At 72.0% G+C, this 57671-nt stretch carries 53 protein-coding genes, 1 tRNA gene and 1 pseudogene (2 of these 55 cut by a window edge); 41 read left to right on the forward strand and 14 right to left on the reverse strand.

The genetic code is table 11. The features are described 5' to 3' along the window. Positions 1–332 carry the 3' portion of a type II toxin-antitoxin system VapC family toxin gene (locus JIAGA_RS27755; protein ID WP_051425763.1) on the forward strand. The gene continues 67 nt to the left of window position 1, outside the view, so the window shows 332 of its 399 coding nt (coding positions 68–399); its start codon lies beyond the left edge, outside the window; its stop codon occupies positions 330–332. 12 nt (positions 333–344) lie between these two features. Here JIAGA_RS27755 and JIAGA_RS0105550 read toward each other — a convergent pair whose 3' ends face one another. Beyond that, positions 345–2549, reverse strand: coding sequence for an MMPL family transporter (locus tag JIAGA_RS0105550; protein WP_026874898.1), 2205 nt, complete (start codon positions 2547–2549; stop codon positions 345–347). Between the two features lie 187 nt (positions 2550–2736). Then, positions 2737–3855 (reverse strand): M20/M25/M40 family metallo-hydrolase, encoded by a 1119-nt coding sequence (locus JIAGA_RS0105555; RefSeq protein WP_026874899.1) that lies wholly within the window; start codon positions 3853–3855, stop codon positions 2737–2739. Positions 3856–3958: 103 nt separating this feature from the next. Between JIAGA_RS0105555 and JIAGA_RS35185 the strand changes: the two genes are divergently transcribed. From JIAGA_RS35185 to JIAGA_RS27770, 7 genes are all read left to right on the forward strand, one after another. Then, a complete protein-coding gene (locus JIAGA_RS35185) occupies positions 3959–4771 on the forward strand; it encodes a hypothetical protein (protein ID WP_051425764.1) in 813 nt (270 codons plus the stop codon). After that, on the forward strand, positions 4768–5436 hold the full coding sequence (locus JIAGA_RS0105565) for a MurR/RpiR family transcriptional regulator (RefSeq protein WP_026874900.1): 669 nt from the start codon (positions 4768–4770) through the stop codon (positions 5434–5436). The genes JIAGA_RS35185 and JIAGA_RS0105565 overlap by 4 nt, the downstream gene beginning before the upstream one ends. Positions 5437–5438: 2 nt before the next feature. Further along, entirely contained in the window at positions 5439–6569 is a 1131-nt protein-coding gene (gene menC, locus JIAGA_RS0105570; protein ID WP_035812119.1) for an o-succinylbenzoate synthase, read from the forward strand. Positions 6570–6581: 12 nt separating this feature from the next. Then, positions 6582–7991 (forward strand): SLC13 family permease, encoded by a 1410-nt coding sequence (locus tag JIAGA_RS0105575; protein WP_026874902.1) that lies wholly within the window; start codon positions 6582–6584, stop codon positions 7989–7991. Position 7992: 1 nt separating this feature from the next. Continuing rightward, the gene (locus tag JIAGA_RS27765; protein WP_035812120.1) at positions 7993–8808 is read left to right on the forward strand and encodes a serine hydrolase; all 816 of its coding nucleotides are present in this window, start codon (positions 7993–7995) and stop codon (positions 8806–8808) included. After that, positions 8805–10376 (forward strand): N-acyl-D-amino-acid deacylase family protein, encoded by a 1572-nt coding sequence (locus tag JIAGA_RS0105585; protein WP_026874903.1) that lies wholly within the window; start codon positions 8805–8807, stop codon positions 10374–10376. The genes JIAGA_RS27765 and JIAGA_RS0105585 overlap by 4 nt, the downstream gene beginning before the upstream one ends. A 170-nt stretch (positions 10377–10546) precedes the next feature. Beyond that, positions 10547–12784, forward strand: coding sequence for an MMPL family transporter (locus JIAGA_RS27770; RefSeq protein WP_084469491.1), 2238 nt, complete (start codon positions 10547–10549; stop codon positions 12782–12784). 72 nt (positions 12785–12856) lie between these two features. Here JIAGA_RS27770 and JIAGA_RS0105595 read toward each other — a convergent pair whose 3' ends face one another. Both JIAGA_RS0105595 and JIAGA_RS0105600 read right to left on the reverse strand, forming a co-directional pair. Further along, entirely contained in the window at positions 12857–13711 is an 855-nt protein-coding gene (locus JIAGA_RS0105595) for a discoidin domain-containing protein (RefSeq protein WP_026874904.1), read from the reverse strand. Further along, a complete protein-coding gene (locus JIAGA_RS0105600) occupies positions 13708–15351 on the reverse strand; it encodes an alkaline phosphatase D family protein (RefSeq protein ID WP_026874905.1) in 1644 nt (547 codons plus the stop codon). The genes JIAGA_RS0105595 and JIAGA_RS0105600 overlap by 4 nt, the downstream gene beginning before the upstream one ends. Before the next feature lie 135 nt (positions 15352–15486). Here JIAGA_RS0105600 and JIAGA_RS0105605 point away from each other — a divergent pair, with 135 nt between their 5' ends. The 8 genes and pseudogenes from JIAGA_RS0105605 (at position 15487) to JIAGA_RS0105640 (ending at position 23672) form a co-directional block, all read left to right on the forward strand. Continuing rightward, entirely contained in the window at positions 15487–15711 is a 225-nt protein-coding gene (locus tag JIAGA_RS0105605) for a type II toxin-antitoxin system CcdA family antitoxin (RefSeq protein WP_026874906.1), read from the forward strand. Next, positions 15708–16112: a type II toxin-antitoxin system VapC family toxin gene (locus JIAGA_RS0105610; protein WP_035812124.1), complete on the forward strand. Its 405-nt coding sequence runs from the start codon at positions 15708–15710 to the stop codon at positions 16110–16112. Before JIAGA_RS0105605 ends, JIAGA_RS0105610 begins: the two co-directional genes overlap by 4 nt. A 224-nt stretch (positions 16113–16336) precedes the next feature. Further along, positions 16337–19993 (forward strand): transcription-repair coupling factor, encoded by a 3657-nt coding sequence (gene mfd, locus JIAGA_RS0105615; RefSeq protein WP_026874908.1) that lies wholly within the window; start codon positions 16337–16339, stop codon positions 19991–19993. A gap of 91 nt (positions 19994–20084) precedes the next feature. After that, complete coding sequence (locus JIAGA_RS27775) at positions 20085–20660, forward strand: SurA N-terminal domain-containing protein (RefSeq protein WP_169738826.1); 576 nt, start codon at positions 20085–20087, stop codon at positions 20658–20660. Continuing rightward, on the forward strand, positions 20657–21610 hold the full coding sequence (locus JIAGA_RS0105625) for a nucleoside triphosphate pyrophosphohydrolase (protein ID WP_211239525.1): 954 nt from the start codon (positions 20657–20659) through the stop codon (positions 21608–21610). The genes JIAGA_RS27775 and JIAGA_RS0105625 overlap by 4 nt, the downstream gene beginning before the upstream one ends. Before the next feature lie 585 nt (positions 21611–22195). After that, positions 22196–22481 (forward strand): annotated as a pseudogene (locus JIAGA_RS34900) (transposase); the annotation flags it as partial. A 174-nt stretch (positions 22482–22655) separates the two neighbouring features. Beyond that, positions 22656–23006, forward strand: a complete 351-nt coding sequence (locus JIAGA_RS0105635) for a TFIIB-type zinc ribbon-containing protein (protein ID WP_084469496.1) — start codon at positions 22656–22658, stop codon at positions 23004–23006. Positions 23007–23024: 18 nt separating this feature from the next. Further along, entirely contained in the window at positions 23025–23672 is a 648-nt protein-coding gene (locus JIAGA_RS0105640; RefSeq protein ID WP_026874912.1) for a P-loop nucleotide/nucleoside kinase family protein, read from the forward strand. On the opposite strand, the gene JIAGA_RS27780 is transcribed toward JIAGA_RS0105640, so the two are convergent. After that, positions 23644–24264 (reverse strand): TetR/AcrR family transcriptional regulator C-terminal domain-containing protein, encoded by a 621-nt coding sequence (locus JIAGA_RS27780; RefSeq protein WP_051425765.1) that lies wholly within the window; start codon positions 24262–24264, stop codon positions 23644–23646. The two genes, JIAGA_RS0105640 and JIAGA_RS27780, sit on opposite strands and share 29 nt — an antisense overlap. Positions 24265–24382: 118 nt before the next feature. Between JIAGA_RS27780 and JIAGA_RS0105650 the strand changes: the two genes are divergently transcribed. From JIAGA_RS0105650 to JIAGA_RS0105765, 23 genes are all read left to right on the forward strand, one after another. After that, positions 24383–24769: a hypothetical protein gene (locus tag JIAGA_RS0105650; RefSeq protein ID WP_157552751.1), complete on the forward strand. Its 387-nt coding sequence runs from the start codon at positions 24383–24385 to the stop codon at positions 24767–24769. A gap of 204 nt (positions 24770–24973) precedes the next feature. Beyond that, a complete protein-coding gene (locus JIAGA_RS27785; RefSeq protein WP_051425766.1) occupies positions 24974–26023 on the forward strand; it encodes a LacI family DNA-binding transcriptional regulator in 1050 nt (349 codons plus the stop codon). Further along, a complete protein-coding gene (locus JIAGA_RS0105665; RefSeq protein WP_084469497.1) occupies positions 26020–27327 on the forward strand; it encodes a sugar ABC transporter substrate-binding protein in 1308 nt (435 codons plus the stop codon). Before JIAGA_RS27785 ends, JIAGA_RS0105665 begins: the two co-directional genes overlap by 4 nt. A 3-nt stretch (positions 27328–27330) precedes the next feature. Continuing rightward, positions 27331–28281, forward strand: coding sequence for a carbohydrate ABC transporter permease (locus JIAGA_RS0105670; protein ID WP_026874915.1), 951 nt, complete (start codon positions 27331–27333; stop codon positions 28279–28281). A gap of 11 nt (positions 28282–28292) precedes the next feature. Further along, on the forward strand, positions 28293–29192 hold the full coding sequence (locus tag JIAGA_RS0105675) for a carbohydrate ABC transporter permease (protein ID WP_084469498.1): 900 nt from the start codon (positions 28293–28295) through the stop codon (positions 29190–29192). A 22-nt stretch (positions 29193–29214) separates the two neighbouring features. After that, a complete protein-coding gene (locus JIAGA_RS0105680; protein WP_026874917.1) occupies positions 29215–31074 on the forward strand; it encodes a GH39 family glycosyl hydrolase in 1860 nt (619 codons plus the stop codon). A gap of 268 nt (positions 31075–31342) precedes the next feature. Continuing rightward, complete coding sequence (gene eno, locus JIAGA_RS0105685; RefSeq protein WP_026874918.1) at positions 31343–32623, forward strand: phosphopyruvate hydratase; 1281 nt, start codon at positions 31343–31345, stop codon at positions 32621–32623. A gap of 11 nt (positions 32624–32634) precedes the next feature. After that, positions 32635–33252 (forward strand): FtsB family cell division protein, encoded by a 618-nt coding sequence (locus JIAGA_RS33700; RefSeq protein WP_084469499.1) that lies wholly within the window; start codon positions 32635–32637, stop codon positions 33250–33252. Continuing rightward, on the forward strand, positions 33249–33752 hold the full coding sequence (locus JIAGA_RS0105695) for a DUF501 domain-containing protein (RefSeq protein WP_026874920.1): 504 nt from the start codon (positions 33249–33251) through the stop codon (positions 33750–33752). The genes JIAGA_RS33700 and JIAGA_RS0105695 overlap by 4 nt, the downstream gene beginning before the upstream one ends. Further along, on the forward strand, positions 33749–34678 hold the full coding sequence (locus JIAGA_RS0105700; protein WP_026874921.1) for a Ppx/GppA phosphatase family protein: 930 nt from the start codon (positions 33749–33751) through the stop codon (positions 34676–34678). Before JIAGA_RS0105695 ends, JIAGA_RS0105700 begins: the two co-directional genes overlap by 4 nt. A 151-nt stretch (positions 34679–34829) precedes the next feature. Then, a complete protein-coding gene (locus JIAGA_RS0105705; protein ID WP_026874922.1) occupies positions 34830–35960 on the forward strand; it encodes a hypothetical protein in 1131 nt (376 codons plus the stop codon). 82 nt (positions 35961–36042) lie between these two features. Then, positions 36043–36891, forward strand: coding sequence for a uracil-DNA glycosylase (locus JIAGA_RS0105710; RefSeq protein ID WP_245597119.1), 849 nt, complete (start codon positions 36043–36045; stop codon positions 36889–36891). A gap of 283 nt (positions 36892–37174) precedes the next feature. Further along, the gene (locus JIAGA_RS0105715) at positions 37175–38725 is read left to right on the forward strand and encodes an ABC transporter substrate-binding protein (protein WP_026874924.1); all 1551 of its coding nucleotides are present in this window, start codon (positions 37175–37177) and stop codon (positions 38723–38725) included. 5 nt (positions 38726–38730) lie between these two features. Next, entirely contained in the window at positions 38731–39738 is a 1008-nt protein-coding gene (locus JIAGA_RS0105720) for an ABC transporter permease (RefSeq protein WP_051425768.1), read from the forward strand. Beyond that, positions 39735–40580, forward strand: coding sequence for an ABC transporter permease (locus tag JIAGA_RS27790; protein WP_035812132.1), 846 nt, complete (start codon positions 39735–39737; stop codon positions 40578–40580). Before JIAGA_RS0105720 ends, JIAGA_RS27790 begins: the two co-directional genes overlap by 4 nt. Further along, positions 40580–42298, forward strand: a complete 1719-nt coding sequence (locus tag JIAGA_RS0105730) for a dipeptide ABC transporter ATP-binding protein (RefSeq protein ID WP_035812134.1) — start codon at positions 40580–40582, stop codon at positions 42296–42298. The genes JIAGA_RS27790 and JIAGA_RS0105730 overlap by 1 nt, the downstream gene beginning before the upstream one ends. Continuing rightward, positions 42295–44289, forward strand: coding sequence for a CocE/NonD family hydrolase (locus JIAGA_RS0105735; RefSeq protein WP_026874927.1), 1995 nt, complete (start codon positions 42295–42297; stop codon positions 44287–44289). Before JIAGA_RS0105730 ends, JIAGA_RS0105735 begins: the two co-directional genes overlap by 4 nt. Beyond that, the gene (locus tag JIAGA_RS27795; RefSeq protein WP_035812135.1) at positions 44286–44909 is read left to right on the forward strand and encodes a TetR/AcrR family transcriptional regulator; all 624 of its coding nucleotides are present in this window, start codon (positions 44286–44288) and stop codon (positions 44907–44909) included. Before JIAGA_RS0105735 ends, JIAGA_RS27795 begins: the two co-directional genes overlap by 4 nt. Positions 44910–45007: 98 nt before the next feature. Beyond that, entirely contained in the window at positions 45008–46387 is a 1380-nt protein-coding gene (locus tag JIAGA_RS27800; RefSeq protein ID WP_035812139.1) for an NAD(P)/FAD-dependent oxidoreductase, read from the forward strand. An 85-nt stretch (positions 46388–46472) separates the two neighbouring features. Next, entirely contained in the window at positions 46473–47765 is a 1293-nt protein-coding gene (locus tag JIAGA_RS0105750) for an SAM-dependent methyltransferase (protein WP_026874928.1), read from the forward strand. Continuing rightward, positions 47762–48283, forward strand: a complete 522-nt coding sequence (locus JIAGA_RS0105755) for a glycine cleavage system transcriptional repressor (RefSeq protein ID WP_026874929.1) — start codon at positions 47762–47764, stop codon at positions 48281–48283. The genes JIAGA_RS0105750 and JIAGA_RS0105755 overlap by 4 nt, the downstream gene beginning before the upstream one ends. Beyond that, positions 48280–48825, forward strand: a complete 546-nt coding sequence (locus tag JIAGA_RS0105760) for a peptide deformylase (protein ID WP_035812142.1) — start codon at positions 48280–48282, stop codon at positions 48823–48825. The genes JIAGA_RS0105755 and JIAGA_RS0105760 overlap by 4 nt, the downstream gene beginning before the upstream one ends. 120 nt (positions 48826–48945) lie before the next feature. Then, positions 48946–49019 (forward strand) — tRNA-Leu (locus JIAGA_RS0105765). 187 nt (positions 49020–49206) lie between these two features. Here the strand turns inward: JIAGA_RS0105765 and JIAGA_RS0105770 are convergent. Further along, positions 49207–49551, reverse strand: coding sequence for a type II toxin-antitoxin system PemK/MazF family toxin (locus JIAGA_RS0105770; RefSeq protein ID WP_026874931.1), 345 nt, complete (start codon positions 49549–49551; stop codon positions 49207–49209). Next, positions 49545–49793 carry a ribbon-helix-helix protein, CopG family gene (locus JIAGA_RS0105775; RefSeq protein ID WP_026874932.1) on the reverse strand — a complete coding sequence of 83 codons (249 nt, stop codon included), beginning with the start codon at positions 49791–49793 and terminating at the stop codon, positions 49545–49547. The genes JIAGA_RS0105770 and JIAGA_RS0105775 overlap by 7 nt, the downstream gene beginning before the upstream one ends. Positions 49794–49987: 194 nt before the next feature. Here JIAGA_RS0105775 and JIAGA_RS0105780 point away from each other — a divergent pair, with 194 nt between their 5' ends. Then, entirely contained in the window at positions 49988–50197 is a 210-nt protein-coding gene (locus JIAGA_RS0105780) for a hypothetical protein (RefSeq protein WP_157552754.1), read from the forward strand. 150 nt (positions 50198–50347) lie between these two features. Continuing rightward, on the forward strand, positions 50348–50833 hold the full coding sequence (locus JIAGA_RS0105785) for a nitroreductase/quinone reductase family protein (RefSeq protein WP_026874934.1): 486 nt from the start codon (positions 50348–50350) through the stop codon (positions 50831–50833). On the opposite strand, the gene JIAGA_RS32810 is transcribed toward JIAGA_RS0105785, so the two are convergent. The 7 genes in view from JIAGA_RS32810 to JIAGA_RS27810 are tightly spaced (at most 25 nt apart) and all read right to left on the reverse strand, a layout consistent with a single transcriptional unit that may run on beyond the window. After that, entirely contained in the window at positions 50823–51542 is a 720-nt protein-coding gene (locus JIAGA_RS32810; protein ID WP_026874935.1) for a GntR family transcriptional regulator, read from the reverse strand. The genes JIAGA_RS0105785 and JIAGA_RS32810 overlap by 11 nt on opposite strands. Positions 51543–51567: 25 nt before the next feature. After that, positions 51568–52788, reverse strand: a complete 1221-nt coding sequence (locus tag JIAGA_RS0105795) for a dipeptidase (protein WP_026874936.1) — start codon at positions 52786–52788, stop codon at positions 51568–51570. Positions 52789–52808: 20 nt separating this feature from the next. Next, positions 52809–53825: an ABC transporter ATP-binding protein gene (locus JIAGA_RS0105800; protein ID WP_026874937.1), complete on the reverse strand. Its 1017-nt coding sequence runs from the start codon at positions 53823–53825 to the stop codon at positions 52809–52811. Further along, entirely contained in the window at positions 53812–54861 is a 1050-nt protein-coding gene (locus JIAGA_RS0105805; RefSeq protein WP_051425769.1) for an ABC transporter ATP-binding protein, read from the reverse strand. Before JIAGA_RS0105805 ends, JIAGA_RS0105800 begins: the two co-directional genes overlap by 14 nt. Next, on the reverse strand, positions 54854–55720 hold the full coding sequence (locus JIAGA_RS0105810; protein WP_026874939.1) for an alpha/beta fold hydrolase: 867 nt from the start codon (positions 55718–55720) through the stop codon (positions 54854–54856). Before JIAGA_RS0105810 ends, JIAGA_RS0105805 begins: the two co-directional genes overlap by 8 nt. Next, positions 55717–56892, reverse strand: coding sequence for a M24 family metallopeptidase (locus JIAGA_RS0105815; protein WP_051425770.1), 1176 nt, complete (start codon positions 56890–56892; stop codon positions 55717–55719). The genes JIAGA_RS0105810 and JIAGA_RS0105815 overlap by 4 nt, the downstream gene beginning before the upstream one ends. Before the next feature lie 7 nt (positions 56893–56899). Then, positions 56900–57671, reverse strand: partial view of an ABC transporter permease gene (locus JIAGA_RS27810; protein ID WP_035812144.1) — the 3' portion only. Its footprint extends 113 nt past the window's final position; 772 of the gene's 885 nt are visible here — the last part of the coding sequence; the start codon falls outside the window, past its right edge — the gene reads right to left on this strand; its stop codon occupies positions 56900–56902.

The following is a 57671-nucleotide window of genomic DNA, read 5'->3' on the forward strand; positions in this document are numbered from 1 at the left end:
CGCTGATCCGGGCGGAGGGGTGCGCGGCCCCGGCCCATGTCGACTTCGAGGTCGGCTCTGGGCTGCTCCGACTGGAGCGACGCGGGATGCTGGCCGCTGGGCGCGCCGCCGTGCTGATCGAGGAGTTCAGCCGGCATCCGGTCGAACGCATCGGGCAGGCGCAGGACTTCGTGCGGGCAACGGGCCTCCTCGACAACAGCAGTTATGCCGATGCGCTGTACCTCGCGCTCGCCGAGCGGCTCGACTGCCCGCTGCTGACCAGCGACGCCGGGATGAAGGCGGCTGCTCGAGTCGCCTCCATCCCCGTCGTCGACGCAACGATTGACGGCTGACCGCTTGGACGGTTACGGCTGCGACCTCGCCGCAGGTACCTGCGGCTGGTCGCGGTCCGTGCCCAGGTGCTTCTCGAGCGCGGTGCCCTCGATGTCCACGTTCGGCAGCAGGCGGTCCAGCCAGCGCGGCAACCACCACGCGCGTTCGCCGACCAGCGCCAGTACCGCCGGCACGATGGTCATCCGGACCACGAAGGCGTCCACCGCGATGGCCACCGCCAGGGCGAAGCCGATCTGCCGCACGTCCACGGCCTCGTTGAGGATGAAGCCGCCGAACACGCTGATCATGATCACGGCGGCGGCCGCGACCACCCGGGCGCCGTGCCGGAACCCGGTCTCGACAGCCCGCCCGGCCGGCTCGCCGTGCACGTACGCCTCGCGCATCCGGGTGACCAGGAAGACCTCGTAGTCCATCGCCAGGCCGAACACCACGCCGATGATGAAGATCGGCAGCATGCTGTTGATGAGCCCGGTCTCCTCGACGCCCAGCAGGCCGGTCAGCCAGCCCCACTGGAACACCGCGACCAGCGCACCGAACGACACCGCCATGGTCAACAGGAAGCCCAGGGTCGCCTTGAGCGGCACTACCAGCGACCGGAACGCCAGCATCAGCAGCAGGAACGACAACCCCACGACCACCAGCAGGTACGGCAACAGCGCGTCGCCGACCCGCTCGGAGAAGTCGATGAACAGCGCCGTCATGCCGGTCACCAGGACGGTCGCGCCGGTGGGCGCGTCGAGGTCGGTACGGATGGCCTCGACCAGCCGCTCGGTGTCCGCGCTGCCCGGGCCGGATGACGGTACGACGGTGACGACGGCGGTCCGGCCGTCCTCGTCGAGCTGCGGCGGCGCGACCAGCTCCACGCCGGACGTCTCGGTCAGGGCGGCGGCTACCTGCTCCGCGGCTGACTGCCCGTCGGCGCCGCTGTCTGCCATGTCCACCACCACCAGCAGTGGGCCGTTGAAGCCAGGGCCGAAGCCGTCGGCGGTGAGGTCGTACGCCTTGCGCTGGGTGCTGTCCGGTGGGTAAGTGCCCTCGTCGGGAACGCCGAGGCGCAGGTCCGTCGCCGGCAGCGCCAGCACACCCAGCCCGACCACCGCGACGGCGAGAACGGCCACCGGGCGGCGGGTGACGAGGCCGACCCAGCGCCGGCTCCAGGTGGGCCGGTCGTCGTCGGCCTCGGCATCACGCACCCGCAGGCCCGGCACCCGGACGGTGAGGAAGCGCCGCCCGGCGAACCCGAACAGGGCGGGCAGCAGCGTCAGTGCGATCACGACCGCGATCGCCACCGTCGCCGCGGCGGCCAGGCCCATCTCGGTGAGCACCGGGATACCCACGACCGTCAGCCCGGACAGCGCGATGACCACGGTCAGCCCGGCGAACACCACGGCGGTTCCGGCGGTGCCGATCGCCCGTCCGGCCGCGTCGTCGCCGGAGCGCCCGATCAAGAGCTCGTGCCGGTACCGGGAGGCGATGAACAGCGCGTAGTCGATGCCGACCGCCAGGCCGAGCATGACAGCGAGGATCGGGGTGATCGAGCCGATGTCCACGAACCCGGTGGCCGCGGTGATCAGCGCGGCGCCGATGCCGACTCCCACGACGCCGGTGAGCAGCGGCATGCCGGCCGCGACCAGCGACCCGAACGTGATGATCAGGACGAGTGCGGCCACACCCAGGCCGATCAGCTCGCTGCCCAGTTCGGGCTCCTGCTCGACCGCGGTGCCGGCCAGCTCGACCGTCAGACCGGACGCGCGGCCGACGTCCGCGGCATCGTGCAGCCTCTCGCGGGTCTGCTCCTCCAACGAGAAGAAGTCGACGGCGTAGGTGACCTCGGCCAACGCGACCGAGCCGTCGGGTGAGACCAACTCGGCCTGGAACGGGTCGACCACCGAGGCGACCTGCGGGCCGGCGTCGACCGCCGCGATGGCGTCGTCGATGGCGGCCCGGTGCTCGGGGTCCGTGACACTCTCCGCGTCGGGGGCGGCGAACACCATGCGCGCGGCGGCACCGTCCGCCGACGACCCCGGGAACCGCTCCTCCAGCAGGTCGAACGCTTCCTGCGCCTCGGTGCCCGGAATGGAGAACGAGTCGGCCGTCGGCCCGGAGAGGGTGGCCGCCCCGACGCCCGCGAGCACCATGATCGCCAGCCAGATCGTTCCCACCACCCCGCGGCGGCGGTACGAGAACCGGCCGATCCGGTACAGCAGGGTAGCCACGGCATCCTCCGACAGTCACTAGCTTGTAGTTCAAACTCTCTCCTGAGAGTAACTGTCAGATTCACCGGCGCGCAAGATCCCGCGAGCATCAGCCGGAATGATCACGTCCGGCATGGGTGCACCCGCTCCACCACCCATGCATGCCTGGTGAAGCGGGAGAACGCCGCGGAAGGGGCGCCGCGGCGGGTCAGAGCGCGGCGATGAGCTCCGCCACCAGCTGTGCCCGCTCGGGCAGCGACTCGACGACCACCTGCTCGTGGGTCGCGTGCGCGCCGGCGCCGCGCGGCCCGAAGCCATCCAGCGTCGGGACGCCGAGTGACCCGGTGGTGTTGGTGTCGGCGCCGCCCGCGGCAGGGGCGCCGACGATTCGCTGGCCCACGCGCTCCGCCGCCGCCGTCACAGCGGTCAGCAGGGGCGACGGCGACGCGGACCAGGTCGGCCGCCGCGACAGGACCTCGGCCGTCACCGTCGCGCCGGACCGGATCGGGCCCAGCGAGCCGAGCCCGTCCAGAACGATGCGCTCGGACTCCGCGTCGGCGAACCGCAGGCCAACGTCGGCCCAGGCCGACGCCGGGACGACGTTCGTCCGGCCGCCGCCGCCGATGGTCCCGACGTTGCACAGCACCTCGCCGGGCGCGTGGCTGACGATCGTGCGGACCAGGATCAGCTGGTCGACCAGCTCGTCGACGGCTGAGACGCCGGCGTCGGGGTCCAGTGCGGCATGTGCCTCCACGCCGCGCACGGCGATCCGCAGGCGGGTGCTGCCGCGGCGGCCGGACTTCAGTGAACCATCGGGGTGCGGCGACTCGAACCCCAACGCGGCCACCACGCCGTCGGCGCAGGTGCGCACCAGGGATGTCGCGGTGGGGGAGCCAACCTCCTCGTCGGCCACCACGAGCACCCGCACCGGCGGGTGCTCCCGGCCGTGCAGCAGCTCGAGTGCCGTCTCCATGACGACGAGCCCGCCCTTCATGTCGTAGGCGCCCGGACCGTGGGCGATGCCGTCGTCGACCCGCCACGGCATGCCGTCGGCGAGCTGTCCGGCCGGCCAGACGGTGTCGTGGTGGCCGAGCAGCAGCACCGGCGCGGCCGCGACCTTGGCGCCGCTGCCGGGATGCTCCATGACCAGGTGGTCGCCGCCCGGCGACGACACGCGGCGCACGGTGGCGCCCAACTCGCGGTGCCGGGCGAGCAGCAGCTCACCGAGTGCGTCGAGGCGCGCGGCGTCACCGGTAGGCGACTCGTGCCGGACGTAGGTCTCCAGCTGTTCGAGCATCGCGGCCGCCGATGGTGCTGTACGGTTCATGGCGCAACTATACGTTTCGTATCTTCGCATGATCCCGGCATCGGCGCCGGACGGTGCTGAGGTTGCGGTCCGTATGAAGGGCCGCTCCCGTGAAAGGGGAAGCATGACGACGGCGCAGTTCCCGCTCGTCGAGCGGCTCTCCTCGGCCGCCGACCTGGCCGACGCCGCGCGGCTGTACCGCGAGGTGTTCGGCTACCAGGACGTCTCCCACTCGGTGAACCCGCGGCTGCTGGCGTCGCTGGTGGCCAACGGCGGCTCCGTGGTGGGAGTCCGCGGCCCGGACGGCGCCCTGGTCGCGTTCGCGTACGGCTTCGTCGGCGTGGACGCCGGCGAGGTCTACCACTACTCGCAGGCCGCCGTGGTCGACGCCGGCCACCAGGGCCTGGGCCTCGGCCGGGCGCTCAAGCGCGGGCAGCGGGAGGTCGCCCTGGCCGGTGGGCAGACCCGGATGCGCTGGTCGTACGATCCGGCGCTGGTCCGCAACGGGCACTTCAACCTCGACGTGCTGGGCGCGGTCGGCCGCTGGTTCCGGCCCGACTTCTTCGGGCCCGGCACCGACCGGATGATCGTCGACTGGGACCTCGACGACGAGCGCCGGGCCCGCGAAGCGCCGGCACCCGCCGAGCCACCGGACGGACTCGCCGACCCGGCCGGCTGGCTGCGGCCCCGCACCTCCAGCCCAGAACGCCCGGAAGACCGGGAGCGCCCGGAAGACCGGGAGCGCCCGGAAGGCCGGGAGCTCCGGGACCACCCGGACACCTGGCTGCCGCTGCCGCTCGCGCCGGACCCGCGGCAGCAGGAGGCGCTCGGCCGCGCCGTCGCCGCACTGATCGGCACCGGTCACGTCGCGGTGTCGTGCCTCCGGCTGTCCGAGACGACGGCGGCCTATCGCTTCGTCCGGGCGGATCCGCGATGACCGGCCCGGGTGCGCGCCGGCCACAGGCCGCCAACCGCGACCTCACCAGCCCGCACCAGCGCTTCGGCGCCCGCCTGCAGCGGCCGAAGTCCGCCGCGAACCTGCAGGCGCGCGTCATCGAGCAGGAGACCCGCACACTGGCCGAGGCGTTCGCCCGGGTCAGCGCGGACGGTTCCGTCGCGGCGGCCGCGGCCACGGTGGTGGCGGCGCGGCGCCGGTTCGTCGCCGGTACCGGCAAGGCGTTCGCGTACGCGTCGCTGCTGGCGGTGGACCTCTCCGCGGGCCTGTCGAACGTCACCCTGGTCGACGGGACGCTGGTGCGGCACGTGGACGTGCTGGCCGACGTCCGCGACTCCGACGTGCTGGTGGCCATCTCGTTGCGGCGCTATCGACGCGAGACGGTCGCGCTGGCCGAGCGGTTCGCGGCGGCGGGTGGCACCGTCGTCGCCGTCACGGATGCGGCCGGGTCGCCGCTGACGGCGGTGGCCGGCCAGTCGATCGTCGTGCCGACCGACAGCGCGTCGTTCGCGGACTCGCCGACGGCCGTCGCCGCGGTGATCCACTTGCTGGCCACGCTGACGACGGCGAGCGCGAAGGGCGCGCGGCGGCGGCTGGCGGAGCGCGACCGGCTGGCCGACGAACTCGACATCTACTGGGAGGGTTGACGTTGCTGGTCACCGAGGCCTCGTTGCACCTGGTCCGGCTGCCGCTGGTGCACGAGTTCCGCACCAGTTCGCACGCGAAGAAGCATCTCGAGCACATCCTCGTGCGGCTGACCGACGCGGACGGCGCCGTTGGCTGGGGTGAGATCGCCTCGCCCACGGACCCGTACTACTCGCCGGAGACGGTGGACACGTGCTGGCTGGTCGCCGAGCGGTACCTGTTGCCGGCGGTGGTCGGCCGGAGTTGGCAACACCCGTCGGAGGTAGCCGCCGCGTGGGCGAAGGTGCGTGGTCACCGCTTCGCCAAGGCCGGGGTCGACATCGCCGCGTGGGTGCTCTGGGCCACCGGGCGGGGCGTGCCGCTCGCGCAGGCCCTCGGCGGTACCCGCCGGTCGGTCGTCGCGGGGGTGTCGCTGGGCATCGAGCCGACCATCGACGCGCTGCTCGCCGAGGTCACCAAGCAGGTGGAGGCCGGGTATCCGCGGGTCAAGCTCAAGATCGCACCCGGCTGGGACGTCGAGCCGGTGCGGCAGGTCCGGCGGGCGTTCCCGGAGCTCATGCTGCACGTGGACGCGAACGGCGCCTACGGGGAGTCCGACGACGAGCTGCGGGCACTACGGGCGCTCGACGAGCACGGCCTGTCCATGATCGAGCAGCCGTTCGGCCCGCGGAACCTGCTGGCGCACGCGACCCTGCAGCGTGACATCGACACCCCGATCTGCCTGGATGAGTCGGTCGACTCCGTCGACGACCTGCGCACCGCGCTCGTGCTGGGCGCGCTGAAGGTGCTGAACATCAAGGTGTCCCGGATGGGCGGGCTGGGCGCGGCCGTGCTCGCCCACGACGTCGCCGGCGAGCACGGCATCCCGGTGTGGTGCGGCGGCATGCACGAGTTCGGGGTCGGCCGGGCCGCCAACGTGGCGTTGTCCAGCCTGCCCGGGTTCACGCTGCCGTCGGACGTGTCGGCGTCGGAGAAGTACTACGAGCGCGATGTGATCCTCCCGCCGGTCACCGCGGCCGCGGGCGTCGTCGAGGTCCCGGCGGTGCCGGGGCTCGGCCACGTCGTGGACACCGAGCTGATCGAAGCGGCCACGCTGCGGACCACGACCGTGCGCGCCGGCCGTCTCGCCGAATAGAACGGAGCCGTCATGACAACGCCCGCCCTGCGGGACACGAACCGGGCGCCGGTCCCGGTGAAGAACGTCGTCGCCGCCGGCCTGCTGGTCGCCTCGCTGATCGCGGCGCTCGTGCTCAACCTCACCACCGACGAGCTGGGACTGTGGGGCCTGCTCCCCATCGTCGTGTACGCCGTCCTCGTCCTGCTCGAGGTCAACGTCGTGCTGGCGACCGGCGTGGCGATGGTGGTGGGGTTCGTGCTCACCGGTGCCGGGCCGCTCGAGATCAGCACGATGATGTCGGAGTCGCTGGGCTCGTTCATCGCGGTGATCGGGCTGATCATCATGCTCGGCGCCGGGCTGGGGCGTATCGCGTCTGACACCGGCGCGGCGCAGACGCTGGTGCGCGCGCTGCTGCAAGGTGTCGGGCTGAACAGCGCGGTGCGCATCCAGGTGGGCATCATGCTCGCCAGCACCGTGCTGGTCGGATCGCTGGGCACGCTGGCCGGGGCCAACGCGATCCTCGCGCCGATCGTGATCCCGGTGGCCGCCGCGGTCAGCCGGTCCCGCCCGTCCGTGGCGGCGATGCTGCACGCGGGCGGCGCCGCGGGGTTGATCATCGGGCCGTTCACGCCGCCGGTCGTGACCATTACCGGCGCGGCCGGTCTCAGCTACGTCGAGTACCTGCTCACCGCCGGGCTGCCGATGGCCGTCGTCACCTGGCTGACCGGCTTCTTCATGGCCCGCTACATCCAGCGCCGCACCGAGGCCGACCAGTACACGGAGCAGGAACTGGCCGGCCTGGACACCGGCTCGGAGCCCACCGGCCGCGAGAAGCGGGCCGCGTTCGCGTTCATCGGCACGCTGGTCGCGATGGCCGTGCTGGGCGTGATCCTGGAAGCCGGGTTCGCCTACGCGATCCTGGTCATGCTGGTCACCGCGATCGTGACGGCGTTCGCCGGCGGGATGCGCCCGGCCGACGCGCTGACCTCCTTCTACGCCGGGGCGTCGCAGCTGCTCTGGCTGTTCTTCCTCTTCTGGTTGTTCAACCCGCTGCTGGTGATGCTGGAGCAGTCCGGCGCGTACGGCGCGCTGCTGGACGCCCTGCAGCCGGCGCTGGAGGACGCCGGCCCGTGGCCGTTCCTGATGCTCACCCTCCTGGTCGGCTGGCTGGGCGTGGCCGGTGCGGCCGTCGCCCAGGTCGCGCTGATCGACGAGCTGCTGTGGCCGCTGGCCGCGAGCGTCGGGGTACCGGCGACGGCGTGGGGTGCGGCGCTGCTCGGTGGTAGCCAGATCGACTGGTTCGGGCCGTTCCCCAACGCGGACATGATCGGCCAGATGGGGCTGGCCCGCTCGTCCAACCTGCGGATGATGCTGGTCAACGGCTGGACGATCATGGCCGCCAACCTGGTGCTGTTCGCCGTGCTGTTCGCGGTGCTCTGAGATGTGGCCGGCGCCGCGGGCCGACCGGCTCCGTGCCGGGCTGGCCTCGCTCGCCGAGGCCGGCCCGGGGCGGTGGGCTTTCGCCGTGTGGGAGCAGGGGCGGCCGGTGGTCTCCCTGAGCGGTGCCGAGCCGGTGCCGGCGGCCAGCACCATCAAGGTGCCGCTGCTGGTGCTGGCGTTGCAGGACGTGGCCACCGGACGGCGCGATCTCGACGACGACGTGCCGGTGCCGGCGGAGCGTGCCGGCGGGGCCGGAGTGCTGCGGCTGCTGCCGTCGGTGCGGCGGCTGCGGTTCGCCGAGCTGCTGACCCTGATGATCGCCGTCAGCGACAACGCCGCCAGCAACCTGGTGATCGAACTGCTCGGCCTCGACGACGCCGACCGGCGCCTCGCCGCGCTCGGCCTGACCGGCACCAGGCTGCGCCGCCGGCTGATGGACACGGAGGCGGCCCGGGCCGGCCTGGAGAACGTGACGACGGCCGACGACCAGTCCCGGCTGCTCGACCGCCTGGCCGGCCCGGACCTGCTGCCGGCACCGTTGCGCGCCTTCGCCCTCGATGCGCTGGCCGAGCAGCAGGTCAACGACCGGATGCCGACGCAGCTCGGTGACGACGTGCGGTGCCTGCACAAGACCGGTGAGCTCCCGGGCGTGCGGCACGACGTCGGCCTGCTCGAGTTCGACGGACGGACGGTGGCGCTCGCCGCGCTGGGCACCGAGCTGACCGATCCGGCGACGCTGCGGCTGGCCGGCAGTGGGCCGGCAGGTACCGTGATCGGCGCTGCGGCACGGATGGTGGTGGAGGTGGCCCGGACATGAGTGAACTGGACGTCGTCCTGCGGGGCGGGACCGTGGTGGACGGTTCCGGCGGTGACCCGTTCGTCGCCGACGTCGGCATCGGCGCGGGACTGATCCGGGCCGTGTCCGCGGACCGGCTGAGCGCCCGGCGGGTCATCGACGCGTCGGGGCAGGTGGTGACGCCGGGCTTCGTCGACCTGCATTCGCACGCCGACTTCACCCTGCCCGGTTGGCCGGCGGCCACCACACAGATCTGCCAGGGGGTGACGACGCTTCTGGTCGGCAACTGCGGATGGTCACCGTTCCCCGTCGGCGACCTGGCCGAGCTGCGGTCGGCCACCGCGTTCTTCGACCCCGATCTCGACTGGGCATGGAGCGACGTCGACGGGTTCGCCACCGCGGCCGACGCCGTCCGGCCAGCGGTGAACGTCGCCCTGCAGGTCGGTCACTCCTCGCTGCGGCTGGCGGCGATGGGTGGCGCGGACCGGGCAGCCGATGCCGGCGACCTCGACCGGATGGCCGGGTGGCTGGGCGGCACGGCCGCACGCCTGCTGCACGGCTTCTCCACCGGCCTCATCTACGCGCCCGGCACCTACTCCGACGAGGCCGAGGTGCGGCACCTGGTGAAGGCCGCCGCGGCGTCCGGATTGCTCTACTCCACCCACATCCGCGACGAGTCGGCGGGGTTGCTGGACGCGATCGGTGAGGCCGTCGACGCCGCGGCCGCCGCCGGCGCCCGCCTGGAGATCTCGCACCTGAAGTCGATAGGGCCCGTCGACCACGGCGGCGTCCCAGCGGCGCTGGAGCTGATCGACGAAGCCGTGGCACGCGGCGTCGACGTGGCCGCCGACGTCTACCCGTACACCGCGTCGAGCACCACGCTGACGTCGCGGCTGCCGGGCTGGGCCATGGACGGCGGCCCCGGCGAGCTGCTGCGCCGGCTGGCCGACCCGGCCGGGCGGGAGCGGATCGCGGCGGAACTGCGCGCGCAGACGGGAATCCTGCTCGACCCGGCCGGGGTCGTCATCGCCGAGCTGGGGCCAGGCCGGTACGCCGACGCGGCCGGAGCCAGCATCGCGGACATCGCCCGCCGCGACGGCGTCGACGCCGCCGAGGCGGTGCTGCGGGTCCTGGAGGCGCACGATGCCGCGGTCGCGGTGGTCAACCACGGCATGCGCGAGGACGACGTCATCGCGGCGCTGCGCCACCCGCGGGTGTCGGTCGCCAGCGACGGCTGGGTACTGAAGCCGTCCGGCGCCGGCCGGCCGCACCCGCGCAGCTTCGGGACCTTCCCGCGGGTGCTGGCGCGCTACGTCCGCGACCTCGGCGTGCTCTCCCTGCCGGAAGCGGTGCGCAAGATGACGGCGTGGCCGGCGGCCCGGCTGGGCCTGACCGACCGGGGCACGATCGCGCCCGGCAAGGTCGCCGACGTCGTCGTGCTGGACGCCGAGCGCGTCGCGGACACGTCGACGTTCGACCAGCCATGGCGGCTGCCCACCGGGATCAGCACCGTCCTCGTCGGCGGGCAGCCGGCGCTGGACGGCGGTGAGCCGACCGACGTCCGGGCCGGGCGCGTCCTGCGCAGGTAAAGCCGATGATCCTGGGGTGATCCCCGGTCCGGAACGGGGGTTACCCCCAGCACGGATCGGGGGTCTTCCGGGTTACCGCGTCGCGTCCTCGCGGCGAGAGTGAGTACCGCCACCGGCGAGCTCGACCGGCGGCGACGACACCACACCGACTCACCGCCGACGAGGACGCCATGACCACGACCCTGCCCCTGGACCGGCCACCCGTTCCCGCCCCGCCACCGCCACCTGGACCGGGCCGCGGCCTGGTCGTCGGCGCGGCCCGATGGAGCGCCCACCACAAGTGGACCGCGCTGCTGCTCTGGCTCGCGTTCGTCGCCGCCGCGATCGTCGGCGGCGGCGCCGTCGGGACCCAGGAGGTGGCCGACGGCGACTACGGCATCGGTGCCTCCGCGGGCGCCGACAAGGCGATCGCCGGCGCCGACTTCGACGAACCGCACACCGAGTCGGTCCTGGTCCGGGCGGCCGACGGCGGCATCGTCGACCCGTCGTCGGATCAACTCGCCGGACTGCGTGCCGACCTGGCAGCGGCGTCCGGCGTCGCTGAGGTCTCCAGCCCGCAGCCCTCCGCCGACGGCGCCGCGGTGCTCTACGAGGTCACCCTCGACGTTCCCGAGGGCACCGACGCGGAGATGGACGACGCCGCCTCCGCGGCCGCCGCCGAGGTCGGCCGCGTCGTCGACGAAGCCGGCGCCGCCGCGCCGGAGCTGATGGTCGGCCAGGTCGGCGACGCGTCCCTGGACGCCGCGCTGGACCAGCTCTACGAGGACGACCTGCGCCGGGCCGAGTACCTGTCGCTCCCGGTCAGCCTGCTCATCATGGTCGTGGTGTTCGGCGCGCTGATCGCCGCGGCGGTACCGGTGCTGCTGGCGTTGTCGTCGGTGGTCGCCGCGATGGGGCTGTCGGCGTTCGCGTCGCACCTCATCCCGTCCAGTGACATGCTCGCCTCGGTGATCCTCCTGGTCGGCATGGCCGTCGGCGTCGACTACTCGCTGTTCTACGTGCGCCGCGAACGTGAGGAGCGGGCGAAGGGCCGCGGCACCCTGGACGCCGTCACCGTCGCGGCGGCCACGTCCGGCCGGGCCGTCGTGGTCTCCGGTATCGCTGTCATCATCGCGATGGCCGGCATGTTCTTCGCCGGCGAGGCGACGTTCGAGTCGCTGGCCGTGGGCACCATCCTGGTCGTGGCGGTCGCCGTCGTCGGCTCGGTGACGGCGCTGCCCGCGTTGCTGTCGATCTTCGGCCGGTGGATCGACCGGCCGCGCATCCCGCTGCTGTGGCGGCTGCGTCGCGGCGACGGAGCCGACTCACGGCTGTGGAGCGCGATCCTGCGGCCGGTGCTGCGGCACCCGCGCACCGCGCTGTTCGTCGGCGTCGCCGCGCTGCTGGCACTCGCCGCACCCGCGCTGGGTATGAAGCTGTCGCAACCGGGCATCTCGGACCTGGCCCAGGACGTGCCCGAGGTGCAGACCTACGACGCCGTCACCGCCGCGTTCCCCGCCGAAGGGGCGTCGCACACCGTCGCCGTCTGGTCCGCCGACGGTGCGGCACTGGACACCGCCGCCGTCGACGACGCCGTGGCCGCGCTCGGCGACGACGTGACGGGTGACCCGCGGTTCGCGGTCGACGACGGACTGACGGCCGAGTACTCCGCGGACCGGTCGGTCGCCGAGATCGCGGTGCACGTGCCGTACGAGTCCGACGACGAGCGAGCCGAACAGTCGCTGGAGGTGTTGCGGAACGACCTGGTGCCGGCGGCCTTCGACGGGGTGGACGGGGCCGAGACCGGCGTCACCGGGCAGACCGCCGGCAACGTCGACTTCCGCGGCCTGCTGGCCGACCGGATGCCGATCGTGATCGGGTTCGTACTGCTGATGACGATCATGGTGCTGGTGATGGCGTTCCGGTCGCTGACCGTCGCGCTGACGGCGGCCGCACTGAACCTGCTGTCGGTGGCGGCGGCCTACGGCCTGCTGACCCTGGTGTTCCAGAACACGTGGGCGGAGTCGCTGCTCGGCTTCACCTCGACCGGGGCGCTCATCATCTGGCTGCCGCTGTTCCTGTTCGTCATCCTGTTCGGGCTCTCGATGGACTACCACGTCTTCGTGGTCAGCCGCATCCGCGAAGGCGCCCGGGCGGGCCTGACGACGCCGGAGGCAGTGCGCACCGGGATCGTCCGCTCCGCCGGGGTGGTGACCAGCGCGGCCGTGGTGATGGTGGCGGTCTTCTCGATCTTCGCCTCGCTCGGCGCGATCGAGTTCAAGCAGCTGGGCATCGGACTGGCCGCGGCGATCCTCATCGACGCGACCATCGTCCGGGCCGTGCTGCTGCCATCGTTGATGGTGCTGCTGGGAGAGCGGAACTGGTGGCTGCCCCGGCCGCTGAAGCGGCTGCCGGCGCTGGAGCACTGACAGGCCGAGCCCCATGATCATGTTCCCTCGCGGTCGATCAGTGACCGCGAGGGAACATGATCACGGGATGGGTCAGCTGGTGAAGACCTCGACCTCGACCAAGCGCGAGTAGTCACCGTTGTTCGACGCGAGGCCTACGATCCGGACGGCGTCGGCGGTCACCGGCGGGAACGTCGACGTCACCCGGCCCGCGGAGTTGCCGCGCACCTCGTCGACGGTCTGCCAGCCGCCGTCCACCCGCACCTGCACGTCGAAGTCACGCAGCCCGTAGCGGGCGGCCGGGTAGCGGGCCGAGTCCAGCGTCCAGGTCTCCACCCGTCCGACGGTGGCCGGCGCGGCCATGGCGACGTCGTACGTGTCCGGGAAGACGCCGCTCGTGCCGTCGTTCCAGCCGGTCAGCGTGTCCCACTGCTCGGAGTCCGTGTTGCCGTCGGCCGCGCCGCACACGTCGAAGTTCGCGTGCGTCGACGACGCGGTCGCCTGCTCCCCGAGCGCCAGGTTGTCGCCCGGCCCCTTCGGCGGTAGCGGCAGCACCTCGACCGGCACGGTGAGCCGCGCACCGTCCGTCGTCACCCGCACGTCGTAGACGCCGGGCGCGGCGTCGCGCGGCACCGTCACGCCGACCCGCGCGGACACGGTGTGGTCCGGGTCCCAGGCGGGCAACCACGACGACACCAGCTCGCGGTCGAGCACGACCGGGCCGCCCGCTGCCAGCAACGCGTCGGCGTAGAGGTCCGCGGTGCTCGTGTTCGTCAGGCCGAGCTGGAACGAGCTGGGCAGGCAGGGCAGTCCGACCACCTCCACCCGCTCCGGCGTCGCCGACAGCCGGACGGGGTCGCGGTCCGGCCGGGCGGCCGTGCTGGCTGCCGCGCCGGCCACCCCGAGTACCGCGGTCGCCAGGACGACCACACCGATCTGCCGCTTCATCGCTGACCTCCCACGACGTGGATGGTGGGGTCGCCGTCGGCGACGGCGAGCCGGGCGCAGGTGGTGACGGCGCCGTCGGGGACGGTGACCCGGTCGGCCACGCGGAAGTCGGCCACCCACCGGTCGGGCGTGACCTCGACGCGCACGTAACCGCGCTGGAAGTTGCCGAACTTCACGTGCGGGTTCTCGTCGAGGATGGTCTGGCCACCCGGGTCGAGGTCGACGCCGTCGCGGCCGGAGCTGATGGACGTGCCGACGAACTCCGTCCCCACCACCGGTGCCGACTCGTCGGCGTAGTCGGCCTTCAGCTCCGACGCGACGCTGCGGTGCAGGTCGCCGGCGATGCTGACGAGGTTGCGCACGCCTCGTTCGTAGGCGCCGCCCAGAACCCGCTGCCGCGAGGCGACGTAGCCGTCCCAAGTGTCCATCGGCACGATCACCTCCGCTCCGGCCCGGGTGTCCAGCTGCGCTATCGCCGTCTGGTGGGCCAGCACCTCCCACCGCGCCGAGCGCTCGGCGAAACCGTCCAGCAGCCAGCGCTCTTGCTCCGCGCCGGTGATGGTGCGGTTCGGGTCCAGCGAGCCGGGGTTGGGCGGGTCGGAGCCGTCGCCGGCGGCCTGGTCGTCGCGGTACTGCCGGGTGTCCAGCAGGTTGAACCGGACCAGGTCGCCGTACTGGAACCGCCGGTACAACTGCAGGTCCGGGCCGGTCGGCGCCTGGGTCATCCGCACCGGCATGTGCTCCCACCAGGCCCGGAACGCGTTGGCGCGGCGGACCAGGAACTCCGGGCGGGTGGGGGTCGGTGTGTTGCCCTCTGGCACGTCGCCGGCCCAGTTGTTCTCCACCTCGTGGTCGTCCATGGTGACGATCCACGGCGCGGCGGCGTGCGCGGCCTGCAGGTCCGGGTCGGACTTGTAGAGCGCGTATCGGGCCCGGTACTCGTCCAGCGTGATCGTCTCGCGCAGGAAGTCGGCCGGGAGCTGCTGCTGACGCACCCCGGCGCCGACGCCCACGCCGTACTCGTACAGGTAGTCGCCGAGGTGGAAGACGACGTCGTGGTCCAGCGCCGCCAGGTCGCGGTAGGCGGTGTAGAAGCCCTCCCAGTACGCCTGGCAGGACGCGAACGCGAACGACAGCCCCGGTACCGGCTGCCCGGCGGCCGGCGCGGTGCGGGTACGCCCGACCGGGCTGACGTCGCGGCCCACCCGGAAGCGGTACCAGTAGTGCCGCCATGGACGCAGTCCCGTGACGTCGACGTGGACGCTGTACGACTGCTCGCGCCGCGCCCGGGCGGTGCCGCTGCGGACGACGCGGCGGAAGCCCTCGTCCTCGGCCACCTGCCACTGCACCAGCACGGGCCGTGGCCCCAGGCCGCCGAACGGCTCCAGCGGCCGCGGCGCCAGCCGGGTCCAGATGACGACGGCGTCCGGGAGCGGATCGCCGGACGCGACCCCGAGGGTGAACGGGTCGTCGGGCAGCCGGTTCAACTCGACGGCGGGCCCGTCCGCGGCCGCCAGGCCGGGCAGCGCACCCACCGCGGCCAGGCCCATGGCGGCGCCGGTGACGGTGAGGAACCTGCGCCGGGTCGCGTCGACGGCGTCGAGCCGGAGCGTCTGGAAAGGATCTCGGTCGGCAGTCACGCGCCAGAGCAGACCAGCCGCAACCGACGCCAAAGCGGACGAACAGTGACCGATAGGCGAACTTCCACCGGGTGTGCAGTCAGGGTCTCGTCGCTGGCCGTTGGCACCGCCGAGACATATGCGTACCATGTGTGTATGGCTCGGTTGAATGTCTACGTCCCCGATGACCTCGCCGAAGAGGTCAGGGCGTCGGGCCTCAACGTCTCGCAGGTCGCGCAGCAGGCGTTGCGGCAGGAGCTCGACCGGCACAGAGCGGAGACATGGCTGGACCACGTCCGTCGCCGCCGATACGCCGGTGTCACGCACGATCAGGCGATGGCTGCGTTGGACGACGCCCGGGACGAGCTCGGCGCGCCGTGACACTGGACGCCGTGGTGGTCGACGCGTCCGCCGTGGTCGACCTCGTCGTGCCGACCGAACGAGCTGATGCGGTGGCGAGAACCATCGAGGGCCGCGCTCTGCATGCCCCGGCGCACCTCGATGCGGAGTTGCTGAGCGCATTCGGGCGGCTTCACCGCGCCGGCGCGCTGTCCGAGGATGATGTCGTGGAGCTCATCGATGTCGTGCGGCGCATGCCGGTCGTCCGTCATGCCGTGCCTGACCTGCTGGACCCGGCATGGGAGCACCGGCACGACACCAGGCTGACGGATGCTCTGTACCTGGCATTGGCGCAGCGGCTCGAGACGTCGCTTGTCACCACGGACGCACGGCTGGCCCGGGCGGGCTCGGCGGCGAACGTAGTGGTCCCTCTCGAGGGTTAGAGCCTGCATCACACCGGAGCCCGCGACACCGGCGTGGCCGCGACGTGGACGAGGACTCAGTAGGGCCTCCAGACCGGTCCGGATCGCACCCCACACGCCATGCGGCCTGTACCGGTGAGCGGCGGCCGGGTTCGTGTCGTTGTCGGTGCCGCGGCGTAAACTCCGTATCAGCACCCCCTCTCCGGCCTGGTTTGGGGGCACGTCTGTGTGCCCGGAAGGCGAGCATGTCTCTCTACGGCCTCCTGTCCGCCCTGTTGGCCGACGACGGCGACACCGCGCTGCGCTCCGCCGTCGCCGATGCGCGCAGCGGTGCGGTCACCGCGCTGGATCTCACCGCGCCCCCGGCGCTGCGCTCGTTCGTCACCGCCGCGCTGGCCGACGACACCGTCGGGGCCGGCCGCACCGTGCTCGCCGTCACCGCCACCGGGCGGGAGGCCGAGGACCTCGCCGGCGATCTTCGCTGCCTGCTGCCGCCGGAGTCGGTCGCCGAGTACCCGGCGTGGGAGACGCTGCCGCACGAGCGCCTGTCGCCGCGCAGCGACACCGTCGGCCGGCGGCTGGCCGTACTGCGCCGCCTGGTCCACCCGGACGACGAGGCCGGCGGGCCGGTCAAGGTGATCGTGGCCCCGGTCCGCAGCGTCCTGCAGCCGCAGGTCGCCGGGCTGGCCGATCTGCGTCCGGTGCAGCTGCGCACCGGCGACGAGGCCGCACTCGACACCGTCGTGGAGCAGCTGGTCGCGGCCGCCTACGTGCGGGTCGACCTGGTCGAGCGGCGCGGCGAGTTCGCCGTGCGCGGCGGCATCGTCGACGTCTTCCCGCCCACCGAGGAACACCCGGTGCGGGTCGACTTCTGGGGCGACACCGTCGAAGAAATCCGCTACTTCACGGTCGCCGACCAGCGCTCCACCGACGTCGCCGAGCACGGGCTGTGGGCGCCGCCGTGCCGCGAGCTGCTCCTGACCGACGACGTCCGCCGGCGTGCGGCCGAGCTTTCGACCGAACTCCCTGAGCTTGCTGAGATATTGGAGAAGCTAGCCGCCGGGGTCGCCGTCGAGGGTATGGAGTCGCTGGCGCCGGTGCTGGTCGACCGGATGGAGATGCTCGTCGACCTGCTCCCCGCCGGCACCCACGTGCTGGTGTGCGACCCCGAGCGGGTGCGAACCCGCGCGCACGACATGGTCGCCACCAGCCAGGAGTTCCTCGACGCGTCCTGGGCGGCCGCGGCGAGCGGCGGCCGGGCCCCTATCGACCTGGGTGCCGCCGCGTACCACACGCTCGGCGACGTGCGGGCGCAGTCGATCCGGCACGGCCTGGCGTGGTGGAGCGTCAGCTCGTTCGGCATCGGCGCGGCCGAGGACACGGCGGGCGACGGTGCTGCGCGGGAGCGGGCCGACCTCGACGCCGACCTGTATGCCGTCGACCTCGGCGAGGACATGGTGCACGCCGGCGCCGTCGAGACCCGCGAGCTCGACGTCCGGCCGGCCGAGACCTACCGCGGCGACACCTCGCGCGCCATCGCCGACCTGTCCGGCTGGCTGGCCAGCGGCGGCCGCGCCGTCCTCGTCACCGGCGGGCACGGCACCGCGGAACGCGTGGTCGAGGTGCTCGGTGAGGCCGAGGTGCCGGCCCGTTACGTCGACGACATCGCCGCGGCGCCGGAGCCCGGCGTCGTCCAGGTCACCACCGGGGCGCTGACGCATGGCTTCATCGCCCAGTCGGCAGCACTGGCGGTGTTGACAGAAGACGACCTCACCGGACAGCGCGTCTCCACCAAGGGCACCGTCCGGATGCCCAGCCGCCGGCGCAACCAGGTCGACCCGCTGCAGCTCAAGCCGGGCGACTACGTGGTCCACGACCAGCACGGTGTCGGCCGCTACGTCGAGATGACGAGCCGCACCATCCAGGGCGCCACCCGCGAGTACCTCGTCGTCGAGTACGCGCCGTCCAAGCGCGGGCAGCCCGCCGACCGCCTCTACGTGCCGACCGACCAGCTCGACCAGGTCACCAAGTACGTCGGCGGCGACGCCCCAGGCCTGGACCGCATCGGCGGCAGCGACTGGGCCAAGCGCAAGGGCCGCGCCCGCAAGGCGGTCAAGGAGATCGCGGCAGAGCTGATCAAACTGTACGCCGCCCGGCAGGCCGCGCCCGGGCACGCCTTCGGGCCCGACACACCGTGGCAGGGCGAACTGGAGGACGCGTTCCCGTACGTCGAGACCATCGACCAGATGTCCACCATCGACGAGGTCAAGCGCGACATGGAGCGCTCGGTCCCGATGGACCGCGTCATCTGCGGCGACGTCGGCTACGGCAAGACCGAGATCGCGGTTCGGGCGGCGTTCAAGGCGGTGCAGGACGGCAAACAGGTCGGCGTCCTGGTGCCGACCACCCTGCTCGTGCAGCAGCACTTCGCGACGTTCGCCGAGCGGTTCGCGCCGTTCCCGGTGACCATCCGGGCGCTGTCTCGGTTCCAGTCGGACTCTGAAGCAGCAGAGGTGGTCGCGGGCCTCTTGGGCGGCAGCGTCGACGTGGTCATCGGCACGCACCGGCTCATCACCGGCGACGTCAGGTTCAAGAACCTCGGGCTGCTGATCGTCGACGAGGAGCAGCGCTTCGGCGTCGAGCACAAGGAGAAGCTCAAGCACCTGCGCGCCAACGTCGACGTGCTCACCATGTCCGCCACGCCGATCCCGCGGACGCTGGAGATGTCCATCACCGGCATCCGCGACATGTCCGTCATCACCACCCCGCCGGAGGAGCGCCACCCGGTGCTCACCTACGTCGGCGGGTACGACGAGAAGCAGGTCGGCGCCGCCATCCGGCGCGAACTGATGCGCGACGGCCAGGTGTTCTTCGTGCACAACCGGGTCGACACCATCGAAAAGGAGGCCGCCCGGCTGCGCGAGCTGGTGCCCGAGGCGCGGATCGCCACGGCGCACGGCCAGATGGGCGAGCACGCGCTGGAGCAGGTCATCAACGCGTTCTGGCAGCGCGAGGTCGACGTGCTCGTGTGCACCACGATCGTCGAGACCGGCCTGGACATCTCCAACGCCAACACGCTCATCGTCGACCGCTCCGAGCGGCTCGGGCTCTCGCAGCTGCACCAGCTGCGCGGCCGGGTGGGGCGGGGCCGCGAGCGCGCCTACGCGTACTTCTTCTACCCGCGCGAGACGCCGCTGACCGAGGAAGCGCACGAGCGGCTGGCCACCATCGCCCAGCACTCCGACCTGGGCGCCGGCATGCAGGTGGCCATGAAGGACCTCGAGATCCGCGGCGCGGGCAACCTGCTGGGCGGCGAGCAGTCCGGGCACATCGCCGACGTCGGCTTCGACCTGTACGTCCGGCTGGTGGGGGAGGCGGTGGCCGACTTCCGGGGCGACTCCGCGGAGACGGTCCCCGAGGTGCGCATCGAACTGCCCGTCGACGCGCACATCCCGCACGACTACGTCGCCAGCGAACGGCTGCGGCTGGAGGCTTACCGGCGACTGTCCGAAGCGATCGACGAGGCCGCCGTCGACTCCGTCCTGGAAGAGCTGCAGGACCGGTACGGCACCCCGCCGGAGCCCGTGGGCAACCTGCTGGAGGTGGCCCGGTTCCGGGCGCACGCGCGCCGCGCCGGCCTCTCCGAGGTCACCATCCAGGGCACCTACGTGCGGTTCGCGCGGGTCCAGCTGGCCGACTGGCAGCGGGTTCGGCTGAGCCGGCTCTACCCCAAGTCACTGGTGAAGGACGCCGTCGACACCATCCTGGTGCCGCGGCCGAGGCCCACCGGCATCGGTGTGCCGCAACTGCGCGGCGTCGAGCTGCTGGCCTGGGCGCGGAAGGTCATCGACGATGTCCTCGCCCACCAGCCCGAAGCGGCCGGCGCCGGCCGGGCTGGATAAGATGCGGCGCGGGCCATCCGTGCCGGGCGAAGCGGGCCATCCGGGCCGGGCGAACCCGACGCACACCGACGCACCGACGAAGAGGATCACCGTGCCGACCATCCGACGCATCATCACGGCGTCCCTGGCCGCCGTCGCGGCCGTGTCGCTGGCCGCCTGCGACGCCGAGCAGATCGGTTCCGCCGTCGTGATCGACGGCGAGCGGTACACCGTCGAGGACCTGCAGAACGAGGTCGACCACGTCGAGCAGCTCGAGGGGTTCGACGTCGAGGCCGCCGGGGGGATGCCCGCGTTCCAGCGGCAGGTGCTGACCCGGTACATCCAGCACCAGATCTTCCTGCGGCTGGCCGAGGACGAAGGCATCGAGATCACCGAGGCCGACATCGACGCAGCCATCGAGCAGTTCGAGCAGCAGTCCGGCGGCGACCTGACGCCCGCGCTGGAGCAGAGCGGCTACACCGAGGACGCGTTCCGTGCCGGCGTCGCCGACCAGCTGATCGCCGAGGCCTACGCCTCCGACACCGGTGCCGACAACGCCGTCCTCACCCAGACCATCATCGAGGTCGGCGACACGATGGACATCGAGGTCAACCCACGGTACGGCACATGGGGCGAGGACCTCGCCGTCAGCGCCGACACCGGGTCCATCTCCGAACCGGCGCAGTGATCTCTCCCGGCCGGCTGGTCCTGCTCGCCACCAGCCCGCGGGTGGCGCCGGGCCTGCTGTCCGGGCGGGCCTGGGAGCTGCTGCGGGCCGGCCGGGTGCTGGCGGACGACGCGTCGCACCCGCAGCTCGAAGCACTCCGCGCGGCCGGCGTCGACGTGACGCTCGTCGACGAGCCGCCGTCCGTTGCCGCGGACGGCGAACTGGTGGTGTGGCTGCTGCCGCCGGACGACGACGGCGCCGAGGCGCTCGCGGCCGCGCCGGGCGCCCAGGTGGTCGTCGGCTCGGCGGACCTGCCCGGCGCCCGGCTGCTGGACCTCGTCGCCGTCATGGACCGGCTGCGCTCGCCAGGCGGCTGCCCGTGGGACGCCGAACAGACACACCGCAGCCTGGCGACGTACCTGCTGGAAGAGACCTACGAGACGCTCGAGGCGATCGAAGCGGGTGACGACGACGACCTGCGCGAGGAGCTCGGCGACCTGCTGCTCCAGGTGGTGTTCCACGCCCGGCTGGCGCAGGAGCGCACGGCCACGCCATGGTCCATCGACGACGTCGCCGCCGGCATCGCGCAGAAGCTGATCCGCCGCCACCCGCACGTGTTCGCCGACGCGCACGCGCCCACCGCCTCCGACGTCGGGGAGCGGTGGGAGAAGCTGAAGCGCGCCGAGAAGGGCCGCGAGTCCGCCGTCGACGGTGTCCCGCTCGCGCAGCCGGCGCTGTCGCTGGCGGCGAAACTGGTGCACCGGGTCGAGAAGGCCGGGGTGACGGTGCCGACGCGCGAGATCCCCCTGCCGCCGGTGGCCTCGGCCGAGGACGTCGGCGACGCCCTGTTCGCGCTGGCTCGCACCGCCCGCGAACTCGGCGTCGACCCCGAGCAGGCGCTGCGCGACGCCGCCCGCCGCTACGTCAGCGCCGTTCGCGCCGCCGAGTCACCTCCGCCGCCCCCGAAATGAGGCTCTTCTGACGCTTCCGTGGGCGTCACGTCCGGGGAGCCGATTGCCTGCCTCGTCGCACACTCGGCGAGCTTCACATCGTCGTTCCCGGTGGTGGCTGTAGAGCAGGTTGCCGCACTGTGCACCGTTCGGGTCACGTCACTCGCCACGCGGTCGGACTCTGGCGTTTTCACCGTCCGGTACGGCCTTCGAGGCGAGTGACGTGACCTGAAGGCCCGCTACGTGACCCGGCGACGACACATGTGGGCGGGTGGCCGGCTGGCCGCGGACTCCTGCAGGCGACCCCTGTGCCCTGGGGCGGAGTCGCTCGTGCACCTTGGCACGCGATATCGGCGCCTTGGTACGCGAACTCATCGCTCGAGAGTCCAGTTTCTCCCGGTTCGCGGAGTGATATCGCGTACCAAGGCGCGAACCGCGCGATCTGTCCGCCGCGCCTCCAAGGGGCAACACTCCAGCCGGGCAACCGTCGCACGCGGCCAGGCGGCCAGGCGGCCAGCAGCAGGCGAACTCCCGCTTCGGCAGGCAAGCATCCATGGTGCGGCGGGAACACCCATGCCGAACGTGATCATTTCCGGCTCTTGTGATCTGGCGAAGTGGCTGGCGTGGACCCAGCGCTGCCGCATCCCGGTCTTCGTGAACCTCGGACGAAAGATCAACAAGCGCCTCCACGCGATCCACGCCACCCTCGAACACGGCCTGTCCAACGGGCTCATCGAATCGACCAACACCAAGATCCGCCTCATCACCCGCGTCGCCTTCAGGTTCAATGACCCCGACGCCCTCATCGCCCTGGCCATGCTCTCCCTCAGCTACCGACCCGCCCTCCCCGGCCGATGACCACCCACGGATCGGGTCGGAGAGTCGGAAATGATCACGTCCCCCATGGGTGTTCCCGCTCCACCAGGAATGCTTGCCACCTGTGGCGGGAGAACGCCTGGGGGCCCCTTCCGAAAGGCCGCTCCCCGCGACGGGAACCGCGGCCGGCGCGGGTAGCGTTGCTCCCCACAGACGACCGCGTCGACGTCGTCGAAGAGAGGGATGGACCGTGACCTGTCCGAAGTGCGGCGGCTCGATGAGGACGTTCGACCGCCTGGGCATCCATGTCGAGCAGTGCGACGCCTGCAAGGGCATCTTCCTCGACAAGGGCGAGCTGGAGCAGATCGTCGCCGCCGAGGAGCAGTACAACGCCGCGCCTCCGCCGCCGCTGGAGTACGGCGGCCCGCAGCAGCCCCCGCCGCCGCAGTACCGTGGCCGCCCGGACAGTCCGGGGCCGCGGTTCCGTGGCCGCCCCGACAGCCCGTCCCCGTACGGCTACGGCCGCGGCGGCTACTCCGATTCGCCGCGTCCCTACGGCAAGCGGCGCAAGCGCAGCATCTTCGACCAGCTCTTCGACTGAGCCGTTCGTCCGTCACCCGTGAACCTGCTCGTCTGTGAACGCTGCGGCGAGCGCACCGATCACCCCCAGGTCGAGTCCGGTGCGTTCGTGCGGTGCGTCCATTGCGGGCACCGCTGGCCGTTCCAACGGCTGCCGCTGCTGTGCGTGACCGGCCCGAGCGGCACCGGCAAGTCCGCCGTCGCCCGGCTGCTGGTGGACTCGCTGGCCGACCGGTTCGTCGTCCTGGAACAGGACGTGCTGTGGCAGGCCGGCCTGCGCGACGACGGCGGCGACCACCGGGTCTTCCGGTCCGCCTGGCTGCGGATGGCCGCGATGGTCCACCAGAGCGGCCGGCCGGTGGTACTGGTCGGCACGGTGGTCCCGCAGGAGCTGGAGCCGCTGCCGGAGCGGCCGTTGTTCGAACGCATCGACTATCTGTGCCTCACGTGCGATCCCGCCGTGCTGGCCGAGCGGCTGCGGGCGCGGCCGGCGTGGCGGGAGTGGGACGAGCCCCGCATCGCCGAGATGCTCGACTACGCCGCATGGATCTGCGAGAACGCCGCGCAGTTCGAGCCGCCGATGACGTTGCTGGACACCACCCAGGCGCCGGTCGACGAGACGGCCGCCGCGGTCCGCGAGTGGGTCGTCGGCCAGCCGGTCAGCGGAGCGCGGCCGCCTCTGCCCTGATACCCGCCACCAGCAGCCGGACGCCGTACCGGTACTGCTCCTCCGACCCGACGGTGAACAGCTCCGCGCCCGGCGGAGCCGACGGCAGCGCTTCCAGCACCGTGCTCGCCTGGTGCCAGCGGTCGTCGCGGCTGCCGGCACGCACCGCCATCGCCAGTCCGGCCGCGATGTAGGCCACCAGGGCCTGGGATGCTCGCACCGCTTCCGCCGGCGGGAGCCCGGCGTCGCCCAGCGCCGTCAGCATCGCGGCCGCGAGCCGCCGGCCGTTCTCGCCCAGCGGTGGCCTGGACGCCACATGAGCCGCGATGCCTGGGTGTCGCAGCGCCGCCGCCCGGACGTCGTCGGCCACGCGCCGCAGCCGGTCGTCCCACGCCGTCGCCGGGTCAGGAACGGGGACGTCGGCGAGCGCGAGGTCCGCGACGGCGTCCAGCATCGCCATCCGGTCGGCGAAGTGCCGGTAGAGGGCCATCGGGTCGCAGCCCAGCTCGGCGGCGATGCGGCGCATGGTCATCGCTTCCGCGCCTTCGCGGTCGCCCAGCTGGAGGGCCGCGGTCGCGATCGACAACGGGGTCAGGAACGGGGTGCGCGCCACAGCTCCATCCTGCCGTCGTCGACTTGGGAATGTCTACGACGTAGACACGCACGCAGAGGGCTGTCTACGCTGTAGACACGCGTCCGGCTCCGTTCGAAGGGAACCCACTGTGATCACCATGGCCCGCCTGGTTGCGGCCGCGACGAGCCTCGTCACGTTCGCGTACCTGTTCCTGCACGACTCGTGGCGCGCGGACAACCTGTTCCTGGTGCCGGACCTGCTGTTGTGCGCGCTGCTGCTCGCCGGCGCGATGACGCCCACGGCGTGGGTGGTGCCGGTGTTGTCGGCCGGGTTCGCACTGACGGCCGGGGTCCTCGTCACGTCGGTGTCGTCGTATGCCGTCGACGGTGAGCTCGGGGTGCCGAGCCTCCTCGGCGTGCTGCTCAGCGCCGTCATGGTCGTGCTGCTGGCGCGCCGGCAGGTCCAGCGGCACCCGGCCCGGCCGGTGCGGGACGGCGAACGCGCGGCGGCGGTCGGCCCGGCCGCCGGTCCCACCGTCCCCTAGGCGAGTTCCCGCCTCACCAGGCAAGCATTCATGGTGGAGCGGGCACACCCATGCTCCACGTGATCATTCGGGAGCCGGGTATGAGGGTGTCGCCGCAGGTCAGTGCTGCCTACCTCCTGCGGAGGCTTGACAGGTCCGTCATGATGCCCGAATGTAGCCGATGTAACCGGTTAATGTAACCGGTATCAGAGGAGCGTCCGGGCCATGACCGAACACGACGGAGATGCCGTCAAGCGGCGGCGGGCGTCCGCCCGCGCCAGTGTCACCATCCGCGACGTCGCGCGCCATGCCGGGGTCTCGGTCGCCACCGTGTCGCGCGCCCTGCGCGGTAGCGACCTCGTACACCCGGCTACCCGCGAGCGGGTCGACGCCGCCATCGAGGAGCTGCGGTTCACCCCCAGCCAGCTCGGCCGCTCTCTGGCCGAGCGGAGACACGCCGCCAACGGCATCGTCTTTCCCGACCTGTCCGGCCCGTTCTACGCCGAGGTCGTGCTGGGTTACGAGGAGGTCGCGGCCACCCTCGGACGCTCGGTACTCATCCTGTCCACGCACAACCGCGACTCCGCCGACGACATGGTGCTCGACCTCGCCGGCCGGGTCGACGGGCTGGCCGTCTTCGGCCGCACCGTGCACGACGACGTCGTCGCCGAGGTCGTCCAACGCGGCGTCCCGGTCGTGCTCATGGCCCGCACCGAGGTCGCCGGAGCCGACTCCGTCCGCACCGAGAACGTGCTCACGGCGCACGCCGTCGTCGAGCACCTGGCCGCGCACGGGCACCGGCGGATGGTCTTTCTCGGCGACCCGGTCGACTCCACCGACGTCTCCGAGCGGTGGACCGGATTCCGGGACGCGCTCCAGCAGGCCGGTCTCGAGGCACCCGAGCAACCGATCACCGCGGGCTTCAAGGAGGACGACGGCGTCCGCGCTGCTGCCGACCTGCTGGCCGGCGGGCTACCGGACGTCGTGGTCTGCGCGAACGACGAACTCGCGCTCGGCCTCGTGGAGGCGCTGGCCGGCGCGGGGGTGCGGGTACCGGACGACGTCGCCGTCACGGGGTGGGACGACGTCATGGCGGCGCGCTACGCCGGGCTGACGACGGTGCGCCAGCCGATGCGCGACATGGGGGCCCGGGCGGCCCGGATGCTCGACGCCCGGATCAGCGGGGACGGTTCCGAACCGCGTCACGACGTACTCACCACCCAGCTGGTGGTCCGCCGAACCTGCGGGCCCCACCCTAAGGAGGCTCATCGATGAGTCGACACAGTTTGCCCTCGGCGTCCCGGCGGCGACGCCGCACACGTAGCGCGACCATCGCGGTCGTCACCGCGACGGCCCTCGCCCTGGCCGCCTGCGGCCGCGACGACGACGGCTCCGACGGCGAAGCCGCCCCCGCCGAGGAGATATCGGAGGGCCCGGCCACGGGGACCATCGAGGTCTGGGCCATGGGCACCGAGGGCGAGGAGCTCGGCGCGTTCCTGGCCGGCTTCGAGGAGGAGAACCCCGAGGTCACCGTCGAGGTCACACCGGTGCCGTGGGAAGGCGCGCACGACCGCATCGCCACCGCCATCGCGGCCGGCGAGACCCCGGACGTCAGCCTCATCGGCACCACGTGGATGGGCGAGTTCGCCGAGACCGGCGGACTGGAACCCACACCCACCGACCTGTTCAACGAGGACGACTTCTTCCCCGGGCCGTGGGACTCCACCGTCGTGGACGGCACCTCGTACGGGGTGCCCTGGTACGTCGAGACCCGGGCGCTGTTCTACCGAACCGACCTGGCCCAGCAGGCCGGCCTGGAACCGCCCACCACCTGGGACGACCTGAAGGCGTTCGCGCAGGGCCTGCAGCAGGCCGGCGCCGAGCAGGGCATCTACCTGCAGCCGGGCCAGGGCGGTTCCTGGCAGACCTTCATGCCGTTCGCCTGGCAGAACGGCGCCACGCTGACCGACGGCGACACCTACACGCTGGACAGCCCGGAGATGACCGAGGCGCTGGAGTTCTACACGTCGTTCTTCACCGAGGGCCTGTCGCAGGACACGGTGCTGCAGCCCGGAGCGCTGGAGCAGCTGTTCGCCGACGGCGCCATCGGCTCGTTCAGCTCCGGACCCTGGCACATCGGGCTGGTCCGCGACGCCGGCGCCGAGGGTGACTTCGACGTCGTCCCCCTGCCCGGTCTCGACGAGGCGCCCGGCGCGTCGTTCGTGGGCGGCGGCAACCTGGCCGTCTTCACCGACTCCGACAACAAGGACAGCGCCTGGAAGCTGGTCGACTACCTCACCCAGGTCGACGTGCAGCAGGCCTGGTACGAGGCCATCACCGACCTGCCGTCGAAGCCGGCGGCCTGGGAGGACGGGCCGCTGACGGAGGACGAGATGGTCGCCACGTTCGGTGAGCAGCTCGAGCACACCGAGGCGCCGCCGGCCGTCCCCACCTGGGAGCAGGTCGCCGCCGTCATCGACGCCAATGTCGAGGCTGCCGTCCGCGGCACCATGAGCGCCGCCGACGCCGTCGCCGACATGCAGTCGCAGGCGTCGTCCATCGGGACCGGATTGCAGTAGCCGATGGCCACCGCCACCTCGGCTCCGGCGGACCGCCCGGCACCCGTGGGCGGCCCGCCGGCCAGACGCCGCCGGACGCTGATGCGGCGGCGGCAGGCGCGCACGGCCTGGCTGCTGGCCATCCCGTTCCTCCTGCTGTTCGCCGCGTTCACCGCGGGCCCGGTGCTCGCGTCACTGTTCATGAGCTTCACCGACATGCGCAGCACCGACCTGCGTACGCCGCTGAACGTGGAGCTCGCCGGGCTGGACAACTACACCCAGCTGTTCGGCGACCCGCTGTTCCGGAAGGTCGCGGTCAACACGGCGATCTTCGTGCTGGTCGGCGTGCCGCTGACCATGGGACTCGCGCTGGCCGCCGCGGTCGGGCTGAACAGCATCACGCGGCTGCGCGCCTTCTTCCGGCTCGGCTACTACCTGCCGGTCGTCACCAGCATCGTCGCCGTCGCCGTGGTGTGGCGGTTCCTGCTGCAGCCGGACAGCGGCCCGATCAACCAGGTGCTCAGCGTCGTCGGCATCGACGGGCCGAACTGGCTGGGCAGCACCTCCCTGGCGCTGCCGTCACTGATCGCCATGGCCGCGTGGCGCAACCTCGGCACCCTGATGGTGATCTTCCTGGCCGGGCTGCAGACCGTGCCGAAGGAGATGCTGGAGGCCGCGGAGGTCGACGGCGCCGGGCGGTGGCAGCGCTTCCGGTACGTGACCCTGCCGCTGCTGCGCCCGACCCTGCTGTTCGGCGCGGTCATCACCGGCATCGGCTACCTGCAGTTCTTCGAGGAGCCGTACGTCATGACCCGCGGCGGCCCGCTGAACGCCACCCGGTCGGTGTCCTTCTACATCTACGACCACTTCGGTTTCGGCAACTACGGCTACGCCGCGGCGGCCAGTTACGTGCTGTTCGTGGCGATCGTGGTGCTGACGGCCGTCCAGTTCCGGCTGCTGCGGCCGAAGACGTGAGGTGAGCGACGATGACCACCTACACCCCGCCACCGGCCGGCATCGACGACGACGCCGGCACGCCCGCTCCCGCCCCCGGCGGAGGCGGCGGGAACGAGCGGAAGCCGTCCCGCTGGCTCTACGTGGTGCTGGCCGTCGGCGTTCTGGTCATGGCGCTGCCGTTCGTGTGGATGCTGCTCTCCTCGGTCAAGCCGGAGGCCGAGGTGCGCTCGGTGCCGCCGACCTGGCTGCCGGAGACGTTCACGCTGGAGAACTACCGCGAACTGTTCGACCGGCTGCGGTTCCCCACCTACTTCTTCAACTCCACCCTGGTCGCGGTGGTGGTGACCGCTGGGAATCTGGTCTTCGGCTCGATGCTCGGCTACGCGCTGGCCAAGCTCGATTTCCGCGGCAAGCGGGTGGTGTTCGGGCTGGTCCTGGGGACGCTCATGGTGCCCGGCATGGTCACCTTCGTGCCGCTGTTCGTGCTGGTCAGCAACATGGGGCTGACGAACACGTTCCCCGGGCTGTTCCTGCCGTACCTGGTCGGCCCGTTCGGGGTGTTCCTGATGCGGCAGTACTTCCTCGGCCTGCCCGACGAGCTCATCCAGGCCGCCCGGGTGGACGGCGCGGGCGAGCTGCGCATCTTCTGGAGCGTCATGCTGCCGCTGACCGGGCCGGCGCTGGCGACGCTGGGCATCCTGACCTTCCTGACGTCGTGGAACAACTTCCTCTGGCCGCTCGTCGTCGCGCAGACCGAGGACATGTACACCCTGCCGGTGGCGCTGGCGCTGTACTCGGTGGGACAGAACGCCACCCAGTACGGGCTGCTGCTGGCCGGCGCGGTGGTCGTGGTGGTCCCGGTGATCGCGCTGTTCCTGGCGGTTCAGCGCTACTTCGTCCAGGGCATCGCCATGACCGGGATCAAGTGAGAATCGCGAGAGGACCTGATACGTGAGCAGTGACACCGACGCCCGATCCGACTTCGAGACGAGGCTGGGCAAAGCCAGCGGCGCGGCGGCCGGCACCGAGGTGGCGCTGCCGGCTCCGGACGGCTTGACCGCCCGGCCCGGCCGTGGCCAGGTCACCCTGAGCTGGGAGCCGGTCGCCGGCGCGGCCGGATACCTGGTGCACGTCGCCGCCTCGGAGGACGGTCCGTTCGAGCCGCTGGACCACCTGGGCCGCGACGTCCTCGCCGTTCCGCACGGCCCGTACGTCGACACGACCGGCACACCGGGGGAGCAGCGGTGGTACGCGGTGGCGGCCGTGCCCGACGTCGACCAGGTGGGGACGCTGAGCGCGCCGGTGTCGTCGGCGTCCCTGCCGGATGACGACGGCGGCGAGCCGGTCACCGTCGTCGTCGTCGACGGCGGCGGTGACGACGGCGAGCTGGACCGGCCGTGGCGGCTCATGATCGGCAGCGAGCACCTGTCGCACGCACTGTCGACCGAGCGCACCGGCGGGCAGGAGATCGGCGCCGAGCTGCGGGCCGCGCTGAAGGCCGCGCACGACGAGCTCGGCGTGCGGATGGTGCGCGCCCACGCCATCCTCGGCGACGACCTCGGCGTCTACCGCGAGGTCGACGGCCAGCCCGTGCACGACTTCAGCGGCGTCGACCGCGTCTACGACATGGTGCTCTCGCTCGGGCTGAAACCCGTCGTGGAGATCTCCTTCATGCCGCACGACCTCGCCGCGGACCCGTCGGCGACGGTGTTCGAATACGGGGCGATCATCTCGCCGCCGAAGGACTGGGACCGCTGGTACGACCTGGTCCGGGCGTTCGTCGCGCACCTGGTCGACCGGTACGGCCTGGACGAGGTGCGCGACGAGTGGGCCTTCGAGGTCTGGAACGAGGCCAACCTCGAGGTGTTCTGGTCCGGCACCCCCGACGAGTTCTTCCGCCTGCACGAGGTGACCGCCCGCGCCGTCAAGGACGTCGACCCGGGGCTGCGGGTGGGCGGTCCGTCGTCGGCGGCGGCCGGCTGGGTCGACCAGCTGCTCGCGTACACCGAGGAGGCCGGCATCCCGCTGGACTTCGTCTCCACCCACACCTACGGCTCGCCGCCGCTGGACCTGCGCCCGATCCTGGAGCGGCACGGCCGCGCCGGCGTCCCGATCTGGTGGACCGAGTGGGGCGTCACCCCCACGCACTTCAACGAGGTCAGCGAGTCGGTGTTCGCCGCGGTCTTCCTGCTGCGCGGGATGCGCTCGGCGATGGACCGGCTGGAGTCGCTGTCGTACTGGGTGGTGTCGGACCACTTCGAGGAGCTGGGCCGGCCGCCGGCGCTGTTCCACGGCGGCTTCGGCCTGCGCACCGTCGGTGAGCTGCGCAAGCCGCGGTGGTGGGCGCTGGCCATGCTGGAGGCGTTGCCGTCGCGGCGGCTCCCGGTCGCGCTGTCCGGCGACGGCGCCGGCGCGCTGGTGGAGGCGCTGGCCGCGACGTCGCGCGATGCGGACGGCCGGGTGGCCGCGCTGGTGTGGAACGGGACGCTGGACCAGTCGAAGGCGGCCGGGTCCGACGTCCTCGGCCGCCGGGTGGTGCTGCGGTTCACCGGCCTGGCCGACGGCACGTACGAGTTGCGCCACCACCGCGTCGACGACGACCACTCCTGCGTCCCGGCGGTGTGGCGGCGCATCGGCGGCGGCGCGGACTGGCCGTCGGACGAGCAGTGGGCCGAGTTGCGGGCCGCGGACCGGCTGGACGAGCTCCACCCGCCCCGCCGGGTGACGGTGACCGGCGGCACCGTGGACGTCGAGTTCGACCTGCCCAACCCGGCGATGTCCCTCGTGGAGCTGCACCCCGCCTCCGGGTGATCCACCGGGCGCTACTACCGCTCCATGGGTACCAGCCCCCTGTCGATCACGTCGTGGGGTTCCCCTGGTCCCATGTGCTGGTGGCTGTGGCGGGACGTACGGGTCGAAACTGGCCGTTTGGCGCACGGCCGGGCTGCACGGATGCCACGAGCGGGCCGGGTAGGCTGCGGGCGTACGAGCGTGCAGCGCCGCCGTCGTCTCTGCGCCCGCGTACGACCAAGCAGCAGACGACAGCAGTAGGCGACAGCGACACATCGCGGGAGACACAGTGGCCACGATCGAAGCAATCGGAGCGCGGGAGATCCTCGACTCGCGGGGCAACCCGACCGTCGAGGTCGAGGTCGCGCTCGACGACAGCACCATCAGCCGGGCGGCGGTGCCGTCCGGGGCGTCCACCGGCGCGTTCGAGGCGGTCGAACTGCGCGACGGCGACGCCGCCCGTTACCTGGGCAAAGGCGTGGAGAAGGCCGTCACCGCCATCATGGACGAGGTGGCTCCGGAGCTGCTCGGCTTCGACGCCACCGACCAGCGGCTGGTCGACCAGGCCCTGATCGACCTCGACGGCACGCCGAACAAGTCCAAGCTGGGCGCCAACGCCATCCTGGGTGTCTCGCTGGCGGTGGCGAAGGCCGCCGCGGAGTCGGCCTCCCTGCCGCTGTTCCGTTACCTGGGCGGGCCGAACGCGCACCTGCTGCCGGTGCCCATGATGAACATCCTCAACGGCGGCGCGCACGCGGACAGCAACGTCGACATCCAGGAGTTCATGATCGCGCCGATCGGCGCCGAGACCTACCGCGAGGCGCTGCGCTGGGGCGTCGAGGTCTACCACACGCTGAAGGGTGTGCTGAAGGAGCGCGGGCTGTCCACCGGCCTCGGTGACGAGGGCGGTTTCGCACCGAACCTGCCGAGCAACCGCGACGCGCTCGACATCATCGTCACCGCCATCGAGAAGGCCGGCTTCACGCCGGGTTCGCAGGTGGCGCTGGCCCTCGACGTCGCCTCGACCGAGTTCTACGCCGAGGGCGCGTACACGTTCGAGGGCAAGAACATCTCGGCAGCCGAGCTCACGAAGTACTACGAGGAGCTCGTCGCGGCCTACCCGCTGGTCTCCATCGAGGACCCGCTGGCCGAGGACGACTGGTCCGGCTGGGCGGCGCTGAACGACGTGCTCGGCAGCAAGGTGCAGATCGTGGGCGACGACCTGTTCGTCACCAACCCGGAGCGGCTGGCCCGCGGCATCAAGGACCACGCCGCCAACTCGCTGCTGGTCAAGGTCAACCAGATCGGCTCGCTCACCGAGACCTTCGACGCGGTCTCGCTGGCGCAGCGCTCCGGCTTCACCTGCATGATCAGCCACCGGTCCGGCGAGACCGAGGACACCACCATCGCCGACCTCGCCGTCGCCACCAACGCCGGCCAGATCAAGACCGGCGCCCCGGCGCGGTCCGAGCGGGTTGCCAAGTACAACCAGCTGCTGCGCATCGAGGAGGAGCTCGACGACGCCGCCCGCTACGCCGGCGCCTCGGCCTTCCCGCGGTTCTCGGCCTAGAAGGAGCAGCCATGGCCACGTCGCGTCGTTCGCCCAGAGCCCGCCCTTCCGCGGGCGCTGGCACGACGCGACGACCGGGGGCGGGGCGGTCGAGCCGTCCGGCACCCCGCGCGGCCCGCGGTTCCGGCGCCGGCCGGTCCCGTACCAGCGTCGACCCGGCCACGCCGGCCGGCGCCCCGCCCGGGCCTCCGCCACCGCCGCCACGCCGGCCGCAAGCTCGCGGCGGCCGCCCGTCGGTCACCGGCCGCGCGGCCGTCCTGGCGCTGGTGCTCGCCGTCCTCCTGGTGTCGTACGCCTACCCGCTACGGGCCTGGTTCGACCAGCACCGGGAGCGTTCGGAGTTGCAGAGCGAGGCTGCCGAGCTGGAGGCCTCGGTCGAGCGGCTCGAGCAGGAGTTGCGGTTGTGGGAGGACCCCGCGTACGTCGCGGCCGCCGCTCGTGAGCGGCTCAACTTCGTGCTCCCCGGCGAACAGAGCTACATCGTGGTGTCGGACGACACCGTGGACGACGACGCCGTGGGTGCCGACGGGCTGCCGCCGGCCGGCAACGGCACCTGGTACGAGCGCCTCTGGGCGTCCGTGACGTTCGCCGACGCCGCACCGCCCGACGGTTCCGAGGACGGCGAGTGATCGCACCCCAGCCCAGCCAGCTCGACCTCGAGACCGTCACCCAGCAGCTCGGCCGCCCGGTCCGGGGCGTGCGCTCCATCGCGGCCCGTTGCGGCACCGGCCACCCGTCCGTCGTCGAGACCGAACCGCGGCTGCCCGACGGCACCCCGTTCCCGACGCTCTACTACCTGACCTGCCCGCGGGCCGTGGCCGCCGCGTCCACCCTGGAATCGCTGGGCCTGATGCGCGAGTGGACCGACGAGCTGGCCGCCGACGCCGAGCTGGCCGCGGCCTACCGGTCCGCGCACGAGTCGTACCTCGCCCGGCGCGAGGCCATCGGGCACGTCGAGGAGATCGCCGCCGTGACGGCGGGTGGCATGCCCGACCGGGTCAAGTGCCTGCACGTGCTGGTGGCGCACAGCCTCGCCGCCGGTCCTGGTGTGAACCCGCTGGGCGACCGGGCGCTGGAGCTGATGGCGCCGTCGTGGCGGCCCACCGCTTGCGACTGGAGGCCGGCATGACCCGTGTCGCCGCCATCGACTGCGGCACCAACTCGGTCCGGCTGCTGGTCACCGACCTCGTCGACGGCCGACAGGCCGACCTGGACCGGCGGCTGGAGATCGTCCGGCTCGGTCAGGACGTCGACCGCACCGGCCGGCTCGCCCCTGAGGCGCTGGAGCGTACGTTCGCCGCGCTGCACGGATACGCCAACGTCATCGACTCCCTCGGGGTGGAGCGGGTCCGGATGGTCGCCACCAGCGCCACCCGCGACGCCGCGAACCGCGACGAGTTCGTCGCCGGTGTCGTGGGCGTTCTCGGTGTCGAACCCGAGGTGGTGTCCGGCGCCGCCGAGGCCGGGTTGTCCTTCGACGGGGCGGTGCGTGGGCTGGCGGGGTCACCCGGCGACGCGGGCGGGCCGTACCTCGTCGTCGACATCGGCGGCGGGTCGACGGAGCTGGCCCTCGGCACGTCCGGGGTGACGGCCGCCCGCAGCGTCGACATCGGCTGCGTCCGGCTCACCGAGCGGCGCTTCCGCGCCGACCCGCCGTCGCCCGACGACGTCGCAGCCGCCCGCGCCGACATCGAGGCCGCCCTCGACGACGCCGCCGGCGTGGTGCCGCTCGGCGAGGCCCGCACGTTGATCGGCCTGGCCGGATCGGTGACCACGGTCGCCGCGCTGCACCTGGGGCTGCGGAACTACGACTCCACGGCCATCCACCACAGCCGCATCCCGGCTGGCCAGGTGCGTGCTATCAGCGACCAGCTGCTGGCGATGCCCCGTGCGGAGCGCGCCGCACTGGGGCCGATGCACCCCGGCCGGGTCGACGTCATCGCCGCCGGCGCTCTGGTGCTGCGCTGCGTCGTCGACCGCGCCGGGGTCGACGAGGTCCTGGTCAGCGAGCACGACATCCTCGACGGCATCGCCTGGAGCTTGGCGCCGGCCTGACAGCCTTCACAACCGGTGCCCGGGGCCGGCGTCCGGCGCCGGCCGGCGAGACGTCGTCCGCCGTTCAACGCGCGGGGGTGGTGCGGTTCGCCGCCGGCCGGTCACCATCGACGCCACGGGGTGCCGCCGAGCTCGAAGGAGACGTCACGACATGCCCGCTGCCCTGACCCGCCGCACCGTCCTCGCCGGGGCGTCCGCCGCCGGCCTCGCGTTCGCGTTGCCCGGCGTCGCCGCCGCGCAGTCCACCGCGTATGCCGCCTTCCGCGTCGTCCGAACCCGCCCGGACACGCCGAGCCGGCCGGAGATCACCCTGCCCGCCGGGTACCAGATCCTGGCCGGCGATCGGTATTCCGTGGCCAGCCGTGCCGAGTACTACACGTTCGTCACCGGGCCGCGGAACGACGCCGGCATCGATGTCGGCATCCGGTGGCCGGGCGTCGCCGTCGAGACCGTCGTCCACCAGGACACCCACCTGCCGATGCGCCCGGACCCGCTCGACCGCGACCGGTTCACCGTCACGCTGCCGGTCCGGCTGTCCACCGCCGACGCGAACCAGCCCACCTTGCAGGTGTGGAGTCACCCGGACGTCCGGCCGGGTATGCATTGGCGCATCGAGCACAACGACCCGGACCGGGTGGCCGGCCCGTGGACGACGGTGCCGTGGCCGGCCGGCCAGGTGCGCTCGGTGATCCACCAGTTGGTCGCGGCGCACCTCATCTGCCAGGAGTCCGGGCTGGTGGCGACGGCGGCCGCGAAGGGCCACCGGTTCGTCCTCATGGGCTTCGAGACCAACAACACCCTGCACGCGGACAACCCGCCGCACTGGCACATCTCCTACAACTCGGGTCCGGACTTCAGCGCCAGGACCCACAATCCGCACTTCTGGCTCGACGGCGACGGCCGCAACTACTACAACGGCATGGACGTCACCGGCCTGGGCCGGCTGCGCTACTACGTCGGCGACCCGGCGCCGGTGTACGACTTCGTCGGTTCCGCGAACGGCGGCCGCGGCGACCTCGTCGTCACCTTCACCCTGCGCGAGGACGGGGGCATCGACATCGCGCCGCCGAGCGGTCCGGCGTACGCCATCGCCGCCGGTCGCGCCGGCGACCTGCTCGACGAGGTGACCGTGCTGCGCGGCGGCGAGCCGTGGCTGCGGGTGTCGACGACGGACCGGGTCGGGCTGGGCGTGCTGTCGATCGCGGTGGAGGGTCTGGCCGACCGGGCCGAGAGCCGCTCGACCGTGCTGCGCTACGACCGTCTCACAGGCGTCCTGCGCTGACTCCCATGATCATGTTCCCTCGCGGGCCGGAGAGGCCCGCGAGGGAACATGATCACGGCCCGGGCTTGGCAGAATGGCGTGCGTGCAACCGCATCCGATCACGGGGAAGCCGTTCGCCAGCCCGGTCCCGCCGGGGACCGGTTGGCCGGACGACCCCGCGGATGCCGCGACGCCGGTGGCCACGTCCGCCGACGACGTCGAGGCGCTGGCGGCCGGCGCGTCGCTGGACGAGGTGACGGCGCGGTCGTCGGTGTGCCGGGCCTGCCCGCGGCTGGTCACCTGGCGTGAGGACGTCGCCGCGGCCAAGCGGAAGTCGTTCGCCGGCCAGCCGTACTGGGGCCGGCCCACGCCCGGCTGGGGCGACCCGGAGCCGGGCATCCTGATCATCGGGCTGGCGCCCGCGGCCAACGGCGGCAACCGCACCGGGCGCATCTTCACCGGCGACCGCAGCGGCGACTGGCTGTTCGCCGCCCTGCACCGGGCCGGGCTGGCCAACCAGCCGACGTCCGAGCACGCCGGCGACGGACTGCGGCTCACCGGTGTCCGGGTGGCCGCCACGGTGCGCTGCGCCCCGCCGGACAACAAGCCGACCCCGGCCGAGCGGGACGCCTGCGCACCGTGGATCGAGCGCGAGACCGAGCTGCTGCTGCCGTCAATGCGGGCCGTCGTCGCGCTGGGCTCGTTCGCGTGGACGGCGGCGTTGCGCACGCTCGGCCGGTCCGGGCTGGCGGTGCCGCGCCCGCGTCCGGTGTTCGGGCACGGCGCGGAGGCGGAGCTGAGCCCGTCGCCGGAGCCCGGCGCGGCGCCCCACCCGGTGGTCGTCGTCGGCAGCTACCACCCCAGTCAGCAGAACACGTTCACCGGCAAGCTCACCGAAGCGATGCTCGACGACGTCTTCGGGCGCGCACGGCAGCTCGCCGGGCTCGGGTAGGGATTCCAGGTCGTGGCTACGAGCCGGTCCACCACCGGGGGTTCTCCCGCCTCACGGGGCAAGCATTCCTGGTGAAGCGGGAGGACCCATGCCGGACGTGGCCATTTCTTTCTCTCGAAAAGGTGTCTGACCTGGGCGGATGGTGTCGTCTGCGCTGCCAGGGCCGGGCTGGTCGAGTTGAAATGCCCGCGACTGACGTCCAGGATGGGGCCGCCCGTGCTTATCGTTCGGCTGAACGATAAGCCTTGGCCGGAAGTGCTCAGCACCAACACCGGGAGGCACCGTGACGTCCGCGATCGACCGCCGCAGCCTGCTCGCCGGCGCTCTCGGCGGCGCTGCGGCACTCGGTCTCGCGGCCTGCGGCGCGCCCGCCCTCAGCGTCCCGGACCGGGCCGCCACCGGTACCGCCCGCGGCGGCGGGACGATGCGCATCGCCAGGCCCGCCGCGAGCGCGGCCGAGACGCTGGACCCCGCCAGCTCGCTGTCGGCGTACGAATACCTCGGAGCGATCTACAACCGGGTCGTCCGCCTGGACCGCAACGGCGAGACCGTCCCCGACCTCGCGACGGACTGGTCGCTCAACGCCGACGCGACGGTATGGGACTTCCGGCTGCGGTCCGGGGTGCGCTTCCACGACGGCCGGGCGCTGACCGCACGCGATGTCCGCTACACGTTCCAGCACATCCTCGACCCCGAGGTGGCCTCGCCACAGGCCGGGACGCTCTCGCTCATCGAGAGCATCGACGCTGTCGACCCGACGACGGTGCGGTTCCGGCTCAGCACCCCGAACGCCGAGTTCCCGTCGCTGCTCACGGCATACCAGTGCTACGTCATCCCCGAGGACTCCGCGGACACGATCGGGAGCACCGGCATCGGGACCGGACCCTTCGTGCTCGACAGCTACACCCCCGCGGGCGCCGGTGCGGTCCGGGCCAACGAGGACTACTTCGACGGCCGGGCCACCCTCGACCGGATCGAGTTCTTCTCGATCCAGGACACCTCGGCCAGGGTCAACGCTCTGCTGTCGCGGCAGGTGGATCTGCTGTCGCAGACCAACCTCGACAACCCGACCGCGCGGGTGGTGGCCAACTCACTCGGGACCACGGTCGCGACGGTCCCGAACGCGCAGTGGTACACGATCCCGATGCTCGCCACCAGCGAGGAGTTCGCCGACCCCTTGATGCGCCGGGCCATGAAGCTGGCCTACGACCCGCAGGCCGTGCTGGCGACCGCGCTGCAGGGCACCGGCACGCCGGGCTGGGACAACCCCGTCCCGCCGCAGCTCAGCGCGTTCCTGGAGTACGAGCGCGAGTACGACCCCGACCAGGCACGCGCGATCCTCAAGCAGCTCGGCCGTGAGGACTTCACCACCCGCATCCACACGTCGGCGTACGAGCCGAACTTCACCGCGATCGCGACGGCCTACGCGGCCCAGGCCGCACAGGCCGGTATCGACCTGCGCATCACGAACGAGGCCGCCGACTCCTACTACACGCAGATCTGGATGGCCCGGCCGCTCATGGTGAGCTACTGGTTCACCGGCCGCCCGGTGGACCAGCTGCTCAACCAGATCTTCCGCTCCGGGTCGAGCTACAACGAGTCGGCGTGGTCGAACCCGCAGTTCGACCAGCTGCTCGACGCGGCGCGTGCCGACACGACCGAGGCGACGCGTCGCCAGAAGTACCAGGACGCGCAACGGCTCGTCATCGACGACGGCGCCGCCATGACGCCGGTCTTCGGCGACCGCCTCGTCGGCCTGTCGGAGGACGTCGTCAACTACGACGAGTACGGCTTCGAGTTCGACTACCTGGCCCTCGGCCTGACGGAGGGCTGATCCACGTGCTGCGCATGATCGCGGTCCGGCTGGCGACCTCCGTCGTCACACTCCTGCTCGCCTCGTTCTTCGTCTTCTTCGCCGTGCAGGCGCTGCCCGGCGACGTCGCCGAACAGCTGCTCGGGCAGAACGCCACTCCCGAGGCGGTCGCAGCGCTGCGCGACACCCTCGACCTGGACACCAACGTCTGGGCGCGGTACCTGAACTGGATCGCCGCCGCTTTCACCGGCGACTTCGGGACCTCCCTGGTGTCGGGTGAGGCGGTGTCGTCGATCGTCTGGACGGCGTTCTCGCACTCCCTGCTCATCGCGGTCCCGGCGATCGTCGTGGGCATCACCCTGTCGCTGCTGATCGGGATCCTGACCGGCGCGCGCCGCGGTACGGCGACCGACTCGGGGTTGTCGGTGCTCGCGCTCGTCGCGATGAGCATCCCGGAGTTCGTCGTCGCGACGGTGCTCGTGCTGACACTGGCCATCGCGATCCCCGTCTTCCCGGCCGTCGTCCTGCGGGGACCCGATGCCACCGTGGGAGACCTGCTGCCCGCCGTCGTACTGCCCGCGGCCACGCTGGTGATCGCCATGGCCGCCTACGTCATCCGCGCGATGCGCTCGTCCACAGTCGACGGCCTGACGACGGAGTACGCGACCACCGCGGCACTCAAGGGCGTGCCCCGCCGCCGGGTGCTGTGGCGCCACGTCGCGCCCACCGCCGTGCTCCCGGTGCTGCCGGTGATCTCGATCAACGTGGCATGGCTGTTCGGCGGCGTCGTGGTGGTCGAGTCGGTCTTCAACTACCCGGGACTCGGTACGCTCATGATCGAATCCGTGTCGAACCGCGACCTGCCGGTGCTGCAGGCGATCGCCGTGCTCAGCGCGCTCGTGTACGTCACGGTCAACCTGGTGGCCGACCTCCTCGCGCTGGTGGCCGATCCACGGCAACGCACCCTGCACCAGCGGCACCGGCGCCGGACACCGGCCCAGGCGCCCGCCCCAGCGCAGGAGGTGCCCCGATGAGCACCCGTACCCGTCTCGGCTCCGGGCTCTCCGCCGGCACCCGCCTCGGCATCGCGCTGGTCGGGTTCACGGTGCTGCTGGCGGTCCTGGCGCCCTGGATCGCGCCGCACGACCCGGTGGCCACCGACGCCGACAACGCCCTCGCCGGCGCCAGTTGGAGCCACTGGCTGGGCACCGACCAGTACGGCCGCGACATCCTGTCGCGCACCCTCGAGGGCGGCCGGTTCGCGCTGCTGGTGTCCGCGCTCGCGACCACGGCCGCGGTGGTCGTCGGGACGCTCGTCGGCACCGTCGCCGCGTACTACGGCCGCTGGGTCGACGGCGGCATCACCCGGGTGCTCGACGCCGTCCTGGCCGTGCCGTCGGTGCTCGCGCTGCTGCTCATCGTCTCGGTGTTCGGCAACGCCGTCCCGGTGCTGGTGCTGGCCATCGGCATCGTCTACGTCCCGGCGGTCGCTCGGGTGGTGCGCGGCGCCGCCCGTCCGGTGCTGGCGTCCGGGTACGTGACGGCGGCCCGGGCACGGGGGGAACGTTCATTGGCGGTCATTCGCCGCGAGGTGCTCCCGAACATCCTCGACACCGTGCTCGTCGAGTTCGCGATGCGCGCCTCCTGGGTGGTGCTGCTGATCTCGACGCTGTCCTTCCTCGGGTTCGGTGTGAACCCGCCGACCCCCGACTGGGGCCTCATGATCCAGGAGAACCGCACCGCGCTGACGGTCGCACCGGCCGGGACGCTCGCGCCGATCGTCGCGCTCGCGCTGCTCGTCGTGGGCCTCAACCTCGCCGCCGACGGCCTCGGCAAGCACGTCGGTGTGGACCGCGCCCGACGAGGAGTCCTCTGATGACGCAGCCGAGCCAGGTGGCGCAGGTCGACGGCCTCACGGTCTCCTACCGCGCCGGAGACCGCCGGGTCGTGGTGGTCGAGGACGTCTCCTTCACGCTGCACCGCGGCCGCACACTCGGGGTCGTTGGCGAGTCCGGCAGCGGGAAGTCGACCGTCGCCCGCACCCTGCTCGGCCACCTGCGCGAGGGGGCGGCCGTCGACGCCGGCACGGTGACGGTGTTCGACGACGACGTGTTCGCGCTGCCCGCGCAGCAACTGCGCCGGTTGCGTGGTGGCACGGTGGCCCTCGTCGCGCAGAACGCCGGCCAGGCGCTGACGCCGTCGATGCGGGTCGGTGCCCAGATCCGCGAGGCGCTCGCGGTGCACGGTCTGCCCCACGGCGACGACCGCGTCGCCGAGCTGCTGACGCTGGTGCGGCTGCCGTCGCCGCAGGCGCTCGCCAGGCGTTACCCGCACGAGCTCTCCGGTGGGCAGCAGCAGCGGGTCGCGATCGCGATGGCCGTCGCGACGGATCCGAAGATCCTCGTGCTGGACGAGCCGACGACGGCACTCGACGTCATCACCCAGGCGGCCGTGCTCGCTCTCGTCGACGACCTGCGTGCGCAGCTGGGCATGGCGGTGCTCATCGTGAGCCACGACCTCGGCGTGGTCTCCGCCGTCGCCGACGACGTCCTCGTCATGCGCGACGGCCGGGAGGTGGAGCACGGCCCGACGCGGCGGGTTCTGGAGTCGCCTCGCGACGAGCACACCCAGGCCCTGATCGACGCTGCGCCGCGCATCCACGGCGTCGAGCTGCCGGCCGGCCGGCACGACGACGACATCGTCCTGCGCTGCGCCGGCCTGGACATCCGGTACCCGCGCTCGCCGCGGCTGGCGGTCAGCGGGTTCGAGGTGCAGGTGCGCCGCGGCGAGACTGTCGCGATCGTCGGGGAGTCCGGCAGCGGCAAGTCGACCGTGGCCACCGCACTCGCCGGCCTGACCGGGGTGGAACGGGGTACCGCGGAGCTGTTCGACGCGGACGGAGGCCGGCACGACCTCGTGGCACCGGTGCACAGGCGCGCCGTCGACGTGCGCCGCTCGGTCCAGCTGGTGTTCCAGAACGCCGACCTCGCCCTCAACCCGCGCCGCACGGTGGGTGACGCGATCGCCCGGCCGCTCCAGGTCTTCGGGCGCGGCTCCGGCCGGAAGGCCGCCCGGGAGACCGTTGACCGGCTGCTCGGGGAGGTGGGGCTCGGCCCGGAGTACGCGCGGCGACTGCCGTCCCAGCTCTCCGGTGGGGAGCGCCAGCGGGTCGGCATCGCGCGGGCCTTGGCCGCCGAGCCGACGCTGCTCATCGCCGACGAGATCACTACTGCGCTCGACGTCTCGGTCCAGGCCGCGGTGCTCGAGCTGCTCGACGGGCTGCGCCGGTCGCGGTCGCTGTCGTGCCTGTTCATCGGGCACGACCTGGCGGTGGTGCGCAGCGTCGCCGACCGGATCGTGGTCATGAAGGACGGCCGCGTCGTCGAGACCGCCCCGACGGCGCAACTGTTCGGCGACCCACGGCATCCGTACACCCGGAGCCTGCTGGACGCCGTCGTCGAACCCGGGCATGCGCAGCTGCCCGGCAGCGACGCCGACGCGCGGACCATCGTCATCGACCCACACGCGCAGCTGCTCGACCTGGGCGGAGGTCACCGGGTCCGCGCCGACGAAGGGGTGCTCGCCAGCACATGAGAAGGGTCGACATCGACGCCGCGATCGAGGTGCGTGACCTCTGGATCCCGATGCCCGACGGTGTGCGGCTGCGGGCTCGGGTGTGGTTGCCCGCGGACGCCGAGCGGCACCCGGTTCCCGCGTTGCTCGAGTACCTGCCCTACCGGCTCGACGACTGGACCTCCGTCCGCGACAGCGAGCGGCACCCGTACTACGCCGCGCACGGCTACGCCTCGGTGCGGGTCGACGTCCGCGGCACTGGCAGCTCCGGTGGGCTGTTCGACGACGAGTACTCCCCGGCGGAGCTCGACGACGGCGTCGCGGTGGTCGAGTGGCTGGCCGCGCAGCCATGGTGCTCGGGCGGCGTCGGGATGTTCGGTATCTCGTGGGGCGGCTTCAACGCGCTGCAGGTGGCCGAGCGGGCTCCGGAGGCGCTGCGGGCCGTCGTCACCGTCTGCTCCGCCGACGACCGCTACGACAACGACGTCCACTACATCGGCGGCGCCGTGCTCGGGGTGGACATGGCGGCGTGGGCCGGCACCATGCTCGCCTTCGCCGCCCGGCCGCCGCGCCCGGAGGTCGTCGGTGAGGGCTGGGTGCAGCAGTGGCGCGAACGCCTCGAACACCAGCGGCCGCTCGCGCCGGTGTGGCTCGGCCACCAGGAGCGCGACGCGTACTGGTGCCGGGGGAGCGTCTGCGAGAACTACGCCGGCATCCGCGCCGCGGTCCTCGCCGTCGGCGGATGGTCCGACCCGTATCGCGACACCGTGCTCCGGCTGCTGCGCAACCTCGACGCCCCGGTGAAGGGCATCATCGGGCCGTGGTCGCACCAGTATCCGGACCGCGGCCTGGCGCCAGGCCCGAGCATCGGGTTCCTGCAGGAGACGCTGCGCTGGTGGGACCGGTGGCTCAAAGGCATCGACACCGGCGTGGAGGCGGAGCCGGACCTGCGCGCCTGGGTCAACGACCCCGAACCGCCCGCCACGTACGTCGAGACCCGATCCGGCCGATGGGTGGGGGTGCCCTGGCGCGGCGAGCCCGTGCACCGTGAGTTCTCCCTGGGCGCCGGACGGGTGCCGGTGCGCTCGCCGTGGGCGACCGGTCAGGACGCGGGCAGGTTCTTCCCCTTCGGCAACGCCGCGGACCTGCCGCCGGATCAGCGTGCGGAGGACGGCCGGTCGGTCTGCGTCGACTTCCCGGTGCACGACACACCCGTCGAGCTGCTCGGCAACCCGGTGGCGCGGCTGCGGCTGCGCTCCACCCACGACCGGGGTCACGTCATCGTGCGGCTGTGCGACGTCGCGCCGGACGGCTCGTCGACGCTGGTCACCCGGGGCGTGCTCAACCTGGTCAAACGCGCGGGCATGGACCGGGGGACGCCGCTCGAACCCGGTGTGGACGTCGACGTCGAGGTGCCGCTGGTCTCGGCCGGCTACCGGTTCGACCCCGGCCACCGTATCCGAGTGGCGCTGAGCAACCACTACTGGCCGTGGGTGTGGCCGCACGGCGTCGACGACACCCTGGACGTCGACCTCGGCGCCAGCACACTCGCCGTACCGCTGGTGGACACCGACGCCGCCGCTCCGGTCGCTTTCGAACCGGCCGAGCACGCGCGACCGATCGAGATCGCCGTGCCCGACGGCGCGGACGACCCGCGGCCGGAGCGCCTGGTACGCCATGACGTGGCCCGCGGCGAGACGGTGCTCGAGGTGGACCCGGCTTACGGCGGCACCCGGCACTACCCGGACGGGTTGAGCTTCCTCGAGTCCGCCGAGGAGATGTACGCGGTGCGTGAAGGCGATCCGTCGTCGCCGCGGGCGGAGTCGCGCTGGCGGATCCGCCTGTCCAACCACGGCTGGGTGGCCGACATCGAGACCCGCTCGGTCGTCACCGCCGACGCCGACGCCTTCTACGTCCAGAACCATGTGCGTGCCGAGGCCGAGCACGACGGCGTCCGGGAGACCGTCGCCGAGCGGACGTTCCGCGACGTCGTCCCGCGGACCTCGGCATGACCAGGCGCCGGTTCCCGCCGGCGGCCCGTCGCCAGCAGATCGTCGACGCAGCCCGCTCGGTCATCGTGCAGCGTGGCCTCGCCGTCGCCTCGCTGCGCGACATCGCCGCCGCCGCGGGCGTGTCGATCGGCACCGTCACGTACCACTTCTCCGGCGTCGACGAGATCCTCAGCGCCGTCGTCGTCGCCGAGTCCGAACGGTTCTACGCCGACATCGTCGCCGCAGCCGATGCCGAACCGGATCCCTGGCGGGCGTTGTACCACCTCATCGATCCGCTGTTCGCCGACTCCGCCGAGGTCGAGGCCCACTGGCGGATCTGGGCGGACTACTGGGCCGTCGTGGCCCGGCGCCCGGAGATGGCCGACGCGTACGCCACTCGCATCCGGCACTGGGAAGCGTGCTGTGCGCGCATCATCGCGCGAGGCGTCCGGACCGCGGTGTTCGCATCGGTCGATCCGGAGAGCGTGGCGCTCAAGCTGGCGGCCTACTCCGACGGCCTCGGCACCCAGCGCGCGCAGGGCGCCGCGGGGCTCACCGCCGAGATGGCGCACCGCTGGATGGTCGAGTTCGCGCAGCTGCTGCTCCGGCCGGGGACGGGACGGGGGTCGCCGCGGGTTTGACCGCCGCGCCACCGTCGGATCGGGTCCGGACGCCGGTGTGTGCGAGCACACCAGCCAAACTACTTGTGAACGCATTCACAAGGTCCTAGTGTGGAGACATGAACGGGATAGCTGGACGGGTCGGCCCGCCGCACATCCTCATCGTCGGCGGCGGCTACGTCGGTATGTACACGGCGCTCGGACTGCAGCGCCGGCTACGCAAGGGACAGGCCCGGATCACCGTGATCGATCCGCGGTCCTACATGACCTATCAGCCGTTCCTCCCGGAGGCTGCGGCGGGTTCGCTGGAGCCCCGGCACGTCGTCGTGCCGCTGCGTAAAGTGCTCAAGCGCTCCCACGTCATCACCGGCGAGGTCACCTCCATCAACCACGCCGAGCGGACGGTGGACGTCACCCCGGAGGGTGGTGAGCCGTACAAGCTCGGTTACGACATCATCGTCGTCGCCCTGGGCGCGGTGTCGCGGACGCTGCCGATCCCCGGCCTGGCTGATGTCGGAATCGGCTTCAAGCAGGTCGAAGAGGCCATCGCGCTGCGCAACCACGTCCTGGACAAGCTGGACATCGCCGCGTCCACCACCGACGAAGCGGTGCGGCGCCGGGCCCTCACGTTCGTCTTCGTCGGCGGCGGGTTCGCCGGTGTCGAAGCACTGGGCGAGCTGGAGAACATGGCGCAGTACGCGCTGCGTTACTACCCGCAGCTCAGCCCGCGCGACATGCGCTGGGTGCTGGTCGAGGCGGCCGGTCGCATCCTGCCCGAGGTCGGGCCGGAGATGGGCGTCTACACGGTGCAGGAGCTGAGCAAGCGCGGCATCGAGATCCGGCTGGAGACCAGGCTGGAGTCGTGCGTCGACGGCCACGTGGTGCTCTCGAAGGGCAAGCCGTTCGAGTCCGACACCATCGTGTGGACCGCCGGCGTGAAGGCGAACCCGGTGCTCGCCCAGAGCGATCTGCCGCTGGACGAGCGGGGCCGGGTGCGGTGCGTGCCCGAGATGCGCATCGACGGCGTCGAGGACGCGTGGGCGGCCGGCGACAACGCCGCCATCCCGGACCTCACCGCCGACCAGCCGGGCGTCATGACCGCGCCGAACGCCCAGCACGCGGTGCGCCAGGCCAAGCTGCTGTCGAAGAACATCGTCGACACCCTCGAAGGCAAGGTCCCCGAGCCCTACAAGCACAAGTACATCGGCTCCGTGGCCAGCCTCGGCCTCTACAAGGGCGTGGCGCACACGTACGGCGTCAAGGTGCGAGGCTTCCTGGCGTGGTTCATGCACCGCACCTACCACATGAGCAAGATGCCGACGTTCAACCGCAAGGCCCGCGTGCTCGTGGACTGGACGATGGCGTTGCTGTTCAAGCGGGAGGTCGTCACCCTCGGGCGGATGCGGATGCCGCGCGAGGACTTCCGCCGGGCCGCGGAGCCGGGCGTGCCCGGCAAGCCGGCCACTCCATCGCAGGAGTCGCAGCGCCGCTCCGCCTGACGTTCCGCCTCAAGCCGCAACTCCCTGGCGGCTGTCGGTACTGGTCGATAGCGTGGCTGGTGATGGCGAGGACGGGGAGGTCGCCATGTCCACAGGCGGTGCGGCCGTGCGCATCAGCGGCTTGATCGAGCGGCTCCTGGGTCAGCCGTTGCCACTGGCCATCCGGACGTGGGACGGCAGCCGTGCCGGCCCGGACGGTGGCCCGACGGTGGTGGTCAACTCCCGCCGGGCGTTGCGCCGCCTGTTGTGGCAGCCGGACGAGATCGGACTCGGCCGGGCCTGGGTGGCGGGCGAGCTCGACGTCGAGGGCGACCTCGACACCGCCCTCACCCGGCTCGACCACATGCTGCGTGAGCTCACCGTCCGGCCGCGGCTCACCGCCGCCGAGCGTGCCGAGGTCGTGGGGCTGGCGGTGGTGCTCGGTGCGGTCGGCCCGCCGCTGAAGCCGCCGCCGGAGGAGATCGTGCTGGCCGGCGACCGCCACTCACGCGGTCGCGACCGTGCCGCCATCAGCCACCACTACGACGTCGGCAACGACTTCTACGCGGTGGTGCTGGGTCCGTCCATGGTCTACTCGTGTGCCTACTGGGCCGACGGCGCGGCCACGCTCGAGGACGCCCAGCGGGCCAAGAACGAACTCATCTGCCAGAAGCTCGGGCTCCGGCCGGGCCAGCGGCTGCTGGACGTCGGCTGCGGCTGGGGCTCGCTGGTCCTGCACGCCGCCCGTGAGCACGGTGTGCGGGCGGTGGGCATCACGCTGTCCGCCCCGCAGGCCGAGTACGCCAAGCAGCGGGTCGCCGACGCCGGGCTCACCGACGTCGTCGAGGTCCGCCTGCAGGACTGGCGCGACGTCACCGACGGGCCGTACGACGCCATCGCCAGCGTCGGCATGGCCGAGCACCTGGGCGCGGGGGCGTGGCCGACGTACGCCGAGCGGCTGTATGAGCTGCTGCGGCCCGGCGGCCGGTTGCTCAACCACCAGATCGTCCGGTCCGGCCGGCCGCGATCCGGCGGGATGGCCCGGCCCCGTCGCACCTTCATCGATGCCTACGTGTTCCCCGACGGCGAGCTCATCCCTGCTGGTGAGGTGGTCACCCGGCTGGAGGTCGCCGGCTTCGAGGTCCGCGACGTGCATGCCTTGCGCGAGCACTACGCCCGCACGCTGCGTGCCTGGGTGGCCGGGCTGGAGGCGGGCTGGCATCGCGCGGTCGAGGTGGCCGGCGAGGGCCGGGCCCGGGTGTGGCGGCTGTACATGGCGGCGTCGGCGGTGTCGTTCGACGCCGGGCGTATCGGAGTCGACCAGATGCTGGCGGTCCGGCCCTATCCGGACGGGCGGAGCGACATGCCGATGACGCGTCCGGTTGGATGGAGCCTGTGAGCCTCATCGCCGTCACCGTCATCGGGCACGACCGACCCGGCATCATCGCCGACGCCACCGCCGGCCTGGCCGGTCTGGGCCTGAATCTCGAAGACTCGACCATGACCCTGCTGCGCGGACATTTCGCCATGATGTTGATCTGCCGCGGCGACAGCGCGCCGGCCGCCGTCGAGGACGCGCTGGCTCCGCTGGCCGCCGACGGACGGCTGATGGTGTCCGCGCGTGCCGTGCCCGACGAGGGCGATCCGAACGGCCGCGACTCGCGCCCGTACGTCCTCACCGTGCACGGGGGCGACCGGCCCGGCATCGTCTCGGCGGTCACCCGCGTCGTCGCCGCGGCCGGCGGCAACATCACCGATCTCACCACCCGGCTCACCGGCGACCTCTACGTCGTCGTCGCCGAGGTCGACCTGCCCGCCGGAGCCGACGAGTCCGCCGTCGCCGGGGCGCTGCGCGCGGTCGGCGGCGAGCTCGGCGTCGGGGTGACGTTGCGACCGCAGGAGACCGACGTCCTGTGAGCATCGCCGACTGGACCGAGGCGGACCTCGGGGTGGCTGGCCGCGTGCTGCCCGTCGTCCGCGCACCTGCCCCCGTGCTGTCGGCGCCGTCGCCGCCGGTGGACCCGGCCGATCCGGCCGTCGTCCAGCTGGCCGCCGACCTGGTGGAAACCATGCGCGTCTCGCCCGGCTGTGTCGGCCTGGCCGCCGTACAGGTCGGCGTCGCCGCCAACATCTTCTGCGTCGACGTCAGCACCCATCCCAAGACCCGCACGTCGCACGGCACGTTCGCGCTGTGCAACGCCGAGGTCGTCGACGCCAGCCGGAAGGAGAAGGGCCGGGAGGGCTGCATGTCCGTCCCCGATCTCACCGGCGACGTCAAGCGGGCCACCCGGCTGACCGTGCGTGGCACCGTGCCCGGCAGCGGCGACGAGGTCGTCATCGAGACCGACGCCTTCGAAGCCCGGGCGCTGCAGCACGAGATCGACCACTGCGCGGGGTTCCTTTTCCTCGACCGGGTGGCCGGAGCGCACGCCGTCTACCCACGGCAGACGTATCTGTAGGCACGGATTCGATGTCGAAGGGATCGACGGGCACCGAGCACAATGTCGCGGTTCGCCGAGCCGTGCTACCGTTCCCGGCGCCCGTTCGTCCCCGTCACCGGTGCCGGATACTGGGGATGAGCCCCCGTAGCCCAATCGGCAGAGGCATCGGCCTTAAAATCCGAACAGTGTCGGTTCGAACCCGACCGGGGGCACGCGCAGGATGCACCCAAGCCCTGACCTGGTGCAGCTGTGTGATCGGCAGGAAGGACCACGCTCAGGGCCGCCTCGTCGTTCCGGTGGTGGATCGTGATCGTGAGCTCTGACATCATCGGAACCCCGTTGGGCGTGCTGGCTTGCTGGTTGGTGGCGGCAAGGGGGTTCCGATCGGACTGGGTCGGATCACAGGTCGATGACACGTCGTAGTCCGGCGTCGACCGCGTTGAGTAGATTCTCCGGGAGATTGGTCCCAGTCGGTTCGATGACCGCCCGGTCGACCGTCATCGGCTGGGAGACGTTCACGACCGAGTCCTTCGGCAGGCCAGAGGCGAGTGCTGGCACGAAGACGTTACCGGGATGCCTCGCCAAGGCGGTGTTCGAGGTCACCGGAAGCACGATGACAGTCGAGATGCGGGACTTGTTGTAATGGTCGGACTGGACCACGATCGCGGGGCGTCGTTTGGCCGGCGCGCTGCCCCGTGGTTCGCCGAAGTCGACCCAGCACACCTCACCGCGTCGCATCACCACTCGTCGGACGCCTCGACCAGGTGGGTGTTCGCGGCTCTGCGCCACTCGGTGCTCTCGTCGCCGGGCTGGCCGACGTCATCGATGGCGTGGTCGATCTGCGCGGTCAGCTCCGCGCCGTCGAGCTCGTCGGCGTAGTGCTCGGCGGCGCGCCGGTAGAACTCCGACCGCGTCATCCCGTGCTTCTGGGCGATGCGGTCGAAGCGCATGGCCGCGTGGTCCGGGAGGCTGATCGCTGTCTTCATGCCACCACGGTATAACTTTTCCTACCCCGGATGCCACAGGCGTGGTCCGGCGGTGATCGTCGTAGACCCCTGTCCGGAATCGTTCGGGTTCGTTCTCTCGGGCGGTCTGCCCACGGACGATCGTGGAGTCCGGTGACACCGGCCGTCGAAGCGCCGAGACCGACGGGACGGCCACGAAGGAGAGGAACAGTCAAGTGAAGAGGATGCTCAAGCGTGGCATCGCGTCCGTGGTCCTTGCCGGCGGCTTGGCTCTGGGCGTCGCGGGCGCGGCGGCCGCGTACCCGGGGACGGACGACGGGATCTTCCCGCCGCCCGAGCCGCCGATCATCGTGGACCCGGGCCGCCCCGGGCCCGACGTCGGCATCTATCCGCCGCCGGAGCCTCCCATCAGGATGCCGTTGTAACCGGACACGAGCATCTCGCCGAGAGCCGACGACACCGGGCAGACAGCGCATCAGCCTGGTGCCGTCCTGGCGCGGGTCCAGGCTTGACCTGCCGGAGGCGGCACGCATAGGTTGCCCTGTCGGCGGGCATCCCGAGCGAAGGCGGCAGCGATGGGCACGACCGGTCAGCGGCCTCCGCGTGTCCCACCGCGGTGGTTCGTCCGCTCCTTCTGGGCGGGACATCGGTCGCTGTACCGCGCCACGGGTGGCCGCATCGGGCTGTCCCGCCCGAAGCCCGGGAAGTACGGTCTGCTGCGGCTGCGCACGATCGGACGGCGCAGCGGGATGGAACGTGCGGTGATCCTCGCCTACTTCGAGGACGGCGCGGACCTCGTCCTGCTGGCGATGAACGGCTGGGGCGACCCGCCGCCGGCGTGGTGGCTGAACCTGCTGGCCAACCCCGATACCACCGTCGACCTGGTCGACGGTGCACGTGCCGTACACGCGCGCGAAGCCCAGGGCGCGGAGCGAGAACGGCTCTGGGCGGCGTGGCGCGGCTACTCGAAGAATCCCGACGACCTAGACGCGCTGGCCGGGTTGCGCTCCCGCGAGACCCCGGTCGTCGTCCTCGAGCCGGCGGCGACGGTTACCGGGTGATCCGCATCCGTACCAGGTCCGTGCGCTGGTAGGACGTGCCGTGCGCGACCGGTTCGCCGCGGCGGGCGAACGTCGTCTGGGTGGCGCGCAGCACCGGTGCCTCGTCGGCCAGGTCGAGGGCACGGGCGTCGTCCCCATGGATGCAGACGGCTTCCAGTTCGGTCGAGGCATGCATGGCCGCGCCGGGGGAGTGCTGGTTCAGCAGCTCGTACAGGGACGTGTCGATCTGGAGCATCGGACTGGGGTCGATCGGCCGCCCGAAGAGGTGCGCGGGGATGATCTCGCTCATCAACGCGGACGGTGAGCCGTCGACGGCGAACAACCGCCGCACATGCCAGGCCTTGGCGCTGCCCTCGACCTGCAGCGCCGCGGCGGACGCCGCCGGCGGCGTCACGAGGTCGCACGACGCCTCGAGCAGGGTCACGGTCCGGCCGCCGGCTCCCACCCGCTCGCGGTACGACTCGATGGACGACATGTTGAGCGACGCCACTTTCTGCGGCGCGCTGACGAACGTCCCCGCCCCCCACCGGCGGGTGACGATGTCCTCCGCCGCGAGGACGACCAGCGCCTCCCGCACCGTCGTCCTCGACACGTCGAGCGTCTCCGCGAGGTCCTTCTCCGGCGGTAACCGGTCGCCGGGCTTGAACTGGGCCGCGATCAGGTGACGCAGCCGCAACAGGGCGCTCTGTGCCGCGGAGTCCCGCCTCATGCTCGGCTACCGTCCTTGTCCGAGATCATCGGTCGTCATCGGTGGACCGCCACACCGCCTCCAGGACCCGCAGCGTATTGCCACCGAGTACCTTCGCGATGTCTGCATCAGAGTAACCGTGACGCACCAGCCAGCCGGTGATGTTATGGAAGCTCTCGCCCGGGTTCTCGACGCCGTCGACGTAGTCGACCATCGGGTGCTCCGGGCGTCCCTCGTCCTTGTGGGCGTAGTTGCCCGCGTACACACGGTGCACCGCCACGTGGTCGCCGAACATCGTGTCGGGCCCGAACGTCACGTGGTCGACGCCGACCAGGTCGACGCAGTACTGGAAGTGGTCCATGAACGACTCCAGCGAGTGCTCCGGGTGCTGCTCGGACAGCGTGGTGTGGGGTGCCGCCTCGATGCCGATGACCCCGCCTCGCTCGGCACAGGCGATGATCGTCTCGTCCGTCTTGAGCCGCGGGATGGGCCAGACGGCCCTGGCGCCGGCGTGAGTGATCATCACGGGGACGGACGACTCCTCGATGACCTCCAGTCCGGTGCGGTCGCCACAGTGCGAGATGTCGATGGCCATGCCGAGTTTGTTCATGCGCTCCACGGCCCGACGGCCGAAATGCGTCAGGCCGGCGTCGGAGCGTTCGGACAACCCGGAGCCCAGCAGGTTGGCCTGCGAGTACGCGATGCCCATCTGGCGGACCCCGAAGCCGTAGAGCATGTCGATCCGGTCGAGCTCGTTCTCGATCATGGTCGCGCACTCGAGCCCCGCGATGAGCGCCAGCTTGCCCGCGGCCTTGGCGTCCCGGATCTCCTGCACCGTGGTGGCGTGGACGACGTAGTCCTGCTTGGCCAGGTCCGCCAGCCGGAAACCGAGCGCGTAGATCATGTCGTCCCACTTCCAGCCGTGCTGGCTGGTGACGCACGATGCTCCGGCCATGAAGTTGTCGACCACCGCGGTCAACCCCGAGTGGGCCAGGCCCTCGTAGCCGGTGCGCTGCCGGCCGGTGCGGTTGTAGCGCCGGATGTCCTCGGCGTTCTCCGGCAGGACGACGGCGTGCTCGTGCAGCGAGATCACGATGTTCTCGTCCAGCAGCCGGGCGACCCGGGCCCGCTCGTCCGGGGTGAGGCCGCCGTCGTATCCGGGGACCCGCCCGAGCTCGGCCGAGAGCTCGAACTCCTGGTAGTCGACGCCGGCCTTCAGGTACGAGTACGCGCGGTAGCCGTCGTACGCGGGCGCGGGGGACGTCATGGTCACTGTGCTCCTCGGGGTCATGCGGTGGCGGGGTCGGCTTGCACGGGCATGGGGTGGTGGCAGGCGAAGGCCTGCCGGTGCCGGTCGTCGCCGACGAGTTGCGGCTCGACGGCCGCGCACTCGTCGGTGGCCTTCCAGCAGCGTGTGCGGAACCGGCAGCCGGACGGCGGATCAACCGGGCTCGGCGGATCGCCGTCGAGCAGGCGCCGCGTCCGCCGCCCGCGCACCTGCGGGTCGGGAACGGGCACCGCCGACAGCAACGCCGACGTGTACGGGTGGCGGGGGTTGTCGTAGACGTCGCGGCGCGACCCCAGTTCCGCCAGCTTGCCGAGGTACATCACGCCGACCCGGTCGGAGATGTGCCGGACGACCGACAGGTCGTGCGCGATGAAGACGTAGGCCAGCCCCAGTTCACGCTGCAGGCGCTGGAAGAGGTTGACGACCTGCGCCTGGATCGACACGTCGAGCGCGGAGACCGGCTCGTCGCAGACGATGACGTCGGGGGAGAGCGCGAGCGCCCGGGCGATCCCGATGCGTTGACGCTGCCCGCCGGAGAACTGGAACGGGTACCGGTCGAGGTGGTCCGGGTCGAGGCCCACGAGCTCGACCAGCTCGCCGATCCGCGCGTTCTGCTGCTTGCGCGGCACCAGGTCGCGATGGATCTCGAACGGCTGCCGGAGCAGTTCCCGGACCGTCCGGCGCGGGTTGAGCGACGTGTACGGGTCCTGGAGCACGATCTGCACGCGGCGGCGCAACTCTTTCACCTGGCGGCCGCGCGCGGCGTGCACGTCGGCGCCGCGGAACCGGACGACGCCGGACGTCGGCGTCTCCAAACCGACGATCATGCGGGCGAGGGTGGACTTGCCGCAGCCGGACTCGCCCACGATCCCGAGGGTCTCGCCGGCCTGCAACTCGAAGCTCACGCCGTCGACGGCCCGGACCACGGGCGCCGGCCGGCCGGGGAGGACCGCGCGGCGGCTGGCGAAGTGCCGGGTCAGGTTCTCGACCGAGAGCACCGGTTCAGACACGGCCATGGAGGACCTCCTCTCGACGGTGGCAGGCGCTGGCGCGGTCCGTGGGACCCAGCGGTGCGTCGGCCCGCGACGGGGAGACCAGGTCCGGACGGGTCGTGGAGCACACGTCGACGGCGACGTCGCAGCGCGTCGCGAACGCGCACCCCGCCACCCGGCTCAGGACGGTGGGCGGCGAGCCGGGAATGGCCCACAGGCTGTCGTCGTCGCGGTCGAGGCGCGGGATCGAGTGCAGCAGGCCGCGGGTGTAGGGGTGCGCGGGCCGGGCGAAGACGTCGTCGACCCGGCCGCGTTCCACGACCCGGCCGGCGTACATGACGGCGAGCGTGTCGGCGGTCTCGGCGACCACGCCGAGGTCGTGGGTGATGAGGATCATCCCCATGCCGGTTTCGTCCTGCAGGTCCAGGAGCAGGTCCATGATCTGCGCCTGGACAGTGACGTCGAGGGCCGTGGTGGGCTCGTCCGCGATGAGCACGGTCGGTTCGAGGGCGAGCGCCATCGCGATCATCGCGCGCTGCCGCATGCCGCCGGAGAACTGGTGCGGGTACTCCTTCGCCCGCCGCTGCGGCGCCGGGATCCGGACCCGGGCCATCAGTTCGACGGCGCGGGCCGCGGCCGCGCGCCGGCGCATGCCGCGGCGGGTGCGCAGCAGCTCCGCGATCTGCTCGCCGACGGAGAAGACGGGGTTGAGCGCGGAGAGCGCGTCCTGGAACACGATCGCGACGCGTTCGCCGCTGATCAGCCGCCGCTCCTCGGCGGAGGCGTGGACGAGGTCCCTGCCCTCGAACAGCACCTGGCCGCCGGTGATCCGGCCGGGCGGGTCGATGAGGCCCATGACGGACCGGGCGGTCACCGACTTTCCCGACCCCGACTCGCCGAGCACGGCCAGCGTCCGGCCGGCATAGACGTCGAGGCTGACGTCCTGGACCACCGGGCGGACACCGTCGCGGGTGTCGAACTCCACGCACAGGTCGCGCACGCTCAGCACCGGAGCACCCTCGGCGGGAGGGCGCCGGGCGGTGACCGTCGTCTCAGCCATGGGGCCTGACCCCGACGTCGCGGAGGAACCCCCGCAAGGTCGCCTGGAACAGCTCCGGCTCTTCCAGTTGCGGCGAGTGGCCGGACTGCTCGAACACGACGAGCCGGCCGTCGGCGACCCGGTCGGCGATGAGCTGCGAGGCCGGGACCGGGGTGCGCCAGTCGTGGCGGCCGACGGTGACGAGGACCGGACAGGTGATCTCGGGCAGCCGGCCGGTGAGGTCGTACTTCGGCATGTTCACGCCGAACGCGTGGTTGTGGGTGGCGTAGTGGTACTGCGTGTTGGCGGCTTTGCGCTCGACCGCGGCCGGGTCGTAGTGGTGGTCGTAGAGCGGGAGGATCGCCCGCCAGTACCGCTCGAACTCGGCGTTGTCGGCGAAGTTCCCGGTGCCGATCCGCTCGATCGCCCACGGGTCGATGGGCACGACGTCGAACGTGCGGGCCCGCTCCACGGCGAGATGGTCGTGCGAGGTGTCCGCCGCCGTGTCGCGCAGCACCAGCGCCCGGACTCGTCCGGGGTGGGCGAGGGTGTACTCCATCGCGAGGAAGCCGCCGTACGAGCCGCCGGCCATCACGATGTCGCCGAGGTCGAGCCGGTCGCGGATCTCCTCGATGTCGGCGACCCACTGCTCGTGGCTGAATGGGCCGTCGTCCGACGACGAACCGGAGCCGCGGGCGTCGAAGGTGACGATGCGGTACGCGTCGGCGAACGGGCCGAACGACCGCAGCGGCTCGGACCGCGACCCCAGGCCAGGGGCACCGTGGTGGACCACGATGGCCGGCGCGTCCACGGGCCCGAGCTCCTCGATGACGATGCGTGCGCCGTTGATCGTCTCCGTGTATGTGCGAGAGGTCGTCATACCGGGATCACGTTCTCCTCGATGGTGCGCGGGTAGGTGGTGAGCCGTTCCGGGCCGTCGTCGGTGATGAGCACGGTGTCGGAGATCCGGTAGCCGCCGTGCCCGGGCACGTAGACGCCCGGCTCGCTCGACAGCACCATGCCGGCCGCCAGCGGGGTGGGGTCGCCGTCCTCGACCCACGGCGCCTCGTGCTGCTGGACGCCGATGCCGTGGCCCTGCCGGTGGCGCAGGTGCTCGCCCATGCCGGCGGCGCGGATCACGTCGAGGCATTCGGCGTTGACGTCGGCGCAGGTGCGGCCCACGCGCATCGCCTCGGTTCCGACGTGCTGGGCCGTCCAGGCGGTCTCGAAGTACCGGCGCTGGTCCGCGTTCGGCTCGCCGATGACGAAAGTCCGCTCGCTCTCGACGAAGCGGCTCAGGACGGCCGCGCCGAGCGACAGGATCAGCGTGTCGCCGACCTGGACGCGCCGGCTGCTCGGCAGTCCGTGCGGGTTTGCCGCGTTGGGCCCCGCGTAGACGAGACCGCCGGCGAGCTTCGTCGTGAACACCACATGGTCGTAGCGCCGGTAGACCAGGTCCGAACCGTGCCCGATGACGTGGCGGGCGATCTCGCCCTCACGGGGGAGCTCGCCGCCCGCGGCGAGGGCCTCCTCGATGTACGCACGCCCGGCCGCGAGCATGGAGTCGCAGATGTCGGCGGCCTGCCGGTGCAGCTCGATCTCCTCCGGTGCCTTGGTCAGCCGCAGCCCGGCGACGACGTCGGAGACCTCCCACGTGACGTCCGGCAGCGCCGCGTGCAGCGTGCCGAACGTGCCCACCGAGATCGACGACGTGTACGCGATGCGGCCGGATCCGAGGCCGCGGTAGCGCAGCAGACCGGCGAGGTGCTCCTCCGGGCTCGTGACGCCGGGGTACTCGAAGTACGTCTCGACCGGTGCGTGGATCCGCTGCTGTGCGGCGTACTCGCGGTCCAGCTCGGGCACCAGCACGAACCGGTCCCGGTCGGTGCCGATCCACAGGTAGACGGGGCGCTCGGTCACGGCGTAACAGAAGCCCACGAGGTACGCGACGTCGGCGGGATGCGTGACGAGGATCCCGTCGTAGCCGGCGGCGCCGAGCCGGTCGACCACGCGGTCGAGCGTGCCCAGGTAGAACGAGTCGGGCAGGTGCATCGGGGCGTCACACTCCTCGGGTGCGCGGGTCGCGCGAGTCGTTGTAGCGGATGCCGGCGATCGTCGCGGCCAGGACGAGCAGCAGGATCGCGAGCGACGGGAAGAGCGTCTGCCACCAGGCCGAGGCGATGGTGCCGGAGCGCTGCGCGTTGAGCAGGATGCGGCCCCACGACCACGACGACGGGTCGCCCATGCCGAGGAACGAGAGGCCGGCCTCGGCGATCACCGCGCGGGCGGCGGTGAGCAGCACGTTGACCACGACCAGCGGCATGACGGCGGGCAGGATCTCGCGGGAGATGATCCGGGTCGCACCGGCCCCGAGCACCCGCGCGCCGTCGATGTACGGCATCGCCGCCACGACGAGACCGTTCGCCCGGATCATCCGGGTCACCTCCGGCCAGGACAGCAGCCCGATCACGGTGATGAGCGTGGTCACGCTCGGACCGGCCAGCGCGGTCACCAGGATCATGAGCGGCAGCATCGGCAGCGACAGCATGACGTCGGTGAGCGTCGTCACGACCGGGTCGAGCCGCTTCACGTACGCGGCGGCCAGGCCGAGCAGGGTGCCGATGCAGATCGCGATGAGCGACGCGACGGCGCCCACCAGGAGACTGATCCGGGTGCCCCACACGACCTGGGCGAACACGTCCTGGCCTAGGTCGTCCGTGCCGAACCAGTGGGACGTGGACGGCGGCTGGAGGATGTCGGTCCCGAGTCCGCTGGGCGAGTCGACGAACAACGGCCCGAAGACCGCGACGACCACGAAGAGGCCCAGCACA

The organism is Jiangella gansuensis DSM 44835 (genome assembly GCF_000515395.1).
Classification (GTDB): Bacteria; Actinomycetota; Actinomycetes; order Jiangellales; family Jiangellaceae; genus Jiangella; species Jiangella gansuensis.

Coding starts and splice junctions, on each gene's coding strand:
- JIAGA_RS0105785 (WP_026874934.1), top strand. CDS start 50,348: ATGGGCACGACCGGTCAGCGGCCTCCGCGTGTCCCACCGCGGTGGTTC.
- JIAGA_RS0105595 (WP_026874904.1), bottom strand. CDS start 13,711: ATGAAGCGGCAGATCGGTGTGGTCGTCCTGGCGACCGCGGTACTCGGG.
- JIAGA_RS0105805 (WP_051425769.1), bottom strand. CDS start 54,861: ATGGCTGAGACGACGGTCACCGCCCGGCGCCCTCCCGCCGAGGGTGCT.
- mfd (WP_026874908.1), top strand. CDS start 16,337: ATGTCTCTCTACGGCCTCCTGTCCGCCCTGTTGGCCGACGACGGCGAC.
- JIAGA_RS27800 (WP_035812139.1), top strand. CDS start 45,008: ATGAACGGGATAGCTGGACGGGTCGGCCCGCCGCACATCCTCATCGTC.
- JIAGA_RS0105700 (WP_026874921.1), top strand. CDS start 33,749: ATGACCCGTGTCGCCGCCATCGACTGCGGCACCAACTCGGTCCGGCTG.
- JIAGA_RS33700 (WP_084469499.1), top strand. CDS start 32,635: ATGGCCACGTCGCGTCGTTCGCCCAGAGCCCGCCCTTCCGCGGGCGCT.
- JIAGA_RS0105605 (WP_026874906.1), top strand. CDS start 15,487: ATGGCTCGGTTGAATGTCTACGTCCCCGATGACCTCGCCGAAGAGGTC.
- JIAGA_RS0105735 (WP_026874927.1), top strand. CDS start 42,295: ATGAGAAGGGTCGACATCGACGCCGCGATCGAGGTGCGTGACCTCTGG.
- JIAGA_RS0105565 (WP_026874900.1), top strand. CDS start 4,768: ATGACCGGCCCGGGTGCGCGCCGGCCACAGGCCGCCAACCGCGACCTC.
- JIAGA_RS0105815 (WP_051425770.1), bottom strand. CDS start 56,892: ATGCACCTGCCCGACTCGTTCTACCTGGGCACGCTCGACCGCGTGGTC.
- JIAGA_RS35185 (WP_051425764.1), top strand. CDS start 3,959: ATGACGACGGCGCAGTTCCCGCTCGTCGAGCGGCTCTCCTCGGCCGCC.
- JIAGA_RS0105665 (WP_084469497.1), top strand. CDS start 26,020: ATGAGTCGACACAGTTTGCCCTCGGCGTCCCGGCGGCGACGCCGCACA.
- JIAGA_RS0105750 (WP_026874928.1), top strand. CDS start 46,473: ATGTCCACAGGCGGTGCGGCCGTGCGCATCAGCGGCTTGATCGAGCGG.
- JIAGA_RS0105675 (WP_084469498.1), top strand. CDS start 28,293: ATGACCACCTACACCCCGCCACCGGCCGGCATCGACGACGACGCCGGC.
- JIAGA_RS32810 (WP_026874935.1), bottom strand. CDS start 51,542: ATGAGGCGGGACTCCGCGGCACAGAGCGCCCTGTTGCGGCTGCGTCAC.
- JIAGA_RS0105575 (WP_026874902.1), top strand. CDS start 6,582: ATGACAACGCCCGCCCTGCGGGACACGAACCGGGCGCCGGTCCCGGTG.
- JIAGA_RS27785 (WP_051425766.1), top strand. CDS start 24,974: ATGACCGAACACGACGGAGATGCCGTCAAGCGGCGGCGGGCGTCCGCC.
- JIAGA_RS0105670 (WP_026874915.1), top strand. CDS start 27,331: ATGGCCACCGCCACCTCGGCTCCGGCGGACCGCCCGGCACCCGTGGGC.
- JIAGA_RS0105775 (WP_026874932.1), bottom strand. CDS start 49,793: ATGAAGACAGCGATCAGCCTCCCGGACCACGCGGCCATGCGCTTCGAC.
- JIAGA_RS27790 (WP_035812132.1), top strand. CDS start 39,735: ATGAGCACCCGTACCCGTCTCGGCTCCGGGCTCTCCGCCGGCACCCGC.
- JIAGA_RS0105800 (WP_026874937.1), bottom strand. CDS start 53,825: ATGGCCGTGTCTGAACCGGTGCTCTCGGTCGAGAACCTGACCCGGCAC.
- JIAGA_RS0105810 (WP_026874939.1), bottom strand. CDS start 55,720: ATGACGACCTCTCGCACATACACGGAGACGATCAACGGCGCACGCATC.
- JIAGA_RS27770 (WP_084469491.1), top strand. CDS start 10,547: ATGACCACGACCCTGCCCCTGGACCGGCCACCCGTTCCCGCCCCGCCA.
- JIAGA_RS27765 (WP_035812120.1), top strand. CDS start 7,993: ATGTGGCCGGCGCCGCGGGCCGACCGGCTCCGTGCCGGGCTGGCCTCG.
- JIAGA_RS0105650 (WP_157552751.1), top strand. CDS start 24,383: ATGGCCCGCCTGGTTGCGGCCGCGACGAGCCTCGTCACGTTCGCGTAC.
- JIAGA_RS0105705 (WP_026874922.1), top strand. CDS start 34,830: ATGCCCGCTGCCCTGACCCGCCGCACCGTCCTCGCCGGGGCGTCCGCC.
- JIAGA_RS0105555 (WP_026874899.1), bottom strand. CDS start 3,855: ATGAACCGTACAGCACCATCGGCGGCCGCGATGCTCGAACAGCTGGAG.
- JIAGA_RS0105730 (WP_035812134.1), top strand. CDS start 40,580: ATGACGCAGCCGAGCCAGGTGGCGCAGGTCGACGGCCTCACGGTCTCC.
- JIAGA_RS0105795 (WP_026874936.1), bottom strand. CDS start 52,788: ATGACGTCCCCCGCGCCCGCGTACGACGGCTACCGCGCGTACTCGTAC.
- JIAGA_RS27795 (WP_035812135.1), top strand. CDS start 44,286: ATGACCAGGCGCCGGTTCCCGCCGGCGGCCCGTCGCCAGCAGATCGTC.
- JIAGA_RS0105585 (WP_026874903.1), top strand. CDS start 8,805: ATGAGTGAACTGGACGTCGTCCTGCGGGGCGGGACCGTGGTGGACGGT.